52 protein-coding genes (1 of these 52 only partly in view) are annotated in these 55,801 nt (G+C 72.2%); 24 read left to right on the forward strand and 28 right to left on the reverse strand.

The features are described 5' to 3' along the window. The 5 genes in view from mmsA to iolC are tightly spaced (at most 59 nt apart) and all read right to left on the reverse strand, a layout consistent with a single transcriptional unit that may run on beyond the window. Positions 1-39, reverse strand: partial view of a CoA-acylating methylmalonate-semialdehyde dehydrogenase gene (mmsA, locus tag ACFZB3_RS15010; protein WP_391375038.1) — the beginning only. Its footprint begins 1,464 nt before the window's first position; the window shows 39 of its 1,503 coding nt (coding positions 1-39); it begins with the start codon at positions 37-39; its stop codon lies beyond the left edge, outside the window. A 14-nt stretch (positions 40-53) separates the two neighbouring features. After that, positions 54-1,925 (reverse strand): 3D-(3,5/4)-trihydroxycyclohexane-1,2-dione acylhydrolase (decyclizing), encoded by a 1,872-nt coding sequence (iolD, locus tag ACFZB3_RS15015; RefSeq protein ID WP_391375040.1) that lies wholly within the window; start codon positions 1,923-1,925, stop codon positions 54-56. Continuing rightward, a complete protein-coding gene (gene iolB, locus ACFZB3_RS15020; protein WP_391375042.1) occupies positions 1,922-2,737 on the reverse strand; it encodes a 5-deoxy-glucuronate isomerase in 816 nt (271 codons plus the stop codon). The genes iolD and iolB overlap by 4 nt, the downstream gene beginning before the upstream one ends. Positions 2,738-2,747: 10 nt before the next feature. After that, positions 2,748-3,629, reverse strand: a complete 882-nt coding sequence (locus ACFZB3_RS15025) for a deoxyribose-phosphate aldolase (protein ID WP_391375810.1) — start codon at positions 3,627-3,629, stop codon at positions 2,748-2,750. 59 nt (positions 3,630-3,688) lie between these two features. Further along, positions 3,689-4,639, reverse strand: coding sequence for a 5-dehydro-2-deoxygluconokinase (gene iolC, locus ACFZB3_RS15030; protein WP_391375045.1), 951 nt, complete (start codon positions 4,637-4,639; stop codon positions 3,689-3,691). 392 nt (positions 4,640-5,031) lie between these two features. Between iolC and ACFZB3_RS15035 the strand changes: the two genes are divergently transcribed. Further along, the gene (locus ACFZB3_RS15035) at positions 5,032-5,232 is read left to right on the forward strand and encodes an AlpA family transcriptional regulator (RefSeq protein ID WP_089105276.1); all 201 of its coding nucleotides are present in this window, start codon (positions 5,032-5,034) and stop codon (positions 5,230-5,232) included. A 16-nt stretch (positions 5,233-5,248) separates the two neighbouring features. Here the strand turns inward: ACFZB3_RS15035 and ACFZB3_RS15040 are convergent, their stop codons facing one another. Both ACFZB3_RS15040 and ACFZB3_RS15045 read right to left on the reverse strand, forming a co-directional pair. Further along, positions 5,249-6,292: a zinc-binding dehydrogenase gene (locus tag ACFZB3_RS15040; protein ID WP_391375049.1), complete on the reverse strand. Its 1,044-nt coding sequence runs from the start codon at positions 6,290-6,292 to the stop codon at positions 5,249-5,251. Between the two features lie 32 nt (positions 6,293-6,324). Continuing rightward, entirely contained in the window at positions 6,325-8,610 is a 2,286-nt protein-coding gene (locus ACFZB3_RS15045; RefSeq protein WP_391375052.1) for an MMPL family transporter, read from the reverse strand. A gap of 198 nt (positions 8,611-8,808) precedes the next feature. On the opposite strand from ACFZB3_RS15045, the gene ACFZB3_RS15050 reads away from it, so the two are divergent. From ACFZB3_RS15050 to ACFZB3_RS15065, 4 genes are all read left to right on the forward strand, one after another. Beyond that, positions 8,809-9,471 carry a TetR family transcriptional regulator gene (locus ACFZB3_RS15050; protein WP_391375055.1) on the forward strand — a complete coding sequence of 221 codons (663 nt, stop codon included), beginning with the start codon at positions 8,809-8,811 and terminating at the stop codon, positions 9,469-9,471. 193 nt (positions 9,472-9,664) lie between these two features. Next, entirely contained in the window at positions 9,665-10,615 is a 951-nt protein-coding gene (locus ACFZB3_RS15055; RefSeq protein ID WP_391375058.1) for a PrsW family glutamic-type intramembrane protease, read from the forward strand. 73 nt (positions 10,616-10,688) lie between these two features. Further along, positions 10,689-10,928, forward strand: coding sequence for a cation transporter (locus tag ACFZB3_RS15060; protein WP_391375061.1), 240 nt, complete (start codon positions 10,689-10,691; stop codon positions 10,926-10,928). Positions 10,929-11,072: 144 nt separating this feature from the next. Next, on the forward strand, positions 11,073-13,346 hold the full coding sequence (locus tag ACFZB3_RS15065) for a heavy metal translocating P-type ATPase (RefSeq protein WP_391375064.1): 2,274 nt from the start codon (positions 11,073-11,075) through the stop codon (positions 13,344-13,346). A gap of 704 nt (positions 13,347-14,050) precedes the next feature. Here ACFZB3_RS15065 and ACFZB3_RS15070 read toward each other — a convergent pair. Both ACFZB3_RS15070 and ACFZB3_RS15075 read right to left on the reverse strand, forming a co-directional pair. Next, positions 14,051-15,340 (reverse strand): citrate synthase, encoded by a 1,290-nt coding sequence (locus ACFZB3_RS15070; RefSeq protein WP_093502790.1) that lies wholly within the window; start codon positions 15,338-15,340, stop codon positions 14,051-14,053. Positions 15,341-15,518: 178 nt separating this feature from the next. Beyond that, complete coding sequence (locus ACFZB3_RS15075) at positions 15,519-17,807, reverse strand: ATP-dependent RecD-like DNA helicase (protein WP_391375068.1); 2,289 nt, start codon at positions 17,805-17,807, stop codon at positions 15,519-15,521. Between the two features lie 73 nt (positions 17,808-17,880). Between ACFZB3_RS15075 and ACFZB3_RS15080 the strand changes: the two genes are divergently transcribed. The 3 genes from ACFZB3_RS15080 (at position 17,881) to ACFZB3_RS15090 (ending at position 20,416) form a co-directional block, all read left to right on the forward strand. Beyond that, the gene (locus ACFZB3_RS15080) at positions 17,881-18,525 is read left to right on the forward strand and encodes a CatB-related O-acetyltransferase (RefSeq protein WP_391375070.1); all 645 of its coding nucleotides are present in this window, start codon (positions 17,881-17,883) and stop codon (positions 18,523-18,525) included. Between the two features lie 101 nt (positions 18,526-18,626). Then, positions 18,627-19,262: a hypothetical protein gene (locus ACFZB3_RS15085; RefSeq protein WP_391375073.1), complete on the forward strand. Its 636-nt coding sequence runs from the start codon at positions 18,627-18,629 to the stop codon at positions 19,260-19,262. Positions 19,263-19,480: 218 nt separating this feature from the next. After that, positions 19,481-20,416 carry an alpha/beta fold hydrolase gene (locus tag ACFZB3_RS15090; protein ID WP_391375075.1) on the forward strand — a complete coding sequence of 312 codons (936 nt, stop codon included), beginning with the start codon at positions 19,481-19,483 and terminating at the stop codon, positions 20,414-20,416. 46 nt (positions 20,417-20,462) lie between these two features. Here ACFZB3_RS15090 and ACFZB3_RS15095 read toward each other — a convergent pair whose 3' ends face one another. Then, positions 20,463-21,029 (reverse strand): methyltransferase domain-containing protein, encoded by a 567-nt coding sequence (locus ACFZB3_RS15095; protein ID WP_391375078.1) that lies wholly within the window; start codon positions 21,027-21,029, stop codon positions 20,463-20,465. Positions 21,030-21,161: 132 nt separating this feature from the next. Here ACFZB3_RS15095 and ACFZB3_RS15100 point away from each other — a divergent pair, with 132 nt between their 5' ends. Together ACFZB3_RS15100 and ACFZB3_RS15105 are read left to right on the forward strand one after the other, a co-directional pair. After that, positions 21,162-22,490 (forward strand): histidine kinase, encoded by a 1,329-nt coding sequence (locus tag ACFZB3_RS15100; protein WP_391375081.1) that lies wholly within the window; start codon positions 21,162-21,164, stop codon positions 22,488-22,490. Next, complete coding sequence (locus ACFZB3_RS15105) at positions 22,487-23,179, forward strand: response regulator (RefSeq protein ID WP_391375084.1); 693 nt, start codon at positions 22,487-22,489, stop codon at positions 23,177-23,179. The genes ACFZB3_RS15100 and ACFZB3_RS15105 overlap by 4 nt, the downstream gene beginning before the upstream one ends. An 84-nt stretch (positions 23,180-23,263) precedes the next feature. Here the strand turns inward: ACFZB3_RS15105 and ACFZB3_RS15110 are convergent, their stop codons facing one another. After that, positions 23,264-24,238, reverse strand: a complete 975-nt coding sequence (locus ACFZB3_RS15110; RefSeq protein ID WP_391375087.1) for a DUF2690 domain-containing protein — start codon at positions 24,236-24,238, stop codon at positions 23,264-23,266. Then, positions 24,235-24,990 carry a peptidoglycan-binding protein gene (locus ACFZB3_RS15115; protein ID WP_391375090.1) on the reverse strand — a complete coding sequence of 252 codons (756 nt, stop codon included), beginning with the start codon at positions 24,988-24,990 and terminating at the stop codon, positions 24,235-24,237. Before ACFZB3_RS15115 ends, ACFZB3_RS15110 begins: the two co-directional genes overlap by 4 nt. Positions 24,991-25,416: 426 nt before the next feature. Here ACFZB3_RS15115 and ACFZB3_RS15120 point away from each other — a divergent pair, with 426 nt between their 5' ends. Together ACFZB3_RS15120 and ACFZB3_RS15125 are read left to right on the forward strand one after the other, a co-directional pair. After that, positions 25,417-26,268: a PhzF family phenazine biosynthesis isomerase gene (locus tag ACFZB3_RS15120; protein ID WP_391375093.1), complete on the forward strand. Its 852-nt coding sequence runs from the start codon at positions 25,417-25,419 to the stop codon at positions 26,266-26,268. Between the two features lie 154 nt (positions 26,269-26,422). After that, positions 26,423-27,613, forward strand: a complete 1,191-nt coding sequence (locus tag ACFZB3_RS15125; protein ID WP_391375095.1) for an aminotransferase class I/II-fold pyridoxal phosphate-dependent enzyme — start codon at positions 26,423-26,425, stop codon at positions 27,611-27,613. A 1-nt stretch (position 27,614) separates the two neighbouring features. On the opposite strand, the gene ACFZB3_RS15130 is transcribed toward ACFZB3_RS15125, so the two are convergent. Then, positions 27,615-28,043 carry an Lrp/AsnC ligand binding domain-containing protein gene (locus tag ACFZB3_RS15130; RefSeq protein ID WP_391375097.1) on the reverse strand — a complete coding sequence of 143 codons (429 nt, stop codon included), beginning with the start codon at positions 28,041-28,043 and terminating at the stop codon, positions 27,615-27,617. 180 nt (positions 28,044-28,223) lie between these two features. On the opposite strand from ACFZB3_RS15130, the gene ACFZB3_RS15135 reads away from it, so the two are divergent. The 4 genes from ACFZB3_RS15135 (at position 28,224) to ACFZB3_RS15150 (ending at position 32,682) form a co-directional block, all read left to right on the forward strand. Continuing rightward, the gene (locus ACFZB3_RS15135; RefSeq protein WP_391375100.1) at positions 28,224-29,525 is read left to right on the forward strand and encodes an amidohydrolase family protein; all 1,302 of its coding nucleotides are present in this window, start codon (positions 28,224-28,226) and stop codon (positions 29,523-29,525) included. Between the two features lie 395 nt (positions 29,526-29,920). Next, positions 29,921-30,703, forward strand: a complete 783-nt coding sequence (locus ACFZB3_RS15140; RefSeq protein ID WP_391375102.1) for a VOC family protein — start codon at positions 29,921-29,923, stop codon at positions 30,701-30,703. Positions 30,704-30,833: 130 nt separating this feature from the next. Beyond that, on the forward strand, positions 30,834-31,805 hold the full coding sequence (locus tag ACFZB3_RS15145; RefSeq protein ID WP_391375105.1) for a 4Fe-4S domain-containing protein: 972 nt from the start codon (positions 30,834-30,836) through the stop codon (positions 31,803-31,805). A gap of 100 nt (positions 31,806-31,905) precedes the next feature. Then, positions 31,906-32,682: a DUF5995 family protein gene (locus ACFZB3_RS15150; protein ID WP_391375108.1), complete on the forward strand. Its 777-nt coding sequence runs from the start codon at positions 31,906-31,908 to the stop codon at positions 32,680-32,682. Here the strand turns inward: ACFZB3_RS15150 and ACFZB3_RS15155 are convergent. Further along, positions 32,636-32,950, reverse strand: coding sequence for a hypothetical protein (locus ACFZB3_RS15155; protein ID WP_391375110.1), 315 nt, complete (start codon positions 32,948-32,950; stop codon positions 32,636-32,638). The genes ACFZB3_RS15150 and ACFZB3_RS15155 overlap by 47 nt on opposite strands. 169 nt (positions 32,951-33,119) lie before the next feature. Here ACFZB3_RS15155 and ACFZB3_RS15160 point away from each other — a divergent pair, with 169 nt between their 5' ends. From ACFZB3_RS15160 to rbsD, 5 genes are all read left to right on the forward strand, one after another. Further along, the gene (locus ACFZB3_RS15160) at positions 33,120-34,163 is read left to right on the forward strand and encodes a substrate-binding domain-containing protein (RefSeq protein WP_391375113.1); all 1,044 of its coding nucleotides are present in this window, start codon (positions 33,120-33,122) and stop codon (positions 34,161-34,163) included. Beyond that, positions 34,160-35,710: an ATP-binding cassette domain-containing protein gene (locus ACFZB3_RS15165; RefSeq protein WP_391375116.1), complete on the forward strand. Its 1,551-nt coding sequence runs from the start codon at positions 34,160-34,162 to the stop codon at positions 35,708-35,710. The genes ACFZB3_RS15160 and ACFZB3_RS15165 overlap by 4 nt, the downstream gene beginning before the upstream one ends. After that, positions 35,700-37,646 (forward strand): substrate-binding domain-containing protein, encoded by a 1,947-nt coding sequence (locus tag ACFZB3_RS15170; protein ID WP_391375119.1) that lies wholly within the window; start codon positions 35,700-35,702, stop codon positions 37,644-37,646. Before ACFZB3_RS15165 ends, ACFZB3_RS15170 begins: the two co-directional genes overlap by 11 nt. A gap of 89 nt (positions 37,647-37,735) precedes the next feature. Continuing rightward, positions 37,736-38,638 carry a PfkB family carbohydrate kinase gene (locus tag ACFZB3_RS15175; protein ID WP_391375121.1) on the forward strand — a complete coding sequence of 301 codons (903 nt, stop codon included), beginning with the start codon at positions 37,736-37,738 and terminating at the stop codon, positions 38,636-38,638. Further along, positions 38,635-39,024, forward strand: a complete 390-nt coding sequence (gene rbsD, locus ACFZB3_RS15180) for a D-ribose pyranase (protein WP_391375123.1) — start codon at positions 38,635-38,637, stop codon at positions 39,022-39,024. Before ACFZB3_RS15175 ends, rbsD begins: the two co-directional genes overlap by 4 nt. Before the next feature lie 94 nt (positions 39,025-39,118). Here rbsD and ACFZB3_RS15185 read toward each other — a convergent pair whose 3' ends face one another. From ACFZB3_RS15185 to ACFZB3_RS15220, 8 genes are all read right to left on the reverse strand, one after another. Continuing rightward, positions 39,119-39,982 carry a hypothetical protein gene (locus ACFZB3_RS15185; RefSeq protein WP_391375126.1) on the reverse strand — a complete coding sequence of 288 codons (864 nt, stop codon included), beginning with the start codon at positions 39,980-39,982 and terminating at the stop codon, positions 39,119-39,121. Positions 39,983-40,077: 95 nt separating this feature from the next. Continuing rightward, positions 40,078-40,491, reverse strand: a complete 414-nt coding sequence (locus tag ACFZB3_RS15190) for a hypothetical protein (protein ID WP_391375129.1) — start codon at positions 40,489-40,491, stop codon at positions 40,078-40,080. A gap of 148 nt (positions 40,492-40,639) precedes the next feature. Further along, positions 40,640-41,674 (reverse strand): helix-turn-helix domain-containing protein, encoded by a 1,035-nt coding sequence (locus tag ACFZB3_RS15195; protein ID WP_391375131.1) that lies wholly within the window; start codon positions 41,672-41,674, stop codon positions 40,640-40,642. Positions 41,675-42,283: 609 nt separating this feature from the next. Further along, positions 42,284-44,401: an FUSC family protein gene (locus ACFZB3_RS15200; protein ID WP_391375134.1), complete on the reverse strand. Its 2,118-nt coding sequence runs from the start codon at positions 44,399-44,401 to the stop codon at positions 42,284-42,286. A 230-nt stretch (positions 44,402-44,631) separates the two neighbouring features. After that, on the reverse strand, positions 44,632-44,982 hold the full coding sequence (locus ACFZB3_RS15205; RefSeq protein WP_391375812.1) for a hypothetical protein: 351 nt from the start codon (positions 44,980-44,982) through the stop codon (positions 44,632-44,634). A gap of 236 nt (positions 44,983-45,218) precedes the next feature. Further along, positions 45,219-46,286: a MerR family transcriptional regulator gene (locus tag ACFZB3_RS15210; RefSeq protein WP_391375137.1), complete on the reverse strand. Its 1,068-nt coding sequence runs from the start codon at positions 46,284-46,286 to the stop codon at positions 45,219-45,221. Between the two features lie 60 nt (positions 46,287-46,346). Next, positions 46,347-46,622: a hypothetical protein gene (locus ACFZB3_RS15215; RefSeq protein WP_391375140.1), complete on the reverse strand. Its 276-nt coding sequence runs from the start codon at positions 46,620-46,622 to the stop codon at positions 46,347-46,349. Continuing rightward, the gene (locus ACFZB3_RS15220; RefSeq protein ID WP_391375143.1) at positions 46,619-46,822 is read right to left on the reverse strand and encodes a hypothetical protein; all 204 of its coding nucleotides are present in this window, start codon (positions 46,820-46,822) and stop codon (positions 46,619-46,621) included. The genes ACFZB3_RS15215 and ACFZB3_RS15220 overlap by 4 nt, the downstream gene beginning before the upstream one ends. Before the next feature lie 129 nt (positions 46,823-46,951). Between ACFZB3_RS15220 and ACFZB3_RS15225 the strand changes: the two genes are divergently transcribed. Next, on the forward strand, positions 46,952-47,776 hold the full coding sequence (locus ACFZB3_RS15225; protein WP_391375146.1) for a Scr1 family TA system antitoxin-like transcriptional regulator: 825 nt from the start codon (positions 46,952-46,954) through the stop codon (positions 47,774-47,776). Beyond that, a complete protein-coding gene (locus ACFZB3_RS15230) occupies positions 47,763-47,990 on the forward strand; it encodes a DUF397 domain-containing protein (RefSeq protein ID WP_391375149.1) in 228 nt (75 codons plus the stop codon). The genes ACFZB3_RS15225 and ACFZB3_RS15230 overlap by 14 nt, the downstream gene beginning before the upstream one ends. Here the strand turns inward: ACFZB3_RS15230 and ACFZB3_RS15235 are convergent. From ACFZB3_RS15235 to ACFZB3_RS15255, 5 genes are all read right to left on the reverse strand, one after another. Beyond that, a complete protein-coding gene (locus ACFZB3_RS15235) occupies positions 47,980-48,741 on the reverse strand; it encodes an HNH endonuclease (protein WP_391375152.1) in 762 nt (253 codons plus the stop codon). The genes ACFZB3_RS15230 and ACFZB3_RS15235 overlap by 11 nt on opposite strands. Then, positions 48,738-50,138, reverse strand: a complete 1,401-nt coding sequence (locus tag ACFZB3_RS15240; RefSeq protein WP_391375154.1) for an AAA family ATPase — start codon at positions 50,136-50,138, stop codon at positions 48,738-48,740. Before ACFZB3_RS15240 ends, ACFZB3_RS15235 begins: the two co-directional genes overlap by 4 nt. Before the next feature lie 90 nt (positions 50,139-50,228). Continuing rightward, positions 50,229-51,029 (reverse strand): TIM barrel protein, encoded by an 801-nt coding sequence (locus ACFZB3_RS15245; RefSeq protein WP_391375815.1) that lies wholly within the window; start codon positions 51,027-51,029, stop codon positions 50,229-50,231. Positions 51,030-51,061: 32 nt separating this feature from the next. Next, on the reverse strand, positions 51,062-52,216 hold the full coding sequence (locus ACFZB3_RS15250; protein ID WP_391375157.1) for a DUF993 family protein: 1,155 nt from the start codon (positions 52,214-52,216) through the stop codon (positions 51,062-51,064). Beyond that, entirely contained in the window at positions 52,213-53,370 is a 1,158-nt protein-coding gene (locus ACFZB3_RS15255; RefSeq protein WP_391375160.1) for a Gfo/Idh/MocA family oxidoreductase, read from the reverse strand. Before ACFZB3_RS15255 ends, ACFZB3_RS15250 begins: the two co-directional genes overlap by 4 nt. 251 nt (positions 53,371-53,621) lie before the next feature. On the opposite strand from ACFZB3_RS15255, the gene ACFZB3_RS15260 reads away from it, so the two are divergent. Then, positions 53,622-54,668, forward strand: coding sequence for a substrate-binding domain-containing protein (locus ACFZB3_RS15260; RefSeq protein ID WP_391375163.1), 1,047 nt, complete (start codon positions 53,622-53,624; stop codon positions 54,666-54,668). A gap of 301 nt (positions 54,669-54,969) precedes the next feature. Here ACFZB3_RS15260 and ACFZB3_RS15265 read toward each other — a convergent pair whose 3' ends face one another. Beyond that, positions 54,970-55,476 carry a hypothetical protein gene (locus tag ACFZB3_RS15265; protein ID WP_391375165.1) on the reverse strand — a complete coding sequence of 169 codons (507 nt, stop codon included), beginning with the start codon at positions 55,474-55,476 and terminating at the stop codon, positions 54,970-54,972. Positions 55,477-55,801: the final 325 nt, after the last annotated feature.

Consider the following 55,801-nt stretch of genomic DNA (forward strand, 5'->3'; position numbering starts at 1 on the left):
GGACTTGCCGCCGATCCAGTGGTTGACGATCTTCGTCATGACCGGTTACTCCTTCACAGATGGCGGCGTCGGGTGGAGACGTGCCGTTCGTAGAGCTCACGTGCCTTGACCGCGGAGGATCGGGTCGCGGTCTCGGCCACAGGTACATCCCACCAGGCCTGCGCGGGAGGCGGGCCCGACACAGTGTCGGCCGTTTCGGTCTCCACGTAGACACATGTGGGAGTGTCGGCGGCCCGCGCCTCGGCGAGCGCCGTGCGCAGGTCCCGGACGGTCTTCGCGCGCAGGACGCGCATGCCGAGGCTGGCCGCGTTGGCGGCCAGGTCGACGGGGAGCGGCGCACCCGTGAAGGTGCCGTCGTCCGAGGTGAAGCGGTACGCGGTGCCGAACCGCTCGCCGCCCACCGACTCGGAGAGGCCGCCGATGGAGGCGTAGCCGTGGTTCTGCACCAGCAGCACCTTGACGGCTATCCCCTCCTGGACGGCGGTGACGATCTCGGTCGGCATCATCAGATACGTGCCGTCGCCGACCAGCGCCCACACGTTCCGCTCCGGCGCCGCGAGTTTCACCCCGATGGCGGCCGGTATCTCGTAGCCCATGCAGGAGTAGCCGTACTCCAGGTGGTACTGGTCGTGCGAGCGGGCCCGCCACATCCGGTGCAGGTCGCCGGGGAGCGAGCCGGCCGCGTTGACCAGCACGTCCGTCTCGTCGACGAGCGCGTCCAGGGCGCCGAGGACCTGCGGCTGGGTCGGCCGGACGTCCGGCTCGTCGGCCTCGTAGCAGGCGTCGACGCGCTGCTCCCAGCGCTCCTTGTCCTCGGTGTACTCGGTGACGTACGAGTCGGCGGTGCGGTGGCCGTCCAGGGCCTTCCGCAGCTCGGTGAGACCGCTGCGGGCGTCGGCGACCAGGGGCAGGCCGGCCAGCTTGTGGCCGTCGTACGGGGCGATGTTGAGGTTGAGGAAGCGGACGTCCGGGTTCTCGAAGAGGGTGCCGGAGGCCGTGGTGAAGTCGGTGTAGCGGGTGCCGACGCCGATCACCAGGTCGGCGGTGCGGGCGAGTTCGTCGGCGGTGGCGGTGCCGGTGTGGCCGACGCCGCCGACGTCCTGCGGGTGGTCCCAGCGCAGCGAGCCCTTGCCGGCCTGGGTCGAGGCGACCGGGATGCGGGTGGCCGCGGCGAACTCGGCGAGCACGGCTTCGGCGCGGCTGTGGTGGACCCCGCCGCCGGCGATGACGAGGGGCCGCCGCGCGGTCCTGACGGCCTGTACCGCGGCGGCCAGTTCGACGGGGTCGGCGCCCGGCCGCCGTACGGTCCACACCCGCTCGGCGAAGAACTCCTCCGGCCAGTCGTACGCCTCGGCCTGCACGTCCTGCGGGAGGGCGAGGGTGACGGCGCCGGTCTCGACGGGGTCGGTGAGGACCCGCATCGCGGCCAGGGCGGAGGGGATCAGCTGTTCGGGGCGGTTGACGCGGTCGAAGAACCTCGACACCGGGCGGAGGGTGTCGTTGACCGACACGTCGGCCGCGTGCGGGACTTCGAGCTGCTGCAGGACCGGGTCGGCGGGGCGGGTGGCGAAGACGTCGCCGGGGAGCAGCAGGACCGGGAGGTGGTTGATGGTGGCGAGGGCGGCGCCGGTGACCAGGTTGGTGGCGCCCGGGCCGATGGAGGTCGTCACGGCGTGCGTGGCGAGACGGTTCGACTGACGCGCGTAGCCGACCGCCGCGTGCACCATGGCCTGCTCGTTGCGGCCCTGGTGGAACGGCATGTCGTCCGCGTACTCGACGAGCGCCTGGCCGAGGCCGGCCACGTTGCCGTGGCCGAAGATGCCCCAGGTGGCGCCGATCAGGCGGCGGCGCTCGCCGTCCCGCTCGGTGAACTGGACGGCGAGAAAGCGGACAAGCGCTTGCGCGACGGTCAACCGAATCGTCATCGGTAACCCTCCGTATGGTCCGGGTGGAAGCAGATCCGCCACTCCCGCGTCGCACCGGGCCCCGCCATGACGTTCAGGTAGTACATGTCGTGCCCGGGCTGCGCGATCGACGGGCCGTGCCATCCGTCGGGAACGAGCACGGCGTCGCCGGAGCGGACCTCGGCGAGGACGTCCGTACCGCCCTCACGGGAGGGGAATACGCGCTGATACCCGATACCGTTCGGTCCGTCGATCTCGAAGTAGTAGATCTCCTCCAGCTCCGACTCCTCGCCGGGCCGGTGCTCGTCGTGCTTGTGCGGCGGGTACGAGGACCAGTTGCCGCCGGGCGTGATCACCTCGACGGCGATGAGCTTGTCGCAGTCGAAGGCGGACGCGGAGGCGAAGTTGCGCACCTGCCGGGCGCTGGTGCCGCTGCCGCGGTCTTCGACGGGGACCTCCGGCGCGGGGCCGTAGCGGGCGGGGAGTCGTCGCTCGCACTTCGCTCCTGCCAGGGCGAAGCGGCCTCCCGCGCCGGAGGCGATCTGGACCTGGGCGTCCCGGGGCACGTACACGAAGTCGGAGACTCCGCTGAACACGCTTTCCCGGCCCAGGATCTGGAACTCGTTTCCCTCTGTTTGCACCGTACAACCGCCCTGCAGCGGAAGCACGATCCACTCGCTGTCCCCGGTGGTGAACAAATGCGTTCCCCCCGGGGCCAGTTCGACGATCCTCAGGCTGCTGTGCGCCCAACCGGCCCGCTTGGGGTCGATGTCGAGCGCGTACTGGGCGTTCGCGGCCGAACCCTTGGTGAGATGCAGCTCGTTGGTCGTCATCTTCTCGCCCTCACAGGAGTCCGACGGCGGTGTCCACGGCGGCGGCCACGTCGCCGTCCGCCGGGTACAGCAGCGAGCGGCCGACCACCAGGCCGCGCACGGTGGGGAGTCGCAGGGCGCTGCGCCACTTCTCGTAGGCGCCGTCCTGATCGTCGCCGACCTCGCCGCCCAGCAGCACGGCCGGGAGCGTGGACGTCTCCATGACCTGGGCCATGTCGTCGGGGTTGTCCGTCACCGGCACCTTGAGCCAGGTGTAGGCCGAACTCCCGCCGAGGCCCGAGGCGATGGCGATGGACTTGGTGACCGCCTCGGGGGACAGGTCGTTCCTGACCTTGCCCTCGGGGGTGCGGCGGCTGATGAACGGCTCGACGAAGACCGGCAGCCGGCGTGCGGCCATGTCGTCGATGGCGCGGGCCGTGGACTCCAGGGTGGTGAGGGAGCCCGGGTCGTCGTAGTCGATGCGCAGCAGCAGCTTGCCGGCGTCGAACCCGAGGCGCTGTATGTCCTCGGCGCGGTGGCCGGTGAACCGGTCGTCGAGCTCGAAGGAGGCGCCCTGCAGTCCGCCCCGGTTCATCGAGCCCATGACGACCTTGCCGTCCAGGGCGCCGAGCAGGAGCAGGTCGTCCAGGATGTCGGCGGTGGCGAGGACGCCGTCGACGCCGGGCCGGGACAGGGCCAGGCAGAGGCGCTCCAGCAGCTCCGCCCGGTTGGCCATGGCGAGCCGGTCGCCGCCCACGCCGAGGGCGCCGCGGGCCGGGTGGTCGGCGGCGACGATCATCAGCTTGCCGTCCTCGTTGAGGAGCGGACGGCGGGCGCGCCGGGTGGCCGCCTCGGCGATGGCCTCGGGGTGGTGGGTGCGGGTGTGGACGAGGGCCGAGACGTCGACCTTCACCTGCTGGGCGGGGGCGCCCGCGCCACCCTCGTGGTGCGCGCCCGCGACGCGGCCGGCCCTCACAGCACCGCTCCGGCGGCGAGCGCGGCGTCGATCTCTTCGCCGGTCGGCATCGCGGAGGAGCACTCCAGGCGGGAGGCGACGATGGCGCCGGCCGCGTTGGCGTGCCGCATGATCTTCTCCAGGTCCCAGCCTTCGAGGAGGCCGTGGCAGAGGGAGCCGCCGAAGGCGTCTCCGGCACCGAGTCCGTTCAGCACGTCGACGGGCAGCGGCGGGACCTCCGCGGAGTCGCCGGCACGGCTGACGGCGAGGACGCCCTTGGGGCCCTGCTTGACGACGGCGATCTCGACACCGGCGTCCAGGAGCGCCTGGGCGGCGGCCTGCGGCTCGCGCACGCCGGTCGCGACCTCCACCTCGTCGAGGTTGCCGACGGCCACGGTCGTGTGCTTGAGCGCCTCGGCGTAGAAGGGCCGGGCGGTGTCCGGGTCCTTCCAGAACATGGGGCGCCAGTCGAGGTCGAAGACGGTGATCCCGGCCTTGGCGCGGTGGGCGAGAGCCGCGAGGGTCGCGGTGCGGCTGGGCTCCTCGCTCAGGCCGGTGCCGGTGATCCAGAAGATCCGGGCGGCGCGGACGGCGTCCAGGTCCAGCTCGTGGGCGTCGATCTCCAGGTCCGGGGCCTTGGGCTGCCGGTAGAAGTACAGCGGGAAGTCGTCCGGCGGGAAGATCTCGCAGAACGTGACCGGGGTGTTCAGGCCGGGGACCGGGGTGACCCAGCGGTCGTCCACACCGAAGCCCTGGAGGGCCTCGTGCAGGTAGGCGCCGAAGGCGTCCTCACCGGTGCGGGTGATGACCGCGGTGCTGCGGCCGAGGCGGGCGGCCGCCACGGCCACGTTCGTCGCCGACCCGCCGAGGAACTTGCCGAAGGACGACACCTGGGCGAGCGGGACTCCGGTCTGGAGCGGATAGAGGTCCACCCCGATCCGCCCCATGGTGATCAGGTCGTACGCCATCGGCTTCCCTTCGTCATGGCTCTCCCGAGGTTTGTAGTCCGGGACAGGAGGTCGTGTCAATGGTTTGTCCGGACATTCTGACGAGAGAGACGGCAGGAGGGGCCGAGGGCGCCCGCAGGGGGGGCGGGGCGGACCGGTGCGTGCGCGGGTGTCAAGGCGCCCCGCCGACGAGTGGGCGTGCGCCTGTGCCCCGGCTGTGTCACAAACTCCCCCCTTGTGTCACACATGTCGCGCGTACGCGGGCCCTCGGTCACACCCGGTCCACAGACGCTTGCGGACAGTCACTCTCCGTCGTTCACCGGGCACAGGCTTTGTGATCGCCAGCGCAGCGCCCGGCTCCCCCGACGACCGCCTCCGGTCGCCCCCGCGGTGCGCGCAGGGAGGTGCATCCCATGACCGACCGACGGCTCTGGTCCTACAAGGAGATCGCGGCGCACATCCGGGTGCAGCCGGACACCGTCCGCTCCTACCGCAAGCACGGGCTGCTGCCGCCGCCCGACCACGTCGAGGGCGGCAAGCCCTACTGGTACGCCGACACGGTCCGGGCCTGGGTCGCCTCCCGGCCGGGCAACCGGGGGCGCAGAGACTTCTGAGCCCGGTCACGGGCCGTCAGGCCCAGGGCTCGATGACCGTCACCCCCGCCGCCGGTGCCCCGCCCATCGCCGCCAGGGCCGCCGGGGCCGCGTCCAGGGTGATCGTCGAGGTGACCAGGAGGTCGGGGCGGAGCGTGCCGGCGCGGACCAGTTCGAGCATGGCGGGGTAGGTGTGGGCCGCCATGCCGTGGCTGCCGAGGAGCTCCAGCTCCAGGGCGATCGCGCGGGCCAGCGGTACGGGGGTGTTGCCGTCCGGGGACGGCAGCAGGCCCACCTGGACGTGGCGGCCGCGCCGCCGCAGGGAGTTGACCGAGGCGGCCGAGGTGGCGGGTGAGCCGAGGGCGTCCAGGGAGAGATGGGCGCCACCGGAGGTGAGATCACGGACCGCCGCCGCGGGGTCCTCCAGGTCCGACGCGTTCACGCCGTGCGCCGCGCCGAACTTCCTTGCCAGGTCGAGGGCTTGGGGTGACACGTCGACGGCCGCCACCCGCGCCCCCGACGCCGCCGCGATCATCACCGCCGACAGGCCCACGCCCCCGCAGCCGTACACCGCCACCCACTCCCCCGCCGCGACCCTGCCCTGCTGCACCACCGCACGGAAGGCGGTGGCGAAGCGGCAGCCCAGGGAGGCGGCGGTGGCGTAGGACATGTCGTCCGGGATCGCCACCAGGTTCACGTCGGCGTGGTCCAGCGCCACGTACTGGGCGAAGGAGCCCCAGTGCGTGAAGCCGGGCTGGGTCTGGCGTTCGCAGACCTGCTGGTCGCCGGCCGCGCAGGACGGGCAGCTGCCGCAGGCGCAGACGAAGGGGACGGTGACCCGGTCGCCGGGGTGCCAGGCGGTCACCCCGGCGCCGACCTCCTCGATCACACCGGCCAGTTCGTGGCCGGGGACGTGCGGGAGCGTGATGTCCGGATCGTGGCCCGACCAGCCGTGCCAGTCGCTCCGGCAGAGGCCGGTGGCCTCCACGCGCACGACCACTCCGTGGGGGGCCGGGTGGGGGTCGGGAACGTCCCGTACCTCGGCGGGGGTGGCGTAGTGGTCGAAGACGACGGCTCGCATCGCGCGTGCTCCTTTCGGGGGCTGCGCGAAGGCTAAGCGCCGCGGGGGTCCTGTTGCAGCGCCAGTTCCGGCTCGTCGTGGCCGGCCGCGCAGTTCCCCGTGCCCCTTTGGGGCGCGTCCGATGTGAGCGCGTCCGAGGGCGCCTGCTGTTCGCCCTCGCTCAACCCGAACCGGTCGTGGAAGCGGCGCAGTGGGCCCGGTGCCCACCAAGTGGCCTTCCCCGTCAGGCGCATGATGGCCGGGACCAGGAGGCTGCGGACGACCATCGCGTCCATGAGGACCGCCAGGGCGATGCCGAGGCCGAGCATCTTGGTGTTGGTGACCCGGGAGGTGCCGATCGCCACCATCACCACCGCCAGGATGATCGCCGCCGCGGTGATCAGGCCTCCGGTGCGCTGCAGACCGAGCCGGACCGCCCGCTCGTGGTCGCCGGTCCTGTCGTACTCCTCCTTGATGCGCGAGAGCAGGAACACCCCGTAGTCCATCGAGAGGCCGAAGGCCACGCAGAACATCAGGACCGGGAGGGTGGTCTCGATCGACCCCGGGCTGGTGAAGCCCAGCAGGCCGGAGAGGTGGCCGTCCTGGAAGACCCAGACCACCGCGCCGAACATCGCCGTGAGGCTGAGCGCGTTGAGCAGGACCGCCTGGACGGGTATGAGGACGCTGCCGGTGAGGAGGAAGACCAGGAGCAGGGTGACGATCGCGATGACGGCCGCCGCCCAGGGCAGGCGCTCCGCGATGGCGTGCTTGGAGTCGACCAGGACCGCCGCCGTGCCGGTCACCTTCGTGTCGAAGGGGGTGTTCAGTGCGCGCAGCTCGTGCACCAGGCGCTGGGCCCCGACGTCCACCGACTCGCCCTTCGGCTGCACCGTGAAGTACGCCGCGTCGCCCTTGACCAGGGGTCCGGCCACTGCGGCCACCTCCGGCAGGGCCGCCACCCGCTCCTTGTAGGCCGTGTACTGCGCCCGGGTCGCCGCGCCCTCGGCCAGGACTTCGAGGTCGCCGCCGGGGTTGCCCGGGAAGCCGTCCCGGATGTGCTGCTGGACGACGTGGGACTCGGCGCCGGCCGGGAGCTGGCGGTCGTCCGCGGTGCCGAACTTGACGCCCAGGAACGGCAGTCCGAGGACGATCAGGAAGGCCGTGGTGGCGACGGCGAAGAGCGGGGCCCTGCGCATCACCAGGGTCGCGGCACGGGCCCAGGCCGTGCCCTCGGCGCCGGAGGGCCGCGCTTCCCGGCCCCTGCGGAACAGCCGCCGCAGGTCCAGCGCGTTGACCCGGTGGCCGAGCAGGATCAGTGCCGCCGGGAGCAGGATCAGGGCGGCCGCCGCGGCCAGCAGGACCACCGCTATGCCGGCGTAGGCGAACGAGCGGAGGAAGTACTGGGGGAAGACGAGCATCGCCGCCAGGGAGACGGCCACGGTCAGGGCCGAGAACAGCACGGTGCGGCCCGCGGTGCGCAGGGTCGTGCCGACCGCCGTCAGCGGGTCGGCGCCCGTGGCCAGTTCCTCGCGGAAGCGGCGGACGATGAAGAGCGCGTAGTCGATGGCCAGGCCGAGGCCGAGGGCCGTGGTCAGGTTCATCGCGAAGACCGAGACGTCCGTGAAGGACGTGATGCCGCGCAGGACCGCGTTCGTGCCGAGGATGGCGACGATGCCGATGCCCAGCGGGAGCAGGGCCGCGATCGCGCTGCCGAAGACCATCACCAGGAGCACCAGCGTGATGGGCAGGGCGATCAGCTCGGCGCGGGCCAGGTCCTCCTTGATGATCGTCTGCATGTCGCTGCGGACCGCCACCATGCCGCCGACCTTGACCGTCACCGGTCCGTGCGTGCCCCGGTAGTGCGGGGCGATGCGGTCCAGGGTGTCGGCCGCCGCCTTCTCGTCACCGGTGATGCGGGCCGCGATCAGGGCCTCGTGGCCGTCCTCGGCGCGCAGGGACGGTGACTTGGTCTGCCAGTACGAGCCGACGCCTATGACGCCCTTCTCCCCGGACAGCCGGGTGACCAGGGCCTTCGCCTCCGCCGCCACCGCCGGGCCGTCCACCGAGCCGCCCCGCGCGTCCACCAGGAGGAGCAGGTTCGGCTGGGAGTCCGGGAACTCGCGCTCCAGCGCCTTCGTCGCGTACGTCGACTCGGCGGCCGGGTCCTCCCAGCCGCCGCTGCCCAGCCGGTCGGCGACCCCGCTGCCCGCCAGCACGGCGAGCGCGGTGATCACCAGGGCGAGCAGCAGGGAGAGCCGGGGGCGGGCGGTCACGAACCGGGTCCAGCCCCCTGGACGGGCCCCGCTCCCGGCCTGCGAGGGCTTGTTGACTTCGGTCATCCTGCGGTGTCCCCTTCACCCTGACCGCTGCCTGCCGCTACGTATCCGCTTCGTGCGCAGGGCAGCATGGGTCGGCCATTGCCAATTAGACTGGCAAACACGAGTCGTCGCTCGCGTTCCACCAGAATGCGAGCGACCGCTCGCGTTTGTCAATCGCGTTCGAAGAGCTGGGGATAACGCGTGCCCGACAAGCCCGACATGCCAGAGCAGCCCGAGGTCACGGCCACGGGCAAGGAGCAGCCGCGCCGCCGGCAGGCCCGCGGCGAGCGCCGCATCCAGCAGCTGCTCGAAGCCGCCGCGTCGGTCTTCTGCACCTCGGGCTACACGGCCGCCAGCACCAATGCCATCGCCCGCGAGGCAGGCGTCTCCCCCGGCACGCTCTACCAGTTCTTCCCTAACAAGGAAGCGATCGCGGTCGAGCTCGGCGACCGGCTCATGCACGACCTGCGGGACACCTACGGCGAGGCGCTCGCGCCGATCGACCCGGGCACCTCGCTGACGGACGCGGTGGGCGCCACCGTGGACCGCCTCACCGCCTTCAACACCGAGCACCCCGTGTTCTTCGCGCTGATGCACGGCCCCGACGTGCCCGGCGGGATCACCGAGGCCCACGACGCGCTGCACACCAACCTGCTCGGCCGCATCGAGGGCCTGCTCGCCTCGCTCCTCCCGCCGGACGCCGACAAGGCCCACATCACGCGCACGGCACATGTCAGCCTCGGCATCTACAAGGCGGGGCTCGAACTGGTGCTCAGCCACGAGGGCGCCGAGCGCCAGGCGTACATCCAGGAGATCAAGAACGTACTCACCCGCTACCTGGAACCCCTGGTCGGCGACCGGCTCGGCCGCCCCTCCGGCTGACCGGCCGGCGCCCCACCGGCCATCACCGCACCGGGCGCCACCCCACCGGCCACCACCGCGCCGACCACCGGCCACCCCCTCGAACCCCCCAGACTGCGACATGCGTCATATCTGCCTAAAGTGCGGGTAAATCGCGGCGATCCCGAGCCGACGAGCGCCACCCGCACCCGCAGGAGCACAAGGGGGACCCGCCGTGACCCACTCTCCGCCGCCCGGCCGGCCGAAGGCCCGGATCCCCGGTCCGCAGCAGCCGCCACCGCCGTACCCCCGTATCCGCGCCGGCCTCTGGAAGCGCTGCCTCGGCGGCGGGCTCGCCCTGTGGGCGCTGACCGCGGTGGTCACGTACACGACGGAGAACACCACCCTGCTGCCGACCCTGATCCTGCTCGGCAGCTTTCTCGTCCCGGTCGCCTTCGTGCTGTGGGCGTACGAGCGGCACGGCCGCGACCTCGGGGTCAGCGCGGTCCTCGGCTGCTTCCTGTCGGGCGGCGCGCTCGGGGTGCTGGGCGCCTCGGTGATGGAGTCCTACCTCGTCCGCCCCTCCTGGGGGATGTTCGTCTGCGTCGGCCTGATCGAGGAGGCGGTGAAGCTCGGCGCACTGGTGTTCACGCTGCGCCGGCTGCCCGGGATCCGGGGCATGCGGGCCGGGCTGGTGCTCGGCGCCGCCGTCGGCTTCGGCTTCGCGGCGCTGGAGAGCGCCGGGTACGCCTTCGACGCGGCTGTCTCCACCGAGGGCGTCGACCTGCGCGCACTGATCGAGACGGAGATCCTGCGCGGGGTGCTGGCCCCCTTCGGACACGGCCTGTGGACGGCGATCGCCGGCGGCGTCCTGCTCTCCCTCCGCCGCCCGAACGGCCGTTTCCGCGTCACCGCCCCGGTCGTCGCCGCCTGCCTCGGGGCAGCCCTGCTGCACGCCCTGTGGGACGCCACGCACGGCATCGCGATCTGGCTGGTGGCGCGCCTGGCGGGCAGCGGACTGGACGGGCGGCTGTTCGCCGAGGGGTACATCCCGCGCCCCAGCGCCGCGCAGGAGCACCTTTTCACGGTGTTCTCGGTCGGCCTGCCAGTGCTCGTCTCGCTGCTCGGCATCGTCTGGGTGCTCTCCCTGGCGCGCCGGGGCACCTCTTGGAGAAATACCCCCTAGGGGTATAGTGTGGCGACAGTGGGGTTCCCTCGTGGGCCCCACCGGCCCCACCCGCCTCGACGAGGAGAACGACATGACCGCCCAGACCGACACCCAGGGCTCCGTGACCGCCGTCTACAAGGTGACCGGCATGAGCTGCGGACACTGTGAGGGTTCCGTCTCCGCAGAGATCTCCGGGCTCCCGGGCGTCAGCTCGGTGACGGCCGTCGCGGCCAGCGGCGAGGTCACGGTCGTCTCCGCCGCCCCGCTCGACGAGGACGCGGTCCGCACCGCCGTCGACGAGGCGGGCTTCGAACTCGCCGGCCGCGTCTGAGGGCCCGGGCCCGGCAGCACGCACCGACACTCACCGACACGCCCCACGAGCAGCACCCACGACGGAAACGTATCTCTCCGCCGGGCCGTGCCGACCAGCTGATACTGGCTCCGCGCGGTCCGGTCCGTTGTCTGGAGTCCGGACATGACGACCAGCACCACCACCAGCACCGCACAGACACCGATAACCCTGCCGCACCCGGCCGACGGCGAGTCCGCGGTCGAGCTGCTCATCGGCGGCATGACCTGCGCCTCCTGCGCCGCCCGGGTCGAGAAGAAGCTCAACCGCATGGACGGCGTCACCGCCACCGTGAACTACGCGACCGAGAAGGCGAAGGTCACATACCCCCAGGGGGTTCAGGTCGCCGACCTGATCGCCACGGTCGTGAAGACGGGTTACACCGCCGAGGAGCCCGCGCCCCCGGAACCGGAGCCGGAGCCGGAACACGAGGCCGGGGCCGGGCGGGATCCCGAGCTGGCCGCCCTGCGCACCCGCCTCCTGGTCTCCGCCCTGCTCGCCGCCCCGGTCGTGCTGCTCGCGATGGTCCCCGCCCTCCAGTTCGACAACTGGCAGTGGCTGTCGCTCACGCTCGCCGCCCCGGTCGTGGTCTGGGGCGGCCTGCAGTTCCACCGGGCCGCCTGGACCAACGCCCGGCACGGCGCCGCCACCATGGACACCCTGGTCTCGGTCGGCACCCTGGCCGCGTTCGGCTGGTCGCTGTGGGCGCTGTTCTTCGGCGACGCGGGCATGGCGGGCATGCACGACGAGTTCCGGTTCACCGTCTCCCGGATGGACAGCGCGTCCACGATCTACCTGGAGGTGGCCTCCGGGGTCGTCGCGCTGATCCTGCTCGGCCGCTACCTGGAGGCGCGCTCCAAGCGGCGCGCGGGGGCGGCCCTGCGGGCGCTGCTGGAGCTGGGCGCCCGGGACGTGGCGGTGCTGCGGGACGGCCGCGAGGTGCGGGTGCCGGTGGCGTCGCTGGCGGTCGGCGACCGGTTCGTCGTACGGCCCGGGGAGAAGGTCGCCACCGACGGGACCGTGGTCGAGGGGGCGTCCGCGGTGGACGCGTCGATGCTGACCGGCGAGTCCGTGCCGGTGGACGTGACCGTCGGCGACGCCGTCACGGGCGCGACCGTCAACGCGGGCGGGCGGCTGGTCGTCGCGGCGACCCGGGTCGGCGCCGACACGCAGCTCGCGCGGATGGCGAGGCTGGTGGAGGACGCGCAGAACGGCAAGGCCGAGGTGCAGCGCCTCGCCGACCGGATCTCCGCCGTCTTCGTCCCGGTGGTCATCCTGATCGCGCTCGGCACCTTCGGGGTCTGGCTGGGTGTCACCGGGGACACGGCCGCCGCGTTCACGGCCGCCGTCGCCGTCCTGATCATCGCCTGCCCGTGCGCCCTGGGCCTGGCCACGCCGACCGCGCTGATGGTCGGCACCGGGCGGGGCGCGCAGCTCGGCATCCTCATCAAGGGCCCGGAGGTGCTGGAGTCCACCCGCCGGGTCGACACCGTCGTGCTCGACAAGACCGGGACGGTGACCACCGGGCGGATGAGCCTCCAGGAGGTGTACGCCGCCGAGGGCGCCGACGAGGACGAGGTGCTGCGGCTCGCGGGCGCCCTCGAACACGCCTCCGAGCATCCGGTCGCCCGGGCGATCGCGGCGGGTGCCGCCGAGCGCATCGGGGCGCTGCCCCCGGTCGGGAACTTCGTGAACGTCCCCGGACGGGGCGTACGAGGGCGCGTGGACGGCCGTGAGGTGGCCGTGGGGCGCCTCTTCGACGTGGTGCCGGAGGAGTTGGCCCTGGCCCGCTCCCGGGCCGAGCAGGAGGGGCGTACGGCCGTCCTGGCCGGCTGGGACGGGCGGGCCCGGGGCGTGCTCGCCGTCGCCGACACGGTCAAGGAGACCAGCGCCGAGGCGGTCCGCGAGCTGCGCGCGCTCGGGCTGACCCCGGTGCTGCTGACCGGGGACAACCGGGCGGTGGCCGAATCGGTCGCCCGGACGGTCGGGATCACCGAGGTCGTCGCCGAGGTGCTGCCCGAGGACAAGGTGGACGTCGTACGGCGGCTGCAGCGCGAGGGGCGGACGGTCGCCATGGTCGGCGACGGCGTCAACGACGCGGCGGCGCTCGCCACCGCCGATCTGGGGCTGGCGATGGGCACCGGGACGGACGCGGCGATCGAGGCCGGCGACCTGACCCTGGTGCGCGGGGACCTGCGGGTGGCGGCGGACGCGATCCGGCTGTCCCGGCGGACCCTCGCCACCATCAAGGGCAACCTCGTGTGGGCCTTCGGCTACAACGTGGCCGCGCTCCCACTGGCCGCCGCCGGCCTCCTCAACCCCATGATCGCGGGGGCCGCGATGGCCTTCTCGTCGGTCTTCGTGGTGACCAACAGCCTGCGGCTGCGCACCTTCCGCTGAAAGTTACCGACGGTTCGACCCAGTGGATGTAGGAGTCCCCCTAGAGTCCAACGCGCACCTCACATAAGCTCTTCACAAGGCTCGCGCATCATCCTTACGCTTGAGCTCCGATCACCATATCGGGGCTCTTGCGCATCTATCGGACAGATGCAAGAGACGCAGATCACAGTGATGTGAACGTAACCATCGAAGGGGTTCGAAGGTCTAAGTTGGCGATGTCAGAGATGCGTCTTGGGGGGCGCTGACCTGGCATCTGGGGATGTCTTGGGGGACTTCCTCAGAGATGCGTTGCCGGGGCACGTACGACGGGAAGCTTTGAGCGGCCCTCCCGTGCCGTACGGGTCCCGGCAGATCGCACCGCATCACTGGATGCAGTACGGCGAGTTCTGCTCGTTGTGCTCAAAGCAGCGATTCAGGCGCTGCCGTACCGAGCGCCCGGCCGGATCCCGTGGGGGGAATCCGCACCGGGACACGGGAAGGCGCCCTGGTCGCCGGCCCGTGGGGGGACCGGCGCTCCAGGGCGCCTTCTGCTGCGTTTTTTAGGGCTCGTTCGCCTCCGGGGCGCCACAGTCGGTGTCGGGAGGACGACCGTGCTCGACCCTTCGGGCCTCCGCGCGCTCGTCCTCCCGACACCGACGCGCCCCTTCGGCTCACTCGCCTTCGGCCTGCCGCAGTGGCCGTGCGCAGTCAGCGGCGTCGAAAAGTCAGCGCTCTTCGACGGGCACGAAGTCGCGCTCGACGACGCCCGTGTAGATCTGGCGCGGGCGGCCGATGCGAGAGCCCGGCTCCTTGATCATTTCCTGCCACTGGGCGATCCAGCCGGGCAGCCGACCGAGGGCGAACAGGACCGTGAACATCTCGGTCGGGAAGCCCATGGCGCGGTAGATCAGGCCGGTGTAGAAGTCCACGTTCGGGTAGAGGTTGCGCGAGACGAAGTAGTCGTCGGAGAGCGCGTGCTCCTCCAGCTTCAGCGCGATGTCCAGCAGCTCGTCGGACTTGCCGAGGGCCGAGAGGACGTCGTGCGCGGCGGCCTTGATGATCTTCGCGCGCGGGTCGAAGGACTTGTACACCCGGTGGCCGAAGCCCATCAGGCGGACGCCGTCCTCCTTGTTCTTCACCTTGCGGATGAAGGAGTCGACGTCGCCGCCGTTGGCCTGGATGCCCTCCAGCATCTCCAGGACGGACTGGTTGGCGCCGCCGTGCAGGGGGCCCCAGAGGGCGGAGATGCCCGCGGAGATCGACGCGAACATGTTCGCCTGCGACGAGCCCACCAGGCGGACCGTGGAGGTCGAACAGTTCTGCTCGTGGTCCGCGTGCAGGATCAGGAGCTTGTCGAGGGCCGAGACGACGACCGGGTCGAGCTCGTAGTCCTGCGCCGGCACCGAGAACGTCATGCGCAGGAAGTTCTCCACGTAGGAGAGGTCGTTGCGCGGGTAGACGAACGGGTGGCCGACCGACTTCTTGTACGCGTACGCGGCGATCGTCGGAAGCTTCGCGAGCAGCCGGATCGTGGAGAGGTCCCGCTGCTGGGCGTCGAACGGGTTGTGGCTGTCCTGGTAGAAGGTGGACAGCGCGGAGACGACCGACGACAGCATGGCCATCGGGTGGGCGTCCCGCGGGAAGCCCCGGTAGAAGTTCTTGACGTCCTCGTGCAGCAGCGTGTGCCGCGTGATCTCGTTCTTGAACGTGGTGAGCTCGTCCACGGTCGGCAGCTCACCGTTGATCAGCAGGTAGGCCACCTCCAGGAAGGTGGAGCGCTCCGCCAGCTGCTCGATCGGGTAACCGCGGTAGCGGAGGATGCCCGCCTCGCCGTCGAGGTAGGTGATGGCGGATTTATAGGCAGCGGTGTTGCCGTAGCCGCTGTCCAGGGTCACGAGACCGGTCTGGGCGCGGAGCTTCCCGATGTCGAAGCCCTTGTCGCCGACGGTGCTGTCGACCACCGGGTAGGTGTACTCGCCGTCGCCGTACCGCAGTACTACAGAGTTGTCGCTCACGTCTTCCCTCACCGACGTAGTGCCTCATCTTCGAGGTGCCCTGACTGTCTCTACCATCCCCCATTTGGCTCAGGAGAGTGCACTCGGGGTCGACCGTTGGGCCCATCGGCGGCACTCAGTGCCGCCAACCTGCTCATCCTGCCCTCTTGTCTCGCCATCTGGAAGGGCTCTGTGACCTTCACGACTCATTTGATCGATCATTTTTCCGGAGCTCGCTCCGGCCGAGCCGGAAGTCCAGTGCCGTACAGCGCCGACCTGCCGACACGGTGCGCACGGCCTGCCCGATCGCCTTGCGCGAACCGACGAGGACGACGAGCTTCCTGGCCCGGGTGACCGCCGTGTAGAGCAGGTTCCGCTGGAGCATCATCCACGCTCCGGTGGTGACCGGGATCACCACCGCGGGATATTCACTCCCCTGTGAACGGTGAATGGTCACCGCGTAGGCGTGCGCCAGTTCGTCCAGTTCGTCGAACTCGTAGGGCACCTCCTCGTCCTCGTCGGTCAGTACCGTGAGGCGCTGGTCGACGGGATCGAGCGAGGTGACCACGCCCACGGTGCCGTTGAAGACGCCGTTCTCGCCCTTCTCGTAGTTGTTGCGGATCTGGGTGACCTTGTCGCCGACCCGGAACACCCGTCCGCCGAACCGCTTTTCGGGCAGCTCGGGCCGGGCCGGGGTGATGACCTGCTGCAACAGGCCGTTGAGCACACCGGCGCCGGCCGGTCCGCGGTGCATGGGCGCGAGCACCTGCACGTCCCGCCGCGGATCGAGCCCGAACCGCGCCGGAATACGCCGGGCGGCGACGTCCACGGCGAGCTTGCCCGCCTCCTCCGTCTCGTCCTCCACGAAGAGGAAGAAGTCCTTCATGCCGTCGGTGACGGGATGCTGCCCCGCGTTGATCCGGTGGGCGTTGGTCACCACCCCCGACTGCTGGGCCTGCCGGAAGACCTGGGTGAGCCGGACGGCGGGGATCGGACTGCCGTCGGCGAGCAGGTCCCGCAGCACCTCCCCCGCCCCGACGCTGGGCAGTTGGTCCACGTCCCCGACGAAGAGCAGGTGCGCACCGGGCGGCACGGCCTTGACCAGCTTGTTGGCGAGGAGGAGGTCGAGCATGGACGCCTCGTCGACCACGACCAGGTCGGCGTCGAGCGGGCGGTCCCGGTCGTAGGCCGCGTCCCCGCCCGGCTTCAGCTCCAGCAGGCGGTGCACGGTGGACGCCTCGGCGCCGGTCAGCTCCGCGAGCCGCTTGGCGGCGCGCCCGGTGGGCGCGGCGAGCACCACTTTCGCCTTCTTCGCCCGAGCCAGCTCCACGATCGACCGGACGGTGAACGACTTGCCGCAGCCGGGCCCGCCGGTCAGCACGGCGACCTTCTCCGTCAGCGCCAGCCGGACGGCGGCCTCCTGCTCGGGGGCGAGGTCGACGCCGGTGCGGTCCTTCAGCCAGGCGAGCGCCTTGTCCCAGGCGACGTCCTGGAACGCCGGCATCCGGTCGTCGTCCGTGCGCAGCAGGCGCAGGAGCTGGGCGGCGAGGGCGACTTCGGCCCGGTGGAAGGGGACCAGGTAGACGGCGGTGACGGGTTCGGCCTCGGGCGTGGGGCCGGGGAGCCTCTCCCGTACGACGCCCGGGTCCTCCCCGTCCTCGGGCGGCGCGGCCAGCTCGCCGAGGCAGTCGATGACGAGGCCGGTGTCGACCTGGAGGAGCTTCACGGCGTCCGCGATGAGCCGTTCCTCGGGGAGGTAGCAGTGCCCCTGGTCGGCGGACTGGGACAGCGCGTACTGCAACCCCGCCTTCACCCGCTCCGGACTGTCGTGCGGAATCCCGACGGACTGGGCGATCTTGTCGGCGGTGAGGAACCCGATGCCCCAGACGTCCGCCGCGAGCCGGTACGGCTGGTTCTTCACGACGGAGATCGAGGCGTCCCCGTACTTCTTGTAGATCCGCACGGCGATCGACGTCGACACCTCGACGGTCTGGAGGAAGAGCATGACCTCCTTGATCGCCTTCTGCTCCTCCCAGGCGTCGGCGATCTTCTTCGTCCGCTTCGGCCCGAGCCCCGGCACCTCGACGAGCCGCTTCGGCTCCTCCTCGATGATCCGGAGGGTGTCCACGCCGAAGTGCTGGGTGATCCGGTCGGCGAACACCGGCCCGATGCCCTTGACCAGCCCCGAGCCGAGATAACGCCGTATCCCCTGGACGGTGGCCGGCAGCACGGTGGTGTAGTTCTCGACGGTGAACTGCTTGCCGTACTGGGGGTGCGAGCCCCAGCGGCCCTCCATCCGCAGCGACTCCCCCACCTGGGCGCCGAGCAGCGCGCCGACGACCGTGAGCAGGTCGCCTGCGCCTCTGCCGGTGTCGACGCGGGCGACCGTGTACCCGTTCTCCTCGTTGGCGTACGTGATGCGTTCGAGCACGCCTTCGACGGTGGCGAGCCGTCGTTCGCCGGTGGGGGTACCCGTCTGCTGAGCCATGACCCGACGGTACCGGTGCGGTCTGACAGCGATCATTGCCCTGGCACCGGTCCCCGACCGACAAGGACGTCCCATGCCCGTACCCGCCGACCCGACGGTCCTGCACCCGATGCCCGAACACCCCCGGGTGGTCCTGCTCAAACCCCTGGTGAGGTCCCCGCTGATCGAGGTCGGGGAGTACTCGTACTACGACGACCCCGACGACCCGACCGCCTTCGAGACGCGCAACGTGCTCTACCACTACGGGCCGGAGAAGCTCGTGATCGGAAAGTTCTGCGCGCTCGGCACGGGCGTGCGGTTCATCATGAACGGCGCCAACCACCGCATGGACGGCCCCTCGACGTTCCCCTTCCCCACCATGGGCGGCTCGTGGGCCGAGCACTTCGACCTCGTCACCGGGCTGCCGGGCCGGGGGGACACCGTCGTCGGCAACGACGTCTGGTTCGGCCACGGCACCACGGTCATGCCCGGGGTTCGCATCGGCCACGGCGCGATCGTCGCCACCGGCGCCGTGGTCACGGGTGACGTGCCCGACTACGGCATCGTCGGCGGCAACCCGGCCCGCCTCGTCCGCACCCGCTACGACGAGCAGGACGTCGCCCGGCTGCTGGCGGTGGCCTGGTGGGACTGGCCGGCGGAGCACATCACCGCACACGTACGGACGATCATGTCGGGCACCATCGCCGAACTGGAGGCCGCCGCACCGGAGACGAGGTGACCGGCGGCCCGGGCACGGTCCGCGGCCGGGGACCTGCGGTTCCTGCACAACTGGCTTCCAGGGCAGGGCGATTGACGGCAAGCGGTGGTCTACTGCATTGCATGCGCCTGACGGACGATGCGCGGGACACGCTGATCACGGGTGCGGTCATCGGAGGGGGCGGGGCGGCGCTCCTCGTCGGCTGCGGGTTGTTCTGGGGCTTTCCGTGGCAGGTGTTGCTGCTCCTCGTCGCCGTCATGGCCGTGCTCGGGGGCCTGATCGCCGCCATGTCGTTCGCCGACGGACGGCGCGAGGCGGAGCGGCGGGAGAACAGCCGCGTCTCCCTGCTCGCCTGGGTGGTCGTCAACGGGGGGCGTTGCGAGACCGACTTGGCGGCGTTCACCGCTGACGGGGAGGGGTGGGAGTCGCCGAAGAGCCCGCTGTTCCGCGGCACGCTGCTGGCCGTGGGCCACAGGGACGGCGTCGAGGTGGGCATTTCCTGCGCCACGGACTTCTGCTCCGAGGGGGGAACCACCTGGCACACCGCGGTCCTGGTCCGCCTTGGCGAGGAGCGCTCGCCCGCACGGCTGGGCCGCCGGGAGATACACCGGCTGGGCCTGCCTCGGCGCGTGACGTCGGTGGCGATGGACGGCCGGGAGCTGTGTGTGCGGTACGGGGGCTGGCCGGACGATTTCGTGGCGCTCAACACGCAGGTCGACGCGGCCGTTCGGCTGGCGGCGAGCCTGCCGGAGGCGTGACGCGGACTGGGCTCCCCTCCGCAAGCGCCGCCTGCCCGACCTGCCAGGCCGGCCCCGGTGACCGCAGGCCAGTGACCGCTCACGGGGGCTTTCCCCCCTGCGCCCACTCGCCTTCGCCACACCGTCGACACGCGTGCCAGCCGGATTCTGTGGTCAGCCCATTCCCCGAACGATGGACATCGCGATCCCCACAGCATCCGTAGCCCAAAGGACCAGTGATGTCCCGCACCGCACCCAACCGTCGGTCCGTACACCGGGCCCTGTCGGCCCTCGCTCTGCTGGCCTTCACCGCCGGCGCCGTCACGGCCTGCAGCGACCACGCCCCCGCCACCCGGCCCTCGCCCTCGCGGTCCGCCGCCGCGCCCTCCTCGCCGGGGACCCGCCAGGCGGGCGGAGCGCAGCTGCACATGATCGACAACAACGGTCACCGTCTGGCCTTCTACGTCACGCGGGGCAACGGCTCCACCATCGTCCTGGACTCGGGCGGCGGCGAGTACTCCTCGCAGTGGAAGGACATCGTGCCCCGGCTTCACGCGGCCACCGGCGCCACCGTCATCACCTACGACCGGGCCGGTCTCGGCAAGAGCGACGTGGTACCCGGCCCGTGGAAGGTCGCGAGTGCTGTCAGCGACCTCAAGGCGGGGCTCGGGCAGTTGGGCGTCACCAAGGACGTGACCCTGGTGTCCCACTCCCAGGCCGGTGAGATCGCGAACTACTTCGCCAGGGACGACCCGGAGATGCTCTCCGGTGCGGTCCTGGTCGACGCGAACCTGCCCCCGTTCTTCACGGACGAGGAGATCCCCCGGCTCGTGGCCGCGACCCGGCCGGAGGTCGACGCGGCCGAGAAGGACCCCGACAAGCCGGAGAACCGCCAGCTCATCTCCACCGCGGAGGGCTTCGCCGCGGCGCACAGGGCCTTCCACAAGGTGACGTGGCCGGACTCGGTACCGGCCACGGTCGTCGTCTCGGAGAAGACCCCGTTCGACACGTCTCCCGAGGACGCCCGGCGCTGGCGCGACGCCGCCGCCGAGTTCGTCCGGAGGGCGCCCAACCGAACACTCGTCACCGCCGAGGGCGCGTCCCACGAGGTGCCGACGGATCGTCCCGATCTCGTGCTCAAGGAGATCGAGGACATGTTTGCCGCACAGCACTGACCCCTCGTGGTCCTCGTGGTCCATGTGGCCCTTGTGGCCCCCGTGGTCATGGCTTCCGGGTGGCCCGGTGCACGAAGGCGGGCGGGAGGTTCGCCCACACCACGGGCGAGCGCTCCGACCGGTGGAAGCGGCGGGCCAGTTCGGCGGCGAAGTGGCGGGCGGGCGGAGTCCAGGCCGCGTGCGCGTACGCGAAGGTGGTGAACCGGCCACCGGGCGTGAGGACTTCGGTCACGGCGTCCAGGATGTGCCCGCGCCGGTCCTGCGGCATGACCGTCCACGGCAGCCCGGAGACCACCGCGTCGACCGGTTCGCCCACCGCGCCGGCCAGCCCGGCGGCCGAGCCCTGGACCACGGTCAGCCGTACGTCGCGCCGGGTGGCCGACAGCCGGGCGGCGAGCACCGGGTTGAGCTCGACCGCGACGAGCCGGGCGCCGGGCGCGAGCCGGGCGAGGATCGCGTCGGTGAACACCCCGGTTCCCGGCCCGAGTTCGACGACGGTCCGGGCCCGTTCCAGCCCGATGCCCTCGGTCATCGCGTGCGCCAGCCGCCGTGAACTGGCCGCCACGGCACCGGTCATGAGGGGCCGTCTGAGGAACTCGGTGGTGATCGACATGGCGGCCATGCTGGAAGCGCCCCGGGTGGCCGCACGTCGTATCCCCGGCCGGTTCCCGTACGACCGGGGGTGGACCCGGTGCCGCCCCGCAGGACGATGTGCGAGAACGGGCCCCGGCCGTAGCGTGAGGTGGTGCATCGGCTGTTCGAGACCCTGCCCCGCCTGCGGCGCGGCCACCCGTGGCTGGCGGACCTGCTGCTGGTCGTGCTGGTGGCCGTGCCCCCGGTGATCCGCCCGGAGCCGGGCTGGCGGCCGGTCTGGGTGCAAGCGGTCGTGTACGCCGCCCTGGTGCTGCCCCTGCTGTGGCGCCGCCGCCGGCCGGTGCTCGTCGCGGCCCTGGTGACGGCGGCGTTCTGGGCCCAGTACCTCGGGCACGTGTGGGGACAGGAACCGGGACGCGGAGCCGTCGCCCTGGCCGCGGTCCTGGCCACCCTCACGGTGCGCGGCCTGCGCCGCGCCGCCGCGGCGACGGTGTTCTGCGCCGCCGTCTGCGTACTGCTGTGGATTCCCGCGTGGCAGCGGGACTACGGGGGTCCGGGCGCCCGCGGGGCCTGGCTCACCCCGCTCGCGGTGGGGCTGCTGCTGGCCGGGGCCTGGGTGTTCGGCGAGTACGTCCGTGCCCGGCGCGCCTATGTCGCCGAATTCGAGCGGCGGGTCGCGCTCGCCGAGTCGGAGCGTCTCGCCCTGGCCCGGGTGGCCGTCGCCGAGGAGCGGGCGCGCATCGCCCGCGAGATCCACGACGTCCTCGCGCACGGTGTGAGCGTGATGGTGCTGAACGCCGAGGGCGGCAGGCTGATGCGGCAGGCCGACCCCGCCGTCGTCGACCGCACCCTCGGCGTCATCAGCGCGACCGGCCGTGAGGCCCTGGGCGAACTGCGCCGACTGCTGGAGGTGCTGCGCACCCCCGACGCGGACCCCTCGGCCGATGGCCCCGGCTCCGGCTCCGGCTCCGGCTCCGGCTCCGGCTCCGGCTCCGGCTCCGGCTCCGGCTCCGGCTCCGGTCACGATGGGGCCGTCGGGCACCTCCCGGCCGATCTGCGGCGGCTGGTCGGACGCCTCGACGCGAGCGGCAGACGCGCCCTGCTGGACCTTCGCGGAGAGCCGGGCGGCCTTCCGGCGGATCTCACCGCGCAGGCGTACCGCATCGTGCAGGAGGCGCTCACCAACGTCGTCAAGCACGCGCCACCGGACGCCACGGTCCATGTACGGGTCGACACCGGCAGGCCGGGGCCCGGGCGGCTGGTCCGCGTCCACGTGGAGAACTCGGGCGGAGCCAGCAGAGCGACCACCGCGGCGCGCACCGCCCCGCTGCTCTCCTCCGGTCGCGGACTCCCCGGCATGCGCGAACGCACCGCCCTCTACGGCGGGAGCGTCGACGCCGGTCCCACGCCCGACGGCGGCTACCGCGTCGCCGCCACCCTGCGCCCCACCGGCCCCGAGCCCACAGCGACCACCCCATGAACGCCCCGGCCCCGACCCCCGCTCCGTCATCGTCCCGGGTGCTGATCTGCGACGACCAGGAACTGATCCGGATGGGGCTGCGCATGGTCGTCGACAGCCAGCCCGACCTCACCGTGGTGGGCGAGGCCGCCGACGGCGACGCGGCGATCGCGGGCGCGGCCGCCCTGAAGCCCGACCTCGTCCTGATGGACGTACGCATGCCCGGCCTGGACGGGCTCGCCGCGACCGAACACCTCTGCGCGCAGCCCCATGGGCCCCGCGTCCTCGTCGTCACCACCTTCGACCTCGACGAGTACGCCTACGCGGCCCTGCGCGCCGGCGCGAACGGCTTCCTCGTCAAGGACGCCCCCGCCGAGGAGATCCTGGTGACCGTCCGCGCGGTGCTGCGGGGTGAGGTCATGGTGGCGCCCGCGCTGACCCGGCGCCTGGTCGAACGCTTCGTCCTGCACGCTCCCGCGTCCGCGCCCGCCCAGCGCGGCCGCCTTGCGGCCCTCACCGAACGGGAGCGGGAAGTCCTCGCCCTGGTCGCCCGGGGACTGGCCAACGGCGAGATCGCCGACCGCCTCTTCCTCGGGGAGACGACCGTCAAGACCCACCTCGGCCGGATCCTGGCCAAACTCGGCCTCCGGGACCGTGTCCACGCGGTGATCTTCGCCTACGAGAGCGGGCTGGTGCGGGTCGGGGACTGAGCGGCGGCGAGCCTCCTGACGGACCCCGCGGCCGGCCGGCCGCCGGGCGGGCGCGGTTGCGGGCGGCGGCCCGGATGCGGCCGGTCATGGCTGGGGCACCGCGTAGCAGGCGGCCGGGCTGCCCGGACCGGGTGTCACGCAGGCCTTCATGTCGGGGCCGTGCGCGGTCACGGCCGCGAGGCCGGTGTAGACGAACGGATCGGTGTCGTCGGCGTGTGCGACGGTGACGCGCTGGGTGGGCCGGCCCGGGACCGTGAACGTCAGGGTGCTGTCGGCGGGTGCGTTCCACACCCGGGCCCAGGCGGCCCGGCACAACGGGTTGTAGCGGATCTCCAGCCCGATGCCGGTGCGTGTCTGCACGTGGAGCAGCGTCTTCGGTTCGACTCCGCACAGCACCGGTCCCGGGTCCTTGCCGTCGCAGGCGACACCCGTACAGCCGACGTGGAAGCCGCCGGTGGCGGCGGCCGAGGCACCGGAGGTCACCCGGCCCGCCCCGGTGAGCAGGAGAACGGTGCAGGCGACCAGGGCGACGACGGCGACGGCGACGCCCCCGACGAGCCGCCCGCGGAAGAGCCGGACCGGGGGGACGGAGGCGGCGGCGGGTGGCGCGGCAGCCGGTGCCGAGGGAGCCGGCGGCGCGGCAGCCGGCGGCGCGGTGGTCCTGGCCGACGGATCGTCCCGGGAAGCCGTGTGTGCTGCATGTTCTGTGTGTTCCGCGCGTGCTGCGTGTGCTGCGCGTTCCGCGCGTGCTGCATGTGCTGCGTGTTCCCGTGCCGGCGTGTCTCCCGGGGGAAGCGCACGGGTCGCGGTGCGCCGGCTCCACGCCGATTCCGCCAGTTCCCACAGCGCGCGCACGCCGGGCTCCGGCTCGTCGGCGAGGCGGCACAGCACGCTCACCGCAGGCCAGGGCGGAACGGTACGGCCGGCCAGCCAGCGCTGCCAGGAGGACCTGCTGTAGGCCGATTCCGTCGCCAGCTCCGACAGGGTGAGCCGACGGCGGTCGCGGAGCATCCGGAGGCGGGCCGCCAGCCGCTCGCACTCGGGCGGGATCCCGGTCATCCGCGCAGCGCCGCCCACGTGTGCGGACCCACCCGGCCGTCGACGTCCAGGTGGTACCTCTTCTGCGCGGTGATGACCGCGGACTCGGTCAGCGGTCCGAAGTTGCCGTCCACGCCTCCCGGGGAGATACCGGCACGCTGCAGCAGGCACTGCAGTTCGGCGACCTCGGGGCCCGACATGTCGACTTCGAGGGCGTCGTTGCTGGTGGCGCTGTTCCCGGCGTACCACGCCCCGGCCTTGCGGACGTACGTGCAGGCGTAGGTGACCGGATGGGCCACCACGGCCGTGCGGGCGGAACCGGTGGGCATCTCGCTGCCGACCGCCACCCCTGCGATCACCGCGCCCGCCGCGAACGCCGCGCCGGCCGTCAGGTACAGCCTCAGCCGTGTCACCGGCCGCCGGACGGCCGCCGGTGCGACTGCGACGGGCGGCGGTTCGTGATCCGGCGTACGGCCGCTCGGCCGGTCCCGCTGCCAGGCGTCCGCCGCCGCCTCGTGGAGCGCCAGCAGCCGTGCCGTGTCCAGGTCCGCGCCGGTTCCTCCCACCGTGGCCGCCGCCAGCGCCTCGACCGCCGCGGCCGGTGGCAGCAGCCGGCCGCTCAGGTAACGCTCCCACGAGGACGCGCTGTAGCCCGTCCGCGCGGCGAGCCTCGTCAGGCTCAGACCGCTGCCGTCCTTCAGCCGGCGCAACTGCCCCACGAACTCCACCACGACGGGGTCCAGTTCCCCCGGCAGTTCCTTCCACCGTGCCATGCCCCGCCCCATCCCCTCCCGAGACGTTCCCCAAGGTCCGGGCGACGAGAGTAGCCGGGCCGGGTGAGAGGACTCCTCACCGAGCATCCCCCCGGGCGCGTCCAGGGTGGGCCACGGGCGTCGCCAAGTACCGCAACCGCGCCGGGAACTGGGTGACCGTCAGCGCTTGGGCGCTCCGCCGGAAGTCCCGCGACCTGCCGTCTGCCGACTCCGGTACCCTCCGCATCGGCGCCGGGGCCGACGCTCGTACGGGCCTGTTCGATCTGTGGGGCTGCGGCAGCCGCTGTCGAGGTTCGGGAACCGCGGGACGTACGTGTGGTGCGAGCCGGCCGCGGCCCGAGCCAGTCCACTTTGTTGCCACTGGCCATGTCCCGGCGGTACCGGAACCCGTTGTGATGGCGCTGATTCCGCCGAGGAAAGGCCGTGATGACCGTGCCGCCGCGCAACCGCCCGTTCGTCCAGGTCGACGTGTTCTCGACGAGTCCGTATCGCGGCAACCCGGTCGCGGTCGTCCTCGACGGGGCGGATCTGGCCGACGAGGAGATGCAGCTCGTGGCGCGGTGGACCAACCTGTCCGAGACCACGTTCGTGGTGGCCCCCACCGTCGCCGGGGCGGACTACCGGCTGCGGATCTTCACGCCGGACGGCGAGCTGCCGTTCGCGGGGCACCCCACGCTCGGATCGGCCCGCGCGTGGCTGGACGGCGGCGGTGTGCCGCGGCACGCGGACCGGATCGTGCAGGAGTGCGGCGCCGGTCTGGTCACCGTGCGCCGCGGGGAGGGCGTACTGTCCTTCGCCGCGCCGCCGCTGGTGCGGGACGGCGCGCTCGACGACGAGTACCTGGAGCGGATCGTCGGCGCGTTCGGGATCGGGCGGGAGCGGGTCCTCGCCCACCAGTGGGTCGACAACGGGCCGGGCTGGGCCGTGCTCCGGCTGGCCACCGCCGAGGAGGTGCTGGCCCTCGAACCCGACCTGTCCCGTATCCCGGACGCGATGGTCGGCGCGATCGGCGCCTACCCCGAGGGTTCCCCGTACGACTTCGAGATGCGGACCTTCGCGCCGCGCTGCGGAGTGCCCGAGGACCCCGCCTGCGGCAGCATGAACGCCGGTGTCGGGCTGTGGCTGACCGCGACCGGCGCGGCCCCCGCCGCCTACCGGGTCTCGCAGGGCGCGCGGGTGGGACGGGCCGCGACCATCGAGGTCGGCGCCGACGCGGACGGCACGGTGTGGGTGAGCGGTGCCACGACCGTCTGCGTCCGGGGCACGATCACCGTGTGAGCACGAAATTGCGCGAGGTCGCCCGCTAGCACAATCCTGCACCCCTATCGCGGCGCAATATGCTGCCAATGTTGCCGGGATCCGTTCGCTCTCGCGGTTCCGTCGGTCACGCTTGGGCCCGTCACACCGACCGACCGCGGAAGGGCACGCAACCATGCCGGGCAGCAGCACAGTCACCGTCCACGCCGATCGCGGGGTTCTTCCGCAGCGCGCCGTGGCACCGCCCATCTACCAGACGGCGGCCTTCTCGGCGCCGGACGGCGAGACGTTCGCGCGGGACGCCGTCGACCCGCGCGGCCAGGACTTCTACACCCGCTTCGGCAACCCGAACCACGCCCAGGTCGCGGCCGTCGTCGCGGAGCTGGAGGGGACCGGGGCGGCCATGGTGACCGCGTCCGGGATGGCCGCGCTCACCACCGCCGTGCTGGCGCTGGTGTCCGCCGGTGACCATGTCGTCGGGCAGCGGTCCACCTACGGCGGTACGGCGTCGGTCCTGCTGAACCTGCTGCCCCGGTTCGGCGTGACGACCACCCTGGTCGACCAGACCGATCCGGCCGCCTTCGAGAAGGCGCTGACCCCGCGGACCCGCCTGATCCTGGTGGAGACCCCGAGCAATCCGCTGCTCCGGATCACGGACCTGCGCGCCGTCACGGACCTGGCCCGTGCGCACGGCGCGGTGACCATGGCCGACAACACCTTCGCCACCCCGCTCAACCAGCGCCCGGCGGACTTCGGCGTCGACCTGGTCTGGCACAGCGCGACCAAGTACCTCAACGGCCACACCGACGTCTCCGCCGGGGTGCTGGCGGGTCCGGCCGAACTCCTCGACAGGGTCTGGGACACCGGCCTGCTCACCGGTGCCGTGCTCGGGCCGTTCGACGCGTGGCTGCTGCTGCGCGGGATGCGCACCCTGCCGCTGCGGATGCCCCGGCACAACGCCAACGGCCAGGCGCTCGCGGAGGCTCTGGAGGCCCACCCCGCCGTGCGCCGGGTGCACTATCCCGGTCTGCCCTCCCACCCTCAGCACGAGCTGGCCACCCGTCAGATGAGCGGTTTCGGCGGGGTGCTGAGCGTCGAGTTCACCGGCGGCTTCGAGGCGGCCGACGCGTTCCTCGGCCGACTGCGCTACGCCCGCCGGTCGGCCAGTCTCGGCGGCGTGGAGTCGCTGGCCGTGCACCCGGCCTCCATGTGGCGGGGCATGCTCAGCGACGACCAGATCAGCGCCGCGGTCCCGCCGGGTCTGGTGCGGCTGGCCGCGGGCACGGAGGACACGGCCGACCTGGTCGCCGACGTGCTCGGGGCGGCCGACGCGGTGGCCGCCACCGCCGGGTCCGCCCACCCGTGAGTCAGAGCGTCTTCATCGTGACGTAGCTGCTCACCGTGGCGACGCCGGGCAGGTCGGCCAGCCGGTTGGCGTGGAAGTCCTCGTAGGCGGGCAGGTCGGCGACCTCGACCTGGAGCAGGTAGTCGTAGTTGCCGGTGACGTGGTGGACGTGGACCACCTCGGACAGCTGGACCACCGCGCGTTCGAACGCGGCCACGTCGCCGCGGTTGTGCCGCATCAGGCGGACGCCCGCGAACACCCGCAGGCTGCGGCCGACGGCCGCCGGGTCGATCTCCGCCCGGTAGCCGCGGATCACCCCGGTCTCCTCAAGGCGGTGCACGCGCCGCAGGCACGGCGACGGCGACAGGCCGACCCGCGCGGCGAGCTCGGCGTTGCTGATCCGCCCGTGCTTCTCCAGCACGGCGAGGATCGACCGATCCACATCATCCATGGGGGCAGATTATTGCTCACCCACCCCCACTTACCACAATCCAATGCCCTGCCACGGCGCAATTTCCTGCCGACGTTGCCAGGATCGGCTTACATCCGCGCGCCGCCCGGGAAGACTTGTCCGCATCGCGAATGCGGACAAACAACCACTTTTCACAGAGTCTCGTAGAGGAGTTTTCTGATGAGGATCCTGCTTACCGGCGGCACCGTGGTCAGCATGGACCCGGCCGTCGGCGATCTCGAACGCGGTGACGTGCTGATCGAGGACGGTGTGATCGTCGAGGTCGCCGAGGCCGTCGACGCCCCGGACGCCGAGGTGATCGACGCGAGGGACCGGATCGTCATGCCCGGCTTCGTCGACACCCACCGGCACACCTGGCAGACCGCGTTCCGCGGCATCGGCGCGGACTGGACGTTCCCCGAGTGGGCGCAGGCGATGCACCGCACACTGAAGCCCGAGTACCGGCCCGAGGACGTCTACGCGGGCACCCTGCTCGGCCGCCTGGAGGCCCTGCACTCCGGGGTGACCACGATGCTGGACTGGTTCCACTGCGCGCAGAGCCCGGAGCACGCGGACGCCGCCGTCGCGGCGCTGCGGGACGCACCGGGACGGTCCGTCTTCTGCCACGGCGCGGGCTGGGGCACCGCCGACCCGGTCGAGGCCGAGATCCGCCGCGTACGGTCCGTGCTCTCCTCGGACGACGGCCTGCTCACCATGTCGTTCGGGCTGCGCGGCGCGGAGGACACCTCCTTCGGGACCGTCGCGGACGAGCTGAAGCTGGCGGCCGAGCTCGGCCTGCGGAGCAGCCTGCACGTCGAGTCCGAGGGGATCCGGCGCCCGGTCGCCGACCTGCACGCGCACGGCCTGCTGCGGGACACCACGACGTTCGTGCACGCCAACGGCCTCGGCGACGACGAGCTGCGGATGCTCGCCGACGCCGGCGCCTCGGTGTCCGTCAGCCCGGACGTCGAGCTGAAGATGGGGTTCGGCTGGCCGATGACCGGCCGGATGCTGGCCGCCGGCCTGCGCCCGACGCTCTCCGTCGACGACGTCCCGTCGGTCGGCGGCGACATGTTCTCCACCATGCGCACCACCTACGTGGTGCAGCGCGGCCTGGACGGCGGCCTCGACTCCCGTGACCTGCTGGAGTTCGCCACCGTCGACGGCGCCCACGCCCTGGGCCTCGCCGCCCGCACCGGCAGCCTCACGCCCGGCAAGGACGCCGACGTGATCCTGCTGCGCACCGACGACCTCACCGTCTTCCCGGTCACCGACCCCGCGGGCACGGTCGTGGCGGCCGGTCACCCCGGCCTGGTCGACACGGTCCTCGTCGCGGGCCGCGTCGTGAAGCGGGACGGCGTACTGGCCGACGTGGACCTGCGGACGCTCCGCACCCGCCTGCTGGAGTCCCGCGACCGGGTCGCGGCGGCCGCCGGCGTCCCCCTGGACGGCACCTGGCACCCACAGCCGAAGGCGGCGTGACCGCGGCAGGGTGCGCGACAGCCGGCCGGCTGCGGCTGCGGCTGCGGCTGCTGGACCAGCCCGAGTTCGTGGCACCGCCGGAGAGCCGGGGGGCTTGACCCGGCCCGGGCTCTCTGTCCGCCGGAAGCCGGTACAGCCCGCCGTACCCGGAGCCGGGGCGAGCGCCGACGGCCGGGGCCGCCGACCGACCGACGGCCGAGGCTGCCGACCGACCGACGGCCGGGGCCGCCGACCGACCGACGACCGTGAGTGACGGCCGACCGGCGACCGGGGGTGAGGACCGCCGCCGCGCCGGTGAGCCGACCGTAAAACTCGGCCCGTTCCGGTGGCGGGAATCGGCCAGGGCGGTGATGGTGGGCGGCGGGGAAATTTTTCGCGCGCAGGGAGAGCTGGAGATGCCCGAAGTCACTACTCCGTACCCGACCGGGACCCCGTGCTGGGTCGATCTGATGGCGCAGGACCAGCAGGCCGCGCTGGACTTCTACCGTGACCTGTTCGGCTGGCAGGGCGAGGTCGGCGAGGCCGACTTCGGCGGATACGCGGTCTGCACGCTGCAGGGCAAGCCGGTGGCCGGCATCGGCTCGGCCATGGCACCCGAGGGCCAGCCGGAGCCGCCGACCGTCTGGACCACCTATCTGGCCAGCACCGATGCGCAGGCCACCCAGGACACCATCGTCTCGGCCGGCGGCACGCTGATCGCCCCGGTGATGGACGTCGGCGACATCGGCCGGATGCTGATCGCCGCCGACCCGCAGGGCGCGGTGTTCGGGGTGTGGCAGCCGGGCGAGTTCCACGGCGCGGGGATCGTCAACGAGCCGGGCGCGCTGATCTGGAACGAGCTGAACACCACCGACGTACCCGCCGCCACCGGCTTCTACGGCGAGTCCTTCGGGATCGAGATCCAGCCGATGGAGGGCGCCGGCGGGAACTACTGGTCGCTGAACGTCGGCGACCGGGGCGTCGGCGGCGCCGCCCAGCTCGGCGACGACCGCCCCGGCGTCCCGCCGCACTGGCTCACCTACTTCGCGGTGGACGATGTCGACTCCACCGTGGACGCCCTGGTCAAGCGCAACGGCACGGTGTTCCAGCCGCCGTTCGAGATGATGGCCGGCCGCATGGCCGTGGTCGCCGACCCGCAGGGTGCGACCTTCGCGGTGTTCAAGCCGAAGCCGATGTGAGACACCGCGGGCTGCCTACAGCAGAGCAACACCCTGCCGCAAGCACCAGATCCTGACCCCCTTCCGCTTTCCGGACCGCCCGGGATACCCCTGAGGACACCGGTGGTACGGGAACGGGAGGGACGGGGTCATGGGAACCGAACACGTCGAGCACGGCTGGCGGGTGGACGGGCGCTGCACCAACTGCGACGTGGCGCGGCAGCTCGCCCCGGGGCTCGTCGGGGAGGTGGCGGGGCGCTCGGCCGTACTGCGCCAGCCGCGCGACGCCGCGGAGACGGCACGGTTGCACGCGGCGGCGCACGCCTGCCCCACCCGTTCCGTCCGGCCGCCGGACGGCCGGACGGACCCGGCCCGGGACCCGTTCCCGATGCCCCTGGACGACATCGGCACCGGCACCGGCTCCGGCACTGACTCCGAGTCCGGTTCCGGCACCGGCACTGACTCCGAGTCCGGTTCCGGCTCCGGCTCCGTGCTGCTGTGCGGGCACAACTCGCCGCACACCGCGGGTGCCAACTCCTACCTCCTGCGCCGCCCCGACGGCACGTCGATGATGATCGACACCCCGCGCTGGAGCCCGGCGCTCGCCGCCCGCTACGAGGCGCCGGGGCCCGTTACCGACGTACTCCTCACCCACCGCGACCACGCCGTGCACGGCCGCCGCTACGCCGACGGCTTCGGCGCCCGGCTCTGGATCCACGAGGGCGACCTCGACGCCGCCCCGGACGCCGACCGGGTCCTGCGCGGCACCGAGCCGGCCGGGATCGCCGACGGTGTCCTCGCCGTCCCCTTCCCCGGGCACACCCGGGGCAGCGTGCTCTACCTCGCCGACGAGCGGTACTGCTTCAGCGGCGACAGCTTCTACTGGTCGCGTACGACGTCGGACATCGAGGTGGCCGAGAGCGTCACCTGGTACTCGATCCGTGAACTGGCCGCCTCCCTGGCCCGGACCGCCGGCCGGCTGCGCTTCGAGTGGCTGCTGCCGGGACACGGCGACCGCCGCCACCTTCCCCACGAGGAAATGACCGCGCGGCTCGGGAACTTGGCCACCCGCACTCACGAACTCCCTCCTCGCGCAGTGGACTTCACCGCGGTCCGCTGGTGAGTTCCCTCGCCCGGCCCCATCTGCCGGGTTCTGCCCCGTCCGCCGCCGCGCGATGGTAGGACGGGGCTGCGGACCGGGCCGCTGGGAAGGGGTGTTGGGCATGACGGCACAGAACATCGACGATGTGGTGGACGGACTCGCCGGGATCGTGCGCGAGGCCGAACGCACCGGTGACCGGATCGGGTACTTCGCGGCGCTGTACCGGCAGGTGACCGTCGAGATCCGTACCGCCGTCCACGACGGGCAGTTCGAGGACGGCCCCCGCATGGACCGTTTCGACACGCTCTTCGGCAACCGCTACTTCGACGCGTACGACGCCTGGCGGCGTGACCGGAGCGGGCCGCGCTGCTGGCGCGAGACGTTCGGGCTGCTCGGCGACGCCGACACCGTCATCGTCCAGCACCTGATCCTGGGCGTGAACGCGCACATCAACCTCGACCTCGCCGTCGCCGCCGCCGGGACCGACCCGGGCGAGGACATCAACGCCCTGCGGCACGACTTCCTGCTGATCAACGACATCCTCGCGCGGGTGGTGCTGGCGGTGCAGGACTCCGTCGACGCCGTGTCGCCCCTCCTGTCGCTGCTGGACAAGGTCGGCGGCCGCACCGACGAGCAGATCCTGGACTTCAGCGTCCGCGAGTCCCGCGAGGAGGCGTGGCACAACGCCGTCCTGCTGGCGGGCCAGAACGAGACGGAGCGCGCCGCCACCATCGAACGGCTCGACACCCGGGCCACCGTGCTCGCCCGGCTGATAGCGCGCCCGGGCGGCATCGTCCGCCCCGCCCTGGAGCTGATCCGGCACACCGAGAGCGACGACGTCCCGGCCGTCATCAGCCACCTGGACGACGCCATGCAGCGGGTCTCCGCCGCGCGGTAGAGCACGGAGGGGGGAGGCGGGGGCGCCGGCAGACCGCGGTGACGCGGAGCGGGGGCGACGGCCAGCCCGCGCCGCCGGCACCCCGGGGCCGGCGACGGCGCACCAGGCCCCGGAGGTAGGCCACCAGGAACACCAGGTAGACGGCGGCGACCGTGAGCGCCCAGGCGGCCGAGAGCCCGCCGCCCAGGATCACGGCCACCTCCAGGACGGCGACGAACAGCAGCAGCGCGCCGTCCCGTATCTCCGTTCGAGTCTCCGTTCGCGTCATGTCCGCAATCCCACAGGTCAGGCCACACGCGGGCCAGCCCGCTCCGGTCCTCCCCCGGTCACGATTGGATTTCGGCCATCGCCGGGGGCTTGCCGCGACGTCGTGTAATCGATTCCAATCCTCGGTACACGCAGTCGTGTAATCGATTCCACGAGGAGGTGGAGCGGCGATGGCGAGCATCAAGGACGTCGCCGCCGAGGCGGGCGTTTCCGTCGCCACGGTGTCCCGGGTCCTGAACGACCATCCGTCGGTCAGCGACGACGCCCGTACCCGCGTCCTGGCCGCCGTCGCGGCGCTGGGCTACCGCCCGAACGCCGTCGCCCGCTCCCTGCGCACCGACCAGACCCACACCCTCGGCCTGGTCATCAGCGACGTGATGAACCCGTACTTCACCGAGCTGGCCCGCTCGGTCGAGGAGGCGGCCCGCGCCCTCGGCTACAGCGTCATCATCGGCAACGCCGACGAGCGGCCGGAGCTGCAGGACCACCACGTACGGACGCTGCTCGACCGGCGGATCGACGGGCTGCTGGTCTCCCCCACCGACGGCGGCTCGCCGCTGATGCTGGAGGCGGCGCGGGCCGGGACGCCCATGGTCTTCGTCGACCGGTGGATCCCGGGGGTGGACGTCCCCGTGGTGCGGGCGGACGGGTCGGCCGCGATCCGTGACCTCGTCGCCCACCTGTGCGGACTCGGGCACCGGCGGGTCGCGATCATCGCCGGGCCGGCGGCCACCACCACCGGCAGCGAGCGTGTCCAGGCCTTCCGCGAGGCCCTCGCCGAGCACGGCGTCCCCCTCCCCGACGCCTACATCGGCCAGGGCGACTTCCAGGCCGAGAGCGGGCGGCGGGTCACCGAGGGGTTCCTCGACCTGCCCGAGCCGCCCGAGGTCGTGTTCGCCACGGACAACCTGATGGCGCTGGGTGCGCTGGACGCGGTGCGGGCGCGGGGGCTGCGGGTGCCATGTGACATAGCACTGGCCGCCTTCGACGACATCCCCTGGTTCGTGCACACCGACCCGCCCGTCACCGCCATCGCCCAGCCCACCGGTGAGCTCGGCCGCGCCGCCGTACGCGCGCTGGTCGACCGCATCGAGGGACGGCCGCCGCGGTCCGTCACCCTCCCGGCCCGGCTCGTCGTGCGCCGTTCGTGCGGCGAGGGCCGCGACCCCCACCCCCCGCAGTCCCCCACCCCTGTGCAAAGGAGCACGTCGTGAGCAACCCGGACGAGTTGCTGCGTATCGAGGGCATACGGAAGTCCTTCCCCGGCGTGGTCGCGCTCGACGGCGTCGACTTCGACCTCCGCCGGAGCGAGGTGCACGTACTCCTCGGTGAGAACGGCGCGGGCAAGAGCACCCTGATCAAGATGCTCTCCGGCGCCTACACCCCCGACGCGGGGCGGATCCTGGCCGGCGGCGAGGAGGTGCGCATCCATGGTGCGCAGGACTCCGAGCGGCTCGGGATCGCCACCATCTACCAGGAGTTCAACCTCGTACCCGACCTCACGGTCGCCGAGAACATCTTCCTGGGCCGGCAGCCGCGCCGGTTCGGGATGATCGACCGGAAGCGGATGGAGGCCGACGCCGAGGCGCTGCTGACGCGGGTCGGCGTGAACGTGTCGCCACGCGCGCGGGTCCGTGAACTCGGCATCGCCCGGCTCCAGATGGTGGAGATCGCCAAAGCGCTCAGCCTGGACGCGCGCGTGCTCATCATGGACGAGCCGACCGCCGTCCTCACCTCGGAGGAGGTGGAGAAGCTCTTCGCGATCGTGCGCCAGCTGCGCGCGGACGGGGTCGGGATCGTCTTCATCACCCACCACCTGGAGGAGATCGCCGCTCTCGGGGACCGGGTGACGGTGATCCGGGACGGGAAGAGCGTGGGCCAGGTGCCCGCGACCACGCCCGAGGACGAGCTGGTCCGGCTGATGGTCGGGCGCTCCATCGAGCAGCAGTACCCGAGGGAGCGCGGCGAGGCCGGTGCGGCGCTGCTGTCCGTGGAGGGGCTGACCCGGGACGGGGTCTTCCACGACGTGAGCTTCGAGGTGCACGCGGGTGAGGTCGTCGGGATCGCCGGGCTCGTGGGCGCCGGCCGTACGGAGGTCGTGCGGGCCGTGTTCGGGGCCGATCCGTACGACGAGGGGGCCGTGAAGGTCTCCGGTGCGGCGCTGCGGCGGCACGACGTCAACGCGGCCATGGCGGCCGGGATCGGGCTCGTCCCGGAGGACCGCAAGGGGCAGGGGCTGGTGCTGGACGCCTCCGTCGAGGAGAACCTCGGGCTGGTGACGCTGCGGAAGGCGACCCGGGCCGGGATCGTCGACCTCAAGGGGCAGCACGCCGCCGCCGGGCGGATCGCCGGGCAGCTGGGCGTGCGGATGGCCGGGCTCGGTCAGCACGTGCGGACGCTCTCCGGCGGCAACCAGCAGAAGGTCGTCATCGGCAAGTGGCTGCTCGCCGACACCAAGGTGCTGATCCTCGACGAGCCGACGCGCGGCATCGACGTCGGCGCCAAGGTCGAGATCTACCAGCTGATCAACGAGCTCACGGCCTCCGGGGCCGCCGTGCTGATGATCTCCAGCGACCTGCCGGAGGTTCTCGGGATGAGCGACCGGGTGCTGGTGATGGCCCAGGGGCGGATCGCGGGCGAACTGGCCGCGGACCAGGCCACCCAGGACTCCGTGATGGCCCTCGCCGTCAGTTCCCCGGCCACCCCCGCGGCCCCCGCCGCCCCCACCACAACCGACAAGGAGGCCGGACGTGGCCACTGACACGCTCAAGAGCAGCGGCACGGGCGCCGGTGGCGCCGCGGGTGTGCGCCGGCTGCTCCTCGACAACGGCGCGCTCACCGCGCTGATCGTTCTCGTCATCGCCATGTCGGCGCTGTCCGGGGACTTCCTCACCACCGACAACCTGCTCAACGTCGGCGTCCAGGCGGCCGTGACGGCGATCCTGGCCTTCGGCGCGACCTTCGTGATCGTCGCGGCGGGCATCGACCTGTCGGTGGGTTCGGTGGCGGCCCTGTCGGCCACCGTGCTGGCGTGGAGCGCCACCTCGCACGGGGTGCCGGTGTTCCTGGCCGTCGTCCTCGCCGTCGCGACCGGCATCGCGGCCGGTCTGGTCAACGGCTTCCTCATCGCCTACGGCAAGCTGCCGCCGTTCATCGCGACGCTGGCGATGCTGTCGGTGGGGCGCGGTCTGGCGCTGGTGATCTCCGGGGGCTCCCCCATCGCCTTCCCCGACTCGGTCTCGCACCTCGGTGACACCCTCGGCGGCTGGCTGCCGGTGCCGGTGCTGGTCATGGTCCTGATGGGGCTGATCGCGGCCTTCGTGCTCGGCCGGACCTACATCGGGCGCTCGATGTACGCGATCGGCGGCAACGAGGAGGCCGCCCGGCTGTCCGGGCTGCGGGTGAACAAGCAGAAGCTCGCCATCTACGCGCTGTCCGGGCTGTTCGCGGCCGTCGCCGGCATCGTGCTGGCCGCCCGGCTGTCCTCCGCGCAGCCGCAGGCCGCCAACGGCTACGAGCTGGACGCCATCGCCGCGGTGGTGATCGGCGGTGCCTCGCTGGCCGGCGGCACCGGCAAGGCGTCGGGCACGCTGATCGGCGCGCTGATCCTCGCGGTGCTGCGCAACGGCCTCAACCTGCTCAACGTCTCGGCGTTCTGGCAGCAGGTCGTCATCGGCGTCGTCATCGCGCTGGCCGTCCTCCTGGACACCGTGCGCCGCAGGGCCGGGGCCACCCCGCTCGCCGCCGGCACCGGGGGCGGCAAGGGAAAGCAGGCCGGGACGTACGCGCTGGCCGCGGTCGTCACCGTGGGCCTGGTGGCCGCGACCTCGCTGCTGCACACGGGCTCGTCCTCGGCCAACCCCAAGATCGGTCTGTCCCTGTCCACCCTCAACAACCCGTTCTTCGTGCAGATCCGGGCCGGCGCCCAGGCCGAGGCGAGGAAGCAGGGTGTGGACCTGACCGTCACCGACGCCCAGAACGACGCCTCGCAGCAGGCCAACCAGCTGCAGAACTTCACCAGTTCGGGGCTCGGCGCGATCATCGTCAACCCGGTCGACTCGGACGCGGCGAGCAACTCCGTGAAGGCCGCCGACAAGGCGGACATCCCGGTGATCGCCGTCGACCGCGGGGTGAACAACGCGAAGACGGCGACGCTGGTCGCCTCCGACAACGTCACCGGCGGCGAGCTGGCCGCGAAGTCGATCGCCGAGAAGCTCGGCGGCCAGGGCAAGATCGTGATCCTGCAGGGCCAGGCCGGTACCTCCGCCGCCCGGGAGCGGGCGCAGGGCTTCGCCGAAGGCCTGAAGGCCTACCCCGGTATCCAGGTGGTGGCCCAGCAGCCCGCCGACTTCGACCGCACCAAGGGCCTCGACGTGATGTCGAACCTGCTCCAGGCCCACCCGGACGTCCAGGGTGTCATCGCGGCCAACGACGAGATGGCCCTCGGCGCGATCAAGGCGCTGGGTTCCAGGGCCGGTTCGTCGGTCTCGGTGATCGGCTTCGACGGCACCCCGGACGGCCTGACCGCCGTGAAGAACGGCACGCTGTACGCGTCGGTGGCCCAGCAGCCCAGCCAGCTCGGGAAGATCGCCGTGGACAACGCGCTGAAGGCCGTGAAGGACCAGAAGATCCCGTCGGCGATCAAGGTGCCGGTGAAGGTGGTCACGAAGGACAACGTGGCCGGTTTCACGGGCTGACACACCAGGGAGGCGGCCGGGCGCTTGAATGGAGCCCCGGTCGCCTCACCCCTTTTCCCCATTCGCACAGGCCTGTAGGGAGTCATCCGATGTACGACTACGACCTCCTGGTCGTGGGATCGGCCAACGCCGACCTGGTGATCCGCGTCGAGCGGCGGCCGGACGCCGGGGAGACCGTCCTCGGCGGCGATCTCGCCACGCACCCCGGCGGCAAGGGCGCCAACCAGGCGGTCGCGGCCGCCCGGCTCGGCGCCCGTACCGCCCTGCTGGCCCGGGTCGGCGACGACGCGCACGGCAGGCTGCTGCTCGACTCGCAGCGGGCGGCGGGGGTGGACACGGTGGGCGTGCTGGTGGGCGGGGCGCCGACGGGCGTCGCCCTGATCACCGTGGATCCTTCCGGGGACAACAGCATCGTCGTCTCGCCGGGCGCGAACGGCCGTCTCGTGCCGGCGGACGTGCGGGCCGCGGTCAGCCTCTTCCACGCCTCCCGGGTGGTGTCCACGCAGCTGGAGATCCCGCTGGAGACGGTGCTGGAGGTCGTACGGAACCTGGCCCCCGGCAGCCGGTTCGTCCTCAACCCGTCCCCGCCGCGGCCCCTCCCCGGTGAGGTGCTGGCGGCCTGCGACCCGCTGATCGTGAACGAGCACGAGGCGCGGGTGCTCCTCGGCGAGGCGTGCGTGAGCGAGGAACCGGCCGACTGGGCGCGGCTCCTGCTCGCCAAGGGCCCGAAGTCGGTGGTGGTGACGCTGGGCGCGGAGGGTGCGCTGGTGGCCGACGGCGACGGGGTCGCGCACGTCTCCTCCGTGAAGGTGGACGCGGTGGACACGACCGGCGCCGGGGACGCGTTCACGGCGGCCCTCGCGGTACGGCTCGGGGCGGGCGCGTCCCTCGCCGAGGCGGCGGCGTACGCGGCGCGGGTCGGGGCGGCGGCGGTGACCGGGCGGGGTGCGCAGGAGTCGTACCCGACGGCGGCGGAGGTCGACGCGCTGTGAGGCGGGCGGGCATCCTCAACCGTCATCTCTCCGGCGCGCTGGCCGAGTTGGGGCACGGGCACGGGGTGCTGGTGTGCGACGCCGGGATGCCGATACCGAAGGGTCCGCGGGTGGTGGACCTGGCGTTCCGGGCCGGGGTGCCGTCCTTCGCGGAGGTGCTGGAGGGGCTGCTGGCCGAGCTGGTCGTGGAGGGCGCGACGGCGGCGGCGGAGGTACGCGAGGCCAATCCGGCGGCCGCCGGGCTGCTGGACGGGCACTTCCCCGGCCTGGTCCTGGTCCCGCACGAGCGGCTGAAGGAGCTGTCGGCGGAGGCACACCTGGTGGTGCGGACCGGGGAGGCCCGGCCGTACGCGAACGTGCTGCTGCGGTGCGGGGTGTTCTTCTGAGCCCCGTTCAGGTGACGCGCCCCGAAAGGGGCGCGGGAACCGCGCGACCGGCCACGACGGCGCCGCGGACGGGAGCACTTCCCGCTGATCCCGGTCAGGGCTCGGGGAACACCAGGGTCACCCCGTACCGCCGCTCCGCCGCCCGCAGGGCCGGCAGGAGTCTCTGGCGCAGGGTGCGGACCTCGGCGGCGTGCCCCGCGAGGAAACCGGTGCGCAGGCTCAGCCGGGCAGGGTCGCGGACGGCCTCGACGGGGCGCATGCAGTCCGCGTAGACGCGGCCCATGGCGCGCTCCGTGGCGGGCAGGTCGGCGGGCGCGGCGGCCTGCTGGCGGGCGTCGGCCGCCCCCATGAAGGCGCGCTCGTCCTTGGCCGGAACCCCGTGCCCGGCCAGGCAGCCGGGCAGGCCGCGCCGGGCCCGGACCGTGGCGGGAGCGCGGTCCACCGCGCCGAGTGCACCGAACCACCGCTGTTCGAGGGGCAGGTAGAGGCCGCTCAGCGCGGCCGCGGCCTTCGTGCCCTGGGCCTGGCAGCGGCGCACCTGTGCCGCGCTGCCGGCGCGGGCCGTGGTGGGGGCGGCGGCCGCCGCGGGCACGTCGGCGCTGGTGCTCAGGCCGTGCCGGGCGACGAAGTCCAGGTCGGGCAGGGCGAAGAAGCGGATGAACGCGAGCGGGGCCTCGGCGGGCACGGCGAACCCGCCCCTGCGGGCGCAGTCGGCGGTGGCGACCCGGGTCACCTGCTGCCCGAATACGTAGAGGCCCTGGGTCCACCGGGTCTCGGCCCCCGTGGCCGGCAGGACCATGCGTACCGGGTCGTCCGGCAGGGCGTGGCCGAGGCGGGCCGGGGTCACGGTCGCGGCCGGCGGGCCGGGCTGCCGGGCGGCGTCGGTGGAGCACGCGGTGCCGAGCAGGGCGACGGCCGCCGCGAGGGCCGCGCGCACCAGGACCGGGCGCCGGATCATCCGGACCACTCCTCTCCCCTGTGTGTCCCGGGTACGTCCCGCACGTGCCGGACAGGGCCTCCGGACCCGCCGGGGGCGGAGGCCCTGGAACCGGATCAGTGAACGACGTGGACGGTGTCGCCGCCGTTCGCCGCGCTCGCCACCGTGAAGGTGGTGTTGTCGGAGACGTCGGTGCACAGCAGCTCGCTGTCGACGGCGTAGGAGCCGTCGTAGAGCCAGATGTAGCCCGCGTCGCACGTCTTCCAGGTGCCGGTGGAGCTGTGGTAGAGGCGGCCGGCGTAACCGTCGTAGCCGTAGATCGTCGTGTCGTTGACGTAGGTCAGGTTGAGGTCGCTGCAGCTGCTGGTGGCGGACTTCTTGACGTGGGTGCCGCCGGTGCCTTCGTACGCCGAGGTGGTGAGCGTGGACGTCACGCAGGCGTCCGGGGCGGCGGACGCGGCGGGCGCGAGCACCAGACAGCCGGCGGCGGAGACGAGCGCGAGCGCGCCGGCGGCGATGACCTTCCTCATGGTTTCCCCCATCTGGTTCGGATGTGAGGTGGATCGGGCACCCGGAACGCTCGCAGAACACGTGTCCCGCGGACCACGCCCTTCGACAGGGGTCTAAAGTCCCGCGCCGGTCGGCGGAGTCCGCCGCTCCGGCGGTACGGGGGGACACTCACGTGGCCCGTGGGGCGAGAGGGGACTGTGTCCGGTCGGCGGGCGGCCGGGATACCTGCCCCGGAGCCGGCCTGAGCAGCGCGGCGCCGAGCGGGGTGAGGGTGTGCAGCACGGTGTTGTGGCGGCGCCGGCTGATGACCAGGCCGGCGTCGCGCAGGACGGTGGTGTGGTGGGTGGCGGTGGGCGTCGAGACGCCCAGCAGGCGGGCCAGTTCGGAGGTGGTCGCGCCGAGCGCGAGGAACCGCAGGGCGGCCGCCCGGGTACGGCCGAGCAGCGCGGCGAGCGTGGCGTCGGCGGGGAGTTCGGGGACGGTCTGGCGGACCCCGTGCACGGGGTAGATCAGGACCGGCCGCAGGGTGTCGTCCGCCATCGAGACCGGTGACTGCCAGCAGAAGTACGAGGGGACCAGGCGCAGCCCGCGGCCGCCGAGGTGCAGGTCCCGGTCCTCGACGTAGTCGACCTGCAGTACCGGGGGCTGCCAGCGGACGGCCGGCGACAGGCCGCTGAGCAGTCCGTCGGCCCCGGTGTCGAGGGCGTCACGCGCCAGCAGGGCGCGCTCCCCGGCGACGGCGGCGGCGATGCGGCTCTCGTGGGGTGCGATCACCGCTTCGTGGTAGGCGCGCAGAAGTTTGGCCAGTTCTTCCCTGGTCTGGCGTTCCGTCAGCCGGGGCGCCCAGTCGGGGGCGCCGCTGAACCGGTCCAGCATCCGGATCTCGTGGGCGACCCGCTCGGGCGGCGTGTCGACGACGGCCGCGAGCCCGCGGTCCAGGCCGTCGGCGGCCTCGTGCGGGGTGAGGAAGTCGGGCAGGTAGCGGGCCCGGGGCAGGATCGGGACCAGGAGCCGGCTCACGGCCGCGCCGAGCGGGGTGCCGGTGAGGGTGGCCCGGGTCTCGCGGTACCAGTCGGCGTAGGCCCAGCGGCCCCGCGAGGTCTGTAACCGGTGCAGGCTGCAGGTGACCTCCCACAGCGGGTCGGGGGCGCTCGCCACCCGGACGCGGGTCAGGTCCTGAGGCGTGAAGTGGATGCGCAGCACGAGAACCGCCCCCCGAGTCGAACAGCAGTCCGGTCAGGAGCAGCGTGGAGCACGCGGCCCCCGGGAACAACTCGGGAATCGGCCGTCACGGCGCCGGGAACATGCCCGGACATGCTTCGAGGGGGCCCGGCCCGTAGACCGAACCCCCTCGGCTTTCCCCTCCGTATCAGAACCCCCGCGATCCCCCCGGATCCCCCTCCGAAAGTCCTGATGCCGAGTACGACCGGCGAGGTGGGGGGAGGGTTGTACGCGGGTCCAAGATTTTCTCCCCGCGATCACGTGTGCCGCCCGGCGGGCGACCGGACCGCTCCGCAGCGTGCTCGCGCATCACTGGCGGAGAGGTAGTGGCTCTCGACCCTGGACGCGATCAGGAAGGACCTGGTGTCCGACGGCCTCGGGTACCGGTACGACCCCGGCTCGTCTTCGAGAAGATGCTCACCTACGCCGGCCGTCTCGGCCTGCACTCCGAGGAGATCGGGCCGACCGGCGAACAACTCGGCAACTTCCCGCAGGCGTTGACCCGGCTCGCCCTGGTCACCGCCGCACTGAACCTCGATGCCCATCTCGACGCCGCCAAGCCCGGCCACCCTCCCGCCACCCGGCGGGGTCTCAGGCTGCCGCGTGGCGACGGGGGCGGTGCCGGGAGGCGATGGTCGTGGTCAGGGCTTCGACGGCGTCGACGGTCGTGGTGCTCAGAGCGACGGCGCGGCCGGCCGTGACGCTGCCGGAGCCGTCGGACGCCTCGGCCGGCAGACCGGAGCGGGCGGTGAAGGCGTCGAAGGCCGACCGCAGTGCCCCCGGGGCCACGGTCTCGGCTCCGGCGGCGGCGCGGGCCAGGGCGGTGAGGTGTTCGTGCAGCGGATCGGCCAGTTCGGTCAGCTCCGGCACGGTCTCCTGCGGGGTGCGCGGCAGGTTCTCGCCGAGCAGGGTGGCACATCCGGCGACCGTGGTCACCTGGGTCCTGATCTGCTCCAGCTGCCCGCTCGACCAGGGGCAGCGGTGCTCGGCCGGCTCGGCGTGCGACTGCGCCACCGCGGCCGTCAGGTGCTCCCTGACCTGCCGGGCCCGCTCCCGCAGCGCGTCGACGGCCGCCCGGTCGGCCGCCCCGACGGCGGCGTAGCCGGTCAGCAGCTCGGGCAGCAGCCGGTCCTGCACCCGCAGCCACTCCGCGAGCAGGCCCGGCACCCGCCGGGCGGACCAGGTCGGCCAGAGCAGGAAGACGAGTACGGCGAGCACGGCACCGACCACCGTGTCGGCGGCGCGCGCCCACGCCGTCGGGCCGGGCAGCCCGCCGACGTGGTGGATCAGGAAGACGATCCAGGTGGTCAGCCACAGGTTGAGCATCAGCTGCCCGGTCCGCAGGGTGACGAACGAGGCCGCGGCCAGCACCACCGACAGGGCCGCGAGGCCGCCGGGCGACCAGTGCGGCAGGGACAGCGCCCAGGCGAGGATGCCGCCCAGCACGGCCCCGGCCGCCCGTCCCCAGGCGCGGGCGACGGTGTGTCCGTACTCGGGGAAGAGCACCAGCATGGTGGTCAGGGCCACCCAGAAGCCGTGCGCGGAGATGCCGAGCCCGCCCCACCCGCCGATCGACCGGCCGATGACCTCGGCGACCACCACGGCGACGGCGAGCCGCACCGCATGGCGGAAGATCGGTGACCGGGGGCACAGCTGCGCCCGGATCCGCCGGGCGGTGCGCGCCACCGAAGGGGTGCCTGCGTACAGGCCCGGCACCTCGGCATGGGGTTGCAGTACGTCGCCGAGGCGGTCGTCGGTCGAGGACCGGGCCAGCTGCCCGGCCTGCCGCAGCCGCGCGGCCAGGTCGCGGGGGCCGGGCACGGGCGAGGCGGCCGCCCACGACTCCAGGAGGGCGCCGGCCGGTTCGGGGGTGCGGTGCTCGCGGCCGGAGGCCACCGTACGGGAGACGGTGTCCAGCACCTGCGCGGCGGCGGCCAGTGCCTCCCGGTCCCCGGCCGCCCGGGCCGCCGGTTCCGTCAGCCGGACGGTGAGCAGCGCCCGGCGGATGCGCTCGGCCTCTCCCAGCAGCCCGAACAGGGCCGCCGCGGCCGGCCGGCTGAACTGCGGCAGCAGGTCCAGGGCCTGCCGGGCCGCCGTGGACGGGGCGGTGCCGCCCAGGGCGGCGGGGTCGGCCGCGACCGAGGCCTCGGCGAGCGACCGGTACAGGGCGGCGAGGGCACGGCGCTGGGCGGCGAACCGCGGACCGTACGGCGGGAGCAGTTGCACCACCACGACGAGTCCGGTCCCGACCGCGATCCACCCGGCCATCACCAGGCCGCCGTGCACGCCGGGAGCGAGATCGGCCGTGATCATCAGCCCGATGACCGCGAGGCAGCCCCGGATGCCGGAGGCGACGCCCAGCGTCCGCCAGAGCCCGGTGGCGAACGCCGCGGCCCCGAGCAGCAGCAGGAACAACCAGGTGTTGCCGTGCACCAGGGCCCCCAGCACCGCCATCGCGCTGAAGGCCGCGGCCATCCCGAGCGCGTTGACCACGGGGTGGCGCAACGGGCTCACCAGCGTGCCGATGCCGCAGATGAACGCGCCGACACTGGCCATGGACCCGGCCACCGGGTCGTCGAGGAGCAGGCCGAGGACCGTGGCGAGCAGGACCGCCAGTACGGCCCGCGCGATCGCCGACGGGGCCGCGAACGCCCGTTGAATGCGCAGCCCGTCCCGGCCGATCCTGATCAGCGACGACCACCAGCGCATGTCCGGGCCTCCTCAGCGGCACGGCGCGGGAGCAGCGTTCTCATCTTCTGCCGGCCCCGGCACGGCCGCCACTCGCTGTACCTGGACCACAGGTGGCCATAGGATCCAGCGAACGCGCAACCGCCCCCACGACACCTGCCCCACCCCGGATCGGACGGGGTGGGGCAGGCTCTCAGGGAAGCCGGTCAGGGGAAACCGGCGTATTCAGCTTCGGCGTACTGCGGCCGGATTCAGCGGACCGTGACGGACACGTTCTTGGAGACGGCGCTGCCGTCCTTGACGCGCAGAACCTCGACGCCCTTCTTGTCGAACTTGTCGGTGAGCTTGTAGGCCGCCTTGGAGACCTTCGCGGTGGCGGGCAGTGAGACCCACTTCTTGCCGTCCTTGACCTGGAGGGTCACCTTGCTGCCCTCCTTGATGCCGTCCACCTTGCCGGTGAAGGTGACGACATCGCCCACCCGGACGGTGCCGGCGCTCGCCTTGAGGGTGATCGAGGAGGCCGGGGCCGGGGCGGCGACGGCGGCGGTGGCACCGGCGGCGACGAGCGCGGCGGAAGCTACGGCAACGGCGGCGATACGCATGTTCACAGAGAACTCCTTGGTTTTGAATTGCCTTTCACAACCGCAATCCAGGGCCATTTGCTCACCCTTGCGGCCGACTCGAATCCTATAGACACGAGCAGACAGGATGCGGTTCCAGCGGAATGGAAAAAACCCGAACCGACAGGTGAACCACAGCAAATAGAAAAGGACGGAGGACCGTGAACAGGGAATATAAAAAAGACCTGTGTGAAGAAGTCCTCACACTGGTGCGCCCGTCAGCTCTCCAGCCGGACCGGCATCAGGAGCGAGCAGACGTCCTCGTCGTCGGGCCGTCGGATCGCGATCGGCGCCGTGGGCGCGCCCAGTTCCAGAACCAGCCGGTCACGGGCCCCGGCGGCCAGCGCCGCCAACAGGAACGCGCGGTTGACGGCGACACGGTCCGGGTCGTCGTCGGCATCGGCGCAGAGGGTCACCGCACCGCCGTCCGCCACCCTGAGCACGCTGAGGTCGGGTGCCCCGGCCTCTCCGCAGCGAACGGGACCCGTCTCCAGAGCCTGCCGGAAGGCCGCCACCTCCACGACGGCGCGCCGTCCGCCGGGCCGGGGCAGGAGACGGCGGTAGTCGGGGAAGTCGTGGTCGAGGCACCGGCCGGCCGCCTGCCGGTCCCCGGCCTCCAGGGTCACCCGGTCACCGTCGACGGAGAGCCCCACGGCTCCCTCGCCGTCCAGCAGCGGCCGCATCGCGTCGGCGAGCGGAGCGGGCACGACGACCTGCACCCGGCCCCCGTCGTGCCCGGTGACCCCGGCCCGCGCGACCGCCATCCGGTATCGGTCGGTGGCCACGGCACGAAGGCTCTCGCCCTCGATGTCGAACAGAACCCCGCCGAGCATCGGCAGCTCGGGGTCGGTACTCACCGCGAATCGAACGGCGTCCAGCACGGCCGCCAGTTCCGGTGCGGCGACGGACAGGCGGACGGCGGCGGTGCGAAGCGAGGTCATGGCGTTCTCCCGTTGGTCGAGTAGCGCTCGGAGTGCGGAGAACTCACCGCGGGCGTCGGACAGCCCCTGTTCCAGACGGCGCAGGTGTGCCGTGAGCAGCTTCCGCACCAGACCGGTGTCCGGGCCGGACCAGCCGGCCAGCACCAGCCGGATGTCCGCCAGCGGCATCCCGGCCCGGCGCAGGCGGGCCAGCACCCGGGCCTCTTCCACCTGTCCGGGCTCGTACCACCGGTAACCGCTCACCGGATCCACCCAGGCAGGCACCAGCACACCGGCCCGGTCGTAGAACCGCAGGGCACTCACGCCGAGCCCGCTCTCGCGGGCCGTCTCCCCGATGCTGCGCATGTCGTTCTCCACACCCGGCACTCTGGGCCCTGCACAAGGTCGAGGGTCAACCGGGCCGGGTCAGTCACCACGCGGCAACCGCGCACCCCTGCTCTCGGCCACAAGCTTGACGTCCCTCAGTGATTCGCTCAGCCGCCGGGCCAGGTAGCGGAGTTCGTCGCGAGTCAACCGCTGCTCGGCGAGGAGTTCGGCCGCGTGGTCGAGCAGGTCGCCCGCCATGCCGAGGTGCACGCTCTCGATCTGGTCGGCAAGCCGGGAGACGTACCCCGTCCCGTCACCCACGAGATAACCGGGTTTGCCGTCCGCACCGGTCCACGGAAGCAGGCGCCCGCTCATACGTAGACCTCCACCTGGTCGAGGTAGGGGCGGACGAGCGGACTGTCCTCGCCACGCAAGGGGGCTTCGCAGCCGACATACGGGCACGAGTACGGGTAGGTGTACGCGAGCGGTACGACCTGCCTGCGGCGCCGTCGCCCGCGAGCGGGCAGGAGGAGCCGGAGCAACGGCTCGACCAGCCGGACCAGGAGATACGTCATGCCGACCTGCTTTCCCACCTGCGGTGACTTCGGTGTGTTGCGATTCCCTCACAGAGTGGGGTCGGGGGTGGCTACGCTGCCAGGGGCGGGGACTTGACAGAGCCTTTGTCAGGAACGGGAGTTGGCAGCATGAGCGAGCGCCAGAAGCCTCGGACGCAACGGGAGAAGTACGGAGAGGAGCTGAGGCTGCGGCGGACGGCGGCCGGTCTCACCCAGGAGGGACTGGGCGAGCTGGTCGTGTGCTCGCCGACACTGATCAGCCATTTCGAGGCGGGGAGGCGGCTCCCGAAGCCGGATGACGCGCGCCGGATCGACCGGGCCCTCAAGACGGACGGATTCTTCGAGCGGTGGCTGGAGGACCTGGACTCGAAGTACAACGACTACTTCGCGGCCGTGGCCGAGCTTGAGAAACAGGCCACGCTCATCCAGCAGTTCGCGCTGTCGTTGGTTCCCGGTGTGTTCCAGACCGAGGACTACGCGAGTGCACTCTTCCGCGCGTACCGGCCGACCTATGTCGCTGAGGAGCTTGACGAGTTCCTCGTCAACCGAACAAAACGCCGCCGAATCCTCGACGGCCCCGAGCAGCCGGTCATCTGGACGCTACTCGACGAGTCGGTGTTGCGGCGCCACGTCGGCGGCTCCCGGGTCATGGCCGTACAGCTGCACAAGATCGCGGACATGGCCGAGGCGGGGCGACTGCGGCTCCACGTGCTTCCGTACGGTGTCGGAGCACACGCTCTCCTGCAGAGCTACCTCACGCTCATGAGCTTTGAGGACTCCGCCCCCGTCGCCTACGTCGAAGGCTTCCTCACCGGCAACTTGATGGACGATCCGGCGCTGGTGAGTGCCAGCCAGACGGCCTACGCTCTGGCCTTGAGCGACGCGTTGTCGCATCAGCAGTCACTTGCCGTCGTCAGAGCGGCAGCGGAGGATCACGCACATGGCGAGCAATGAACACACCGTCTCCAACTCGTCCGCGTTCACCGGGTGGTACAAGTCCAGCTACAGCGGTGGCACCAACGACGACTGCCTGGAGATCGCCCGTGGCCACGCCGCCGTACCCGTCCGCGACAGCAAGGCGGGTACCACCGGCCCGGCGCTGGTCTTCTCGTCCAACGGCTGGGCCGCGTTCGTCGGGGCCGTGCGGGACGGTCGTATCAGTAGCTGACGCCCCGGAAGTGCAGGAACGCGGCACGTAGTTCGGGATCGCGGAGGAGTTCGAGGACATCCTCCTCCCCCACGAACAGGGCATCGGCCGCCGGATGGCCGGACTGGTGGAACATGTTGACCAGCACATCGATGAGGGGATGGTTCCAGGCGAGCCGGACGATGCCCTTCGCCTTGTCACTTTTCCCCTCGTCCATGGTCATGCGCCACATCCGCATGAAAACCCCGGCCGCCGCATAGGCGTCCATACGTCCCTTGACCAGGACCGCTCTCGCGTTGAGGCCGAACACCTCGATGCAGGCGCGTCCCCGGTCGGTCAGGCCCTGGTACGTCCCGAGCGCGAGCACCAGCCGCAGGTGGTCCAGGGGGTCCTCGGCCGTCGGGTCGACGAGCAGGGGGCTGCCGTCGGCCGCGACGGGAAACCGGCTCCGCTTCTGGTTGCTGTTGCAGAACGAGCAGGCGAGCACGTGGTTGAGCCAGTCGAAGGTACGCAGCGGAGCAAGGCTCTTCGGCTCGAAGTGGTCGATGTCCGTGCCCTGGCCGTCACCGCAGTACATGCAGCGTTCGTGGCCGGGAGCCATCTCCGCGAGCCCCTTGGCGAGTGCGGGACGGACCTGCCGACGGTTCGCCCACAGTTGCTTCGCCCTGTCCTTTCGTTCCTGCTCAGTGACCTGTTGCCGGATGTCGTCGGTGTAGTCCCGCAGCCGTTCCATCGTGGCGGCCGGCAGGACGGCACGCCGGAGCCGGATCACTCCGCTTCGTCCTTGATCTCCGCCGCGATCCGCTGGAGGTGCGCGCCCATCTCGTCCAGGCGGGCCGACGGCGAGCTGGCGAGCCGCTCCTTGAGTTCCCGGTAGCGGGCGAGCGACTCCGCCGTCGAGGCCCCGTCGTAGATCTCCGCCTCCAGCTCCACGAACTCGGCCCTCGCCTGCTCGGCCCGCTCGGAGTAGGGCGTGTCGAGACCGAAGAGGTCGGAGAGAACGGCGTCGTCGCCGCTGCCGTACACCACTCGGTCGTACAGGTCCGGGTCGATGACCTCGGGCGGGCGCGCCTCGTCCACGCCGGGCAGCCTGATGAGGCCGCCGGGGTCGGCCGCCTGGCAGATGTAAGGGCTGTGCGTGGTGACGATGAACTGGATGCGGGGGAAGTGGGCGGTCAGCCAGGGGCCGATCCGGCGCTGCCAGGAGACGTGCAGATGGGCGTCGATCTCGTCGATGATGACGACGCCGGGTGTCAGCAGCGCGATCGGCCCGCCGCCGGCCTCTCTGCGGCCGGACTCCCACAGGTCGTCGCCGAACACGTCGTGCAGCTGCTTGAGGATGTCGACGACGAGGGCCGCCACCGTACGGAACCCGTCGCTCATCTCCCGCAGCGGGAAGCGGCTGTCGTACCGTTCCACCCACAGGCCCTCGGAGTCGACGTCGTCGATCCGGTACCCGTCCGGCAGCAGTCCGTCGCCGAGCAGCGCCAGTGCGAACGTCTTCAGCGCCTGGGCGCCCCCTCTGCCCTCCAGCGCGCGCAGATGCTGCTCGATCAGCCAGGTGACGCCCTCGGCGAGTGAGGCGTCCTCGTGGAAGAGGCTCGTGTGCCTGGCCACGGGCCCGGACGCCAGCATCAGCCGCTGCACCTCGCCCGAGCCGCCGGCCATCCGCCGGAACGGCCCGTAGGCCGCGGAGAACCAGCCCGCGGGACTGTCAGCCCAGGGACCACGGCGGGCGATGCTCGTCTGTGCCTTGGTGTACCTGATCTCGTCGAGCCCGGACAGGACGCCCCGCCGGACCGGAACCCTGCCCGCCGTGCCGTCGCGGGGTGTCTTCCAGCGGAGCCCGGCCCAGAAGGCATGGGCAGGCGGGCGGCCCTGGGAGAACCGGTCGTGCTGCGCGTTGCGGCTGATCTCGACCTCGACCTCGCCCGCCGTGCTCCGTTCGGTCACCCAGTTCTCGAACACCGGCACCAGACTGCGGGCCACCCCGGGCCCGGTGAGCGCCAGCGCCATGGCCCGCAGCAGCGTGGTCTTGCCCGAACCGTTGCGGCCGGCGAGCACCGTCCACCCGGCGTGACTTCCGTCGGGGCGGGTCAGCGTGAGGTCGACTTCACGGGGCCCGTGGAAGGACTTGATGTCCTTCACGATGATCCGGCTGACGTACATGGTCGTCGGCGTCCGTTCGCTCGGGTGTCACCCCGATCTTAGGGGCGTGGCCTGCCCGGCAGCACGGGATGCGGGCAGGCCACCGGCTCGTCAGTCCGCCGCGTGCGCCAGGAAGCGTTCCGCCGTCTCCGCCAGCACCTCCCGCCCGTCCCGTGCCCACAGCCCGTCGTTGAACAGCTCCACCTCGATGGGACCTGTGTAACCGGCCGCCTCCACGTACCCCTTCCACTCCCGCATGTCGATCGCGCCGTCGCCGATCTGGCCCCGGCCGTTCAGGACTCCCGCCGGCAGCGGGGTGGTCCAGTCGGCGAGCTGGAAGGTGTGGATGCGGCCGCCCGCGCCCGCCCGGGCGATCTGCGCGGGTGCCTGGTCGTCCCACCAGATGTGGTACGTGTCGACGGTGACGCCGACCTGCTGGGCCGGGAAGCGTTCCGCGAGGTCCAGGGCCTGGGTGAGGGTGGAGACCACGCAGCGGTCGGAGGCGAACATCGGGTGCAGGGGCTCGATGGCCAGGCGGACGCCGTGCCGCTCGGCGTAGGGGCCGAGTTCGGCGAGGGCGTCGGCGATGCGTTCCCGGGCGCCGTGCAGGTCCCTGGAGCCGGCCGGCAGGCCGCCGGAGACCAGGACCAGGGTGTCCGTGCCGAGGGTCGCGGCCTCCTCGACCGCCCGCCGGTTGTCGGCGAGCGCGGCGGCCCGCTCGTCCGGGTCGATGGCCGTGAGGAAGCCGCCGCGGCACAGGGTGGTGACCGCCAGGCCGGCCTCGCGGACCAGCTTGGCGGTGGCCTCGACGCCGTACGACTGCACCGGCTCGCGCCAGAGGCCGACGCCGGGCACGCCCAGTTCCCGGCAGGCGTCGGCCAGTTCGGGCAGCGACAGCTGCTTGACGGTCATCTGGTTGATGGAGAAGCGGGAGAGGTCGCCGGTCACTGGTTCACTCCGTACAGGGCGAGGAGGGTCTTCATCCGGTCCTCGGCCAGCTTCGGGTCCGGGAACAGGCCCAGGCCGTCGGCGAGTTCGTAGGCGCGCGCGAAGTGCGGCAGCGAGCGGGCCGACTGGAGGCCGCCGACCATGGTGAAGTGGCTCTGGTGGCCGGCCAGCCAGGCCAGGAAGACCACGCCCGTCTTGTAGAAGCGGGTGGGCGTCTGGAAGAGGTGCCGGGAGAGTTCGACGGTGGGGTCGAGGAGGGTGCGGAAACCCGCCGTGTCGCCCGTGTCCAGGACCCGGACCGCCTCCGCCGCCAGCGGCCCCAGCGGGTCGAAGATGCCGAGCAGGGCGTGGCTGAAGCCCTGCTCGTCGCCCGCGATCAGCTCGGGGTAGTTGAAGTCGTCGCCGGTGTAGCAGCGGACGCCCTGCGGCAGGCGGCGGCGCAGGTCGACCTCGCGCTGCGCGTCCAGCAACGACACCTTGATGCCGTCGACCTTGTCGGGGTGGGCGGCGATGACCTCCAGGAAGGTGTCGGTGGCCGTGTCGAGGTCGGAGGAGCCCCAGTAACCCTCCAGCGCCGGGTCGAACATCGGGCCGAGCCAGTGCAGGACCACCGGCTCGGCGGCCTGGCGCAGCAGGTGGCCGTAGACGTCGAGGTAGTCCTCGGGGCCGGTGGCGGCGGCCGCGAGCGCCCTGGAGGCCATCAGGATGGCCTGGGCGCCCGACTCCTCGACGAGGGCGAGCTGCTCCTCGTACGCGGCCCGGATCCCGGCGAGGGTGCCGCCGCCGGTGAGCTGGTCGGTGCCGACACCGCAGGCGATCCGGCCGCCCACCGCACGCGCCTCGGCGGCACTGCGGCGGATCAGCTCGGCCGCGCCCGCCCAGTCCAGGCCCATGCCGCGCTGGGCGGTGTCCATCGCCTCGGCGACGCCCAGGCCGTGCGCCCACAGGTGGCGGCGGAAGGCGAGGGTGGCGTCCCAGTCGACGGCGGCGGGCGCGTCGGGGTTCGAGTCGGCGAACGGGTCGGCGACGACGTGCGCCGCCGAGAAGACCGTACGGGAGGTGAAGGGGGTGCCCGGGGTGAGGGCGAGGGGCTCGCTGCGGGGTTCGTACGCCCGCAGCGACCCGTCCGGGGCGGGGAGGTGGAGGGTCACAGTTCGATCTCCGGTACGTCGAGGCGGCGGCCCTCCGCCGACGACTTCAGGCCCAGCTCGGCGAGCTGGACGCCGCGGGCGCCGGCCAGCAGGTCCCAGTGGTAGGGGGCGTCGGCGTAGACGTGCTTGAGGAACAGCTCCCACTGGGCCTTGAAGCCGTTGTCGAACTCGGTGTTGTCGGGGATCTCCTGCCACTGCTCGCGGAAGGCGTAGGTGGCCGGGATGTCCGGGTTCCAGACCGGCTTGGGGGTCGCGCTGCGGTGCTGGACACGGCAGTTGCGCAGGCCGGCGACCGCTGAGCCTTCGGTGCCGTCCACCTGGAACTCGACCAGTTCGTCCCGGTTGACGCGGACCGTCCAGGAGGAGTTGATCTGGGCGATCGCGCCGCCGTCGAGCTCGAAGATGCCGTACGCGGCGTCGTCCGCCGTCGCGTCGTAGGGCTTGCCGTTCTCGTCCCAGCGCTGCGGGACGTGGGTGGCGGTGAGAGCCTGGACGGACTTCACGCGGCCGAACAGCTCGTGCAGGACGTACTCCCAGTGCGGGAACATGTCGACGACGATGCCGCCGCCGTCCTCCGCGCGGTAGTTCCAGGACGGGCGCTGCGCCTCCTGCCAGTCGCCCTCGAAGACCCAGTAGCCGAACTCGCCGCGGACGGAGAGGATCCGGCCGAAGAAGCCGCCGTCGATGAGCCGCTTCAGCTTGAGCAGGCCGGGCAGGAAGATCTTGTCCTGGACGACGCCGGACTTGACGCCCTTGGCGTGCGCGAGCCTGGCCAGCTCCAGGGCGCCCTCCAGGCCGGTGGCCGTCGGCTTCTCGGTGTAGATGTGCTTCCCGGCCGCGATGGCCTGCTGGAGGGCCTCCTCGCGGGCGGAGGTGACCTGGGAGTCGAAGTAGATGTCGATGGTGGGGTCGGCGAGCACGGCCGCCAGGTCCGTCGAGATGTGCTCGTCGGACAGGCCGTGGCGGTCGGCGATCTCGCGGAGCGCGTACTCGCGGCGGCCGACGAGCACCGGTTCCGGCCACAGCACCGTGCCGTCGCCGAGGTCGAGTCCGCCCTGCTCGCGCAGGGCGAGGATCGAGCGGACGAGGTGCTGGCGGTAGCCCATGCGCCCGGTGACGCCGTTCATGGCGATACGCACCGTCTTGCGGTTCACGTGTTTCCCTTCGTCCGCGTGCGTCTCAGCAACGCAGCAAGCGCTTTCTATATGGTCTGAAGCTAGCCTTTGACCCCTGGTCTGTACAAGACCGTGATGGGGTCGAGTTGTTCGAGGGGGCGAACAACAGGAGTGAATGGCCTTATGGTCTGCACGGCAAGGGGGCTTCCTATGAGCAAGCTGTTGATCGGACTGCCGATCAGGCTGCGTACGACGACGTACGACGAGATGCGCGACCGGAGGACGACGAAATGACGGTGACCCTGGCGGACGTGGCGGCCCGCGCCCAGGTCTCGCCCGCGACGGTGTCGCGCGTACTGAACGGCAACTACCCCGTGGCCGCGTCCACGCGGGAGCGGGTGCTGCGGGCTGTGGACGAGCTGGACTACGTCCTCAACGGGCCGGCGAGCGCGCTCGCGGCGGCCACCTCCGACCTGGTCGGCATCCTGGTCAACGACATCGCGGACCCGTTCTTCGGGATCATGGCGAGCGCCATCCAGGCGGAGATCGGCGGTCCGGGCGGGCGCGCGGGCGGCGAGCGGCTGGCGGTGACCTGCAACACCGGGGGGTCGCCGGAGCGGGAACTGACGTACCTGACCCTGCTGCAGCGGCAGCGGGCGGCGGCGGTGGTCCTGACCGGCGGTGCCGTGGAGAACGCGCCGCACGCGGCGGCGGTGGCGGCGAAGCTGCGCAAGCTGGCGGACGCGGGGACCCGGGTGGTGCTGTGCGGGCGGCCGCCGGCGCCGGACACCGACGCGGTGGCGCTGACCTTCGACAACCGCGGCGGCGGCAAGCAGCTGACCGAGCACCTCATCGGGCTCGGCCACCGGCGCCTCGGCTACATCGCGGGACCCGAGGAGCGCACGACCACCCGGCACCGCCTGGAGGGCCACCGGGCCGCACTGGCCGAGGCGGGCATCGAGGAGGACCCGCGCTGGACCGTGCACGGGCGCTACGACCGGCGGGCGGGGTACGAGGCGACGCTGGAGCTGCTGCGCCGGGACCCGTCGCTGACCGCGGTGGTGGCGGCGAACGACTCCGTCGCGCTCGGCGCGTGCGCGGCGCTGCGGGAGTCGGGGCTGCGGATCCCGCAGGACGTGTCGGTGGCCGGCTTCGACGACCTGCCGTTCAGCATCGACGCGGTGCCGTCGCTGACGACGGTGCGGCTGCCGCTGGCGGAGGCGGGGGCGCGGGCCGGCCGCATCGCCATGGGCCGCGAGGAGCCGCCGCCGGGCGGGATCGCGACGGTTCGCGGCGAGCTGATGGTGCGGGGGTCCTCGGGGGTGCCGCGCACCTGACCGCCCACCGGCGACGAGAACCCCGACAGCGGGGGGCGCGGCTCAGGTGCCCCCGACCATTCCTCGTCCTCGTCCCGACTGTCGCGTTTCGGCTGCGGGCCGTCGGGGGCTTGTCGCGCAGTTCCCCGCGCTCCTGACAGGGGTGCTGGGGGTACCCCCGGCCGAGGGCTGGGGGAGGAACTGCGCGAGCAACCCCGGCAAGGGCTCGGCAGAGGTTTCGACACGGGGGTTTTCCACGCACGGATCCGGGTGCCCGAGGGTCGGGCACCCGGATCCGTCCTTCGCTGTCAGGGAGTGTCACTCACCGGCCGCCGCCACCGCCGCCGCCGTGGCCGCCGCCACCGCCGCCACCGTGACCGCCGCCACCGTAGCCGCCGCCACCGTGACCGCCGCCGCCATAACCGCCGCCGCCATAACCGCCGCCGCCATAACCGCCGCCGCCGTAGCCGCCGTGACCACCGTGGCCGCCGTAGCCGTAGTCGTCGTCCCAGCCGCCCCAGCCGCCCCAGCCGCCCCAGCCGCCGTGACCGCCGTAGCCGCCGCCACCGTGACCGCCGTAGCCGCCGCCACCGTAGCCTCCGCCACCGTGACCGCCGCCGCCGTAGCCTCCGCCGCCATGGCCGCCACCGCCGCCGCCGTGGCCACCGCCACCGCCGCCGCCGTGACCGCCGCCGCCACCGCCACCACCGTTGTCCTGGTAGGTGACGACGTGGTCGGGCGCCGCGTGGGTGGCCGCACTGGCGATTCCGGCTCCGGCGCCGAGCGCCAGGATGGGTGCCGAAATCGCAGCGATGGCGACCCTCTTCATACGTGTGGTGTGCGCGCGCATGGTTTCGCCCCTCTCCGAGGGTGTGGTTGTGTTACGACGGCCGCCGTGTCAGGGGGCCGGCCGCCCTGCGTGCGCTCCAGAGCCTGCGCGCAGCCCTGAGCGCGTCCGCCGCCCGCGATGCCGGTTCTCCGCACCCGTACGGGCTCTCCGGCGGACCACGTCACGTCCTCGTTGAAACGGACATAAGTGACGTTCGTGTATAAACCTACGGCGCGGGCGCGACGAAGTCAAAAGCAGGACCACGACCAAGCAAAAAAGAACAAGTAAAGCCTGCGGAGCCGCCGTTCGGGCCGACACCTTCCGG

It is taken from the genome of Streptomyces sp. NPDC008092, from assembly GCF_042957285.1.
Lineage (GTDB): Bacteria > Actinomycetota > Actinomycetes > Streptomycetales > Streptomycetaceae > Streptomyces.

Excerpts from the sequence above, each read along its gene's own strand:
- iolB (WP_391375042.1), bottom strand. The coding sequence starts at position 2,737 with ATGACGACCAACGAGCTGCATCTCACCAAGGGTTCGGCCGCGAACGCC.
- ACFZB3_RS15065 (WP_391375064.1), top strand. The coding sequence starts at position 11,073 with ATGACGACCAGCACCACCACCAGCACCGCACAGACACCGATAACCCTG.
- ACFZB3_RS15175 (WP_391375121.1), top strand. The coding sequence starts at position 37,736 with ATGTACGACTACGACCTCCTGGTCGTGGGATCGGCCAACGCCGACCTG.
- ACFZB3_RS15265 (WP_391375165.1), bottom strand. The coding sequence starts at position 55,476 with ATGAAGAGGGTCGCCATCGCTGCGATTTCGGCACCCATCCTGGCGCTC.
- ACFZB3_RS15045 (WP_391375052.1), bottom strand. The coding sequence starts at position 8,610 with ATGACCGAAGTCAACAAGCCCTCGCAGGCCGGGAGCGGGGCCCGTCCA.
- ACFZB3_RS15245 (WP_391375815.1), bottom strand. The coding sequence starts at position 51,029 with ATGACCGTCAAGCAGCTGTCGCTGCCCGAACTGGCCGACGCCTGCCGG.
- ACFZB3_RS15145 (WP_391375105.1), top strand. The coding sequence starts at position 30,834 with ATGGGAACCGAACACGTCGAGCACGGCTGGCGGGTGGACGGGCGCTGC.
- ACFZB3_RS15215 (WP_391375140.1), bottom strand. The coding sequence starts at position 46,622 with ATGAGCGGGCGCCTGCTTCCGTGGACCGGTGCGGACGGCAAACCCGGT.
- ACFZB3_RS15090 (WP_391375075.1), top strand. The coding sequence starts at position 19,481 with ATGTCCCGCACCGCACCCAACCGTCGGTCCGTACACCGGGCCCTGTCG.
- ACFZB3_RS15075 (WP_391375068.1), bottom strand. The coding sequence starts at position 17,807 with ATGGCTCAGCAGACGGGTACCCCCACCGGCGAACGACGGCTCGCCACC.
- ACFZB3_RS15260 (WP_391375163.1), top strand. The coding sequence starts at position 53,622 with ATGACGGTGACCCTGGCGGACGTGGCGGCCCGCGCCCAGGTCTCGCCC.
- ACFZB3_RS15110 (WP_391375087.1), bottom strand. The coding sequence starts at position 24,238 with ATGACCGGGATCCCGCCCGAGTGCGAGCGGCTGGCGGCCCGCCTCCGG.
- ACFZB3_RS15035 (WP_089105276.1), top strand. The coding sequence starts at position 5,032 with ATGACCGACCGACGGCTCTGGTCCTACAAGGAGATCGCGGCGCACATC.
- iolD (WP_391375040.1), bottom strand. The coding sequence starts at position 1,925 with ATGACGATTCGGTTGACCGTCGCGCAAGCGCTTGTCCGCTTTCTCGCC.
- ACFZB3_RS15205 (WP_391375812.1), bottom strand. The coding sequence starts at position 44,982 with ATGCGTATCGCCGCCGTTGCCGTAGCTTCCGCCGCGCTCGTCGCCGCC.
- ACFZB3_RS15230 (WP_391375149.1), top strand. The coding sequence starts at position 47,763 with ATGGCGAGCAATGAACACACCGTCTCCAACTCGTCCGCGTTCACCGGG.
- ACFZB3_RS15240 (WP_391375154.1), bottom strand. The coding sequence starts at position 50,138 with ATGTACGTCAGCCGGATCATCGTGAAGGACATCAAGTCCTTCCACGGG.
- iolC (WP_391375045.1), bottom strand. The coding sequence starts at position 4,639 with ATGGCGTACGACCTGATCACCATGGGGCGGATCGGGGTGGACCTCTAT.
- ACFZB3_RS15150 (WP_391375108.1), top strand. The coding sequence starts at position 31,906 with ATGACGGCACAGAACATCGACGATGTGGTGGACGGACTCGCCGGGATC.
- ACFZB3_RS15135 (WP_391375100.1), top strand. The coding sequence starts at position 28,224 with ATGAGGATCCTGCTTACCGGCGGCACCGTGGTCAGCATGGACCCGGCC.
- ACFZB3_RS15140 (WP_391375102.1), top strand. The coding sequence starts at position 29,921 with ATGCCCGAAGTCACTACTCCGTACCCGACCGGGACCCCGTGCTGGGTC.
- ACFZB3_RS15155 (WP_391375110.1), bottom strand. The coding sequence starts at position 32,950 with ATGACGCGAACGGAGACTCGAACGGAGATACGGGACGGCGCGCTGCTG.
- ACFZB3_RS15190 (WP_391375129.1), bottom strand. The coding sequence starts at position 40,491 with ATGAGGAAGGTCATCGCCGCCGGCGCGCTCGCGCTCGTCTCCGCCGCC.
- ACFZB3_RS15160 (WP_391375113.1), top strand. The coding sequence starts at position 33,120 with ATGGCGAGCATCAAGGACGTCGCCGCCGAGGCGGGCGTTTCCGTCGCC.
- ACFZB3_RS15085 (WP_391375073.1), top strand. The coding sequence starts at position 18,627 with ATGCGCCTGACGGACGATGCGCGGGACACGCTGATCACGGGTGCGGTC.
- ACFZB3_RS15040 (WP_391375049.1), bottom strand. The coding sequence starts at position 6,292 with ATGCGAGCCGTCGTCTTCGACCACTACGCCACCCCCGCCGAGGTACGG.
- ACFZB3_RS15095 (WP_391375078.1), bottom strand. The coding sequence starts at position 21,029 with ATGTCGATCACCACCGAGTTCCTCAGACGGCCCCTCATGACCGGTGCC.
- ACFZB3_RS15220 (WP_391375143.1), bottom strand. The coding sequence starts at position 46,822 with ATGACGTATCTCCTGGTCCGGCTGGTCGAGCCGTTGCTCCGGCTCCTC.
- ACFZB3_RS15130 (WP_391375097.1), bottom strand. The coding sequence starts at position 28,043 with ATGGATGATGTGGATCGGTCGATCCTCGCCGTGCTGGAGAAGCACGGG.
- ACFZB3_RS15120 (WP_391375093.1), top strand. The coding sequence starts at position 25,417 with ATGACCGTGCCGCCGCGCAACCGCCCGTTCGTCCAGGTCGACGTGTTC.
- ACFZB3_RS15200 (WP_391375134.1), bottom strand. The coding sequence starts at position 44,401 with ATGCGCTGGTGGTCGTCGCTGATCAGGATCGGCCGGGACGGGCTGCGC.
- ACFZB3_RS15225 (WP_391375146.1), top strand. The coding sequence starts at position 46,952 with ATGAGCGAGCGCCAGAAGCCTCGGACGCAACGGGAGAAGTACGGAGAG.
- ACFZB3_RS15210 (WP_391375137.1), bottom strand. The coding sequence starts at position 46,286 with ATGCGCAGCATCGGGGAGACGGCCCGCGAGAGCGGGCTCGGCGTGAGT.
- ACFZB3_RS15060 (WP_391375061.1), top strand. The coding sequence starts at position 10,689 with ATGACCGCCCAGACCGACACCCAGGGCTCCGTGACCGCCGTCTACAAG.
- ACFZB3_RS15125 (WP_391375095.1), top strand. The coding sequence starts at position 26,423 with ATGCCGGGCAGCAGCACAGTCACCGTCCACGCCGATCGCGGGGTTCTT.
- ACFZB3_RS15050 (WP_391375055.1), top strand. The coding sequence starts at position 8,809 with ATGCCAGAGCAGCCCGAGGTCACGGCCACGGGCAAGGAGCAGCCGCGC.
- ACFZB3_RS15185 (WP_391375126.1), bottom strand. The coding sequence starts at position 39,982 with ATGATCCGGCGCCCGGTCCTGGTGCGCGCGGCCCTCGCGGCGGCCGTC.
- ACFZB3_RS15115 (WP_391375090.1), bottom strand. The coding sequence starts at position 24,990 with ATGGCACGGTGGAAGGAACTGCCGGGGGAACTGGACCCCGTCGTGGTG.
- ACFZB3_RS15080 (WP_391375070.1), top strand. The coding sequence starts at position 17,881 with ATGCCCGTACCCGCCGACCCGACGGTCCTGCACCCGATGCCCGAACAC.
- ACFZB3_RS15105 (WP_391375084.1), top strand. The coding sequence starts at position 22,487 with ATGAACGCCCCGGCCCCGACCCCCGCTCCGTCATCGTCCCGGGTGCTG.